This is a genomic window from Streptomyces sp. ISL-43, from assembly GCF_018614195.1.
Classification (GTDB): domain Bacteria; phylum Actinomycetota; class Actinomycetes; order Streptomycetales; family Streptomycetaceae; genus Streptomyces.
Window position 1 is genome coordinate 1 of the sequence record NZ_JAGGOT010000036.1, and the last position, 43,942, is coordinate 43,942.

Annotated in this window: 44 protein-coding genes, 1 tRNA gene and 2 pseudogenes; 29 read left to right on the forward strand and 18 right to left on the reverse strand. The window is 70.3% G+C overall.

Annotated elements, in window-relative coordinates; translation table 11 throughout:
- The first annotated feature begins 256 nt into the window (after window positions 1-256).
- Genes J7F03_RS21760 through J7F03_RS21775 form a run of 4 tightly spaced genes read left to right on the forward strand, consistent with a single transcriptional unit; the run spans window position 257 to window position 5,828 of the window.
- Entirely contained in the window at window positions 257-1,054 is a 798-nt protein-coding gene (locus J7F03_RS21760; protein WP_214951930.1) for a TnsA-like heteromeric transposase endonuclease subunit, read from the forward strand.
- Complete coding sequence (locus tag J7F03_RS21765; protein WP_214951932.1) at window positions 1,051-3,321, forward strand: transposase; 2,271 nt, start codon at window positions 1,051-1,053, stop codon at window positions 3,319-3,321. The genes J7F03_RS21760 and J7F03_RS21765 overlap by 4 nt, the downstream gene beginning before the upstream one ends.
- Before the next feature lies 1 nt (window position 3,322).
- Window positions 3,323-4,588 (forward strand): TniB family NTP-binding protein, encoded by a 1,266-nt coding sequence (locus J7F03_RS21770; protein WP_214951934.1) that lies wholly within the window; start codon window positions 3,323-3,325, stop codon window positions 4,586-4,588.
- Window positions 4,581-5,828 (forward strand): TniQ family protein, encoded by a 1,248-nt coding sequence (locus tag J7F03_RS21775; protein ID WP_214951936.1) that lies wholly within the window; start codon window positions 4,581-4,583, stop codon window positions 5,826-5,828. The genes J7F03_RS21770 and J7F03_RS21775 overlap by 8 nt, the downstream gene beginning before the upstream one ends.
- 63 nt (window positions 5,829-5,891) lie before the next feature.
- Here the strand turns inward: J7F03_RS21775 and J7F03_RS21780 are convergent, their stop codons facing one another.
- A complete protein-coding gene (locus tag J7F03_RS21780; RefSeq protein WP_214951938.1) occupies window positions 5,892-6,656 on the reverse strand; it encodes a DUF5710 domain-containing protein in 765 nt (254 codons plus the stop codon).
- A gap of 169 nt (window positions 6,657-6,825) precedes the next feature.
- On the opposite strand from J7F03_RS21780, the gene J7F03_RS21785 reads away from it, so the two are divergent.
- Window positions 6,826-7,152: a hypothetical protein gene (locus J7F03_RS21785; protein ID WP_214951940.1), complete on the forward strand. Its 327-nt coding sequence runs from the start codon at window positions 6,826-6,828 to the stop codon at window positions 7,150-7,152.
- A gap of 2 nt (window positions 7,153-7,154) precedes the next feature.
- Window positions 7,155-7,712 carry a hypothetical protein gene (locus tag J7F03_RS21790; protein WP_214952007.1) on the forward strand — a complete coding sequence of 186 codons (558 nt, stop codon included), beginning with the start codon at window positions 7,155-7,157 and terminating at the stop codon, window positions 7,710-7,712.
- A 63-nt stretch (window positions 7,713-7,775) separates the two neighbouring features.
- Here the strand turns inward: J7F03_RS21790 and J7F03_RS21795 are convergent, their stop codons facing one another.
- Both J7F03_RS21795 and J7F03_RS21800 read right to left on the reverse strand, forming a co-directional pair.
- On the reverse strand, window positions 7,776-8,042 hold the full coding sequence (locus J7F03_RS21795) for a hypothetical protein (protein ID WP_214951942.1): 267 nt from the start codon (window positions 8,040-8,042) through the stop codon (window positions 7,776-7,778).
- Window positions 8,043-8,059: 17 nt separating this feature from the next.
- Window positions 8,060-8,719, reverse strand: a complete 660-nt coding sequence (locus tag J7F03_RS21800) for a DUF1963 domain-containing protein (RefSeq protein WP_251072281.1) — start codon at window positions 8,717-8,719, stop codon at window positions 8,060-8,062.
- 123 nt (window positions 8,720-8,842) lie between these two features.
- Here J7F03_RS21800 and J7F03_RS21805 point away from each other — a divergent pair, with 123 nt between their 5' ends.
- Together J7F03_RS21805 and J7F03_RS21810 are read left to right on the forward strand one after the other, a co-directional pair.
- Window positions 8,843-10,138: a TniQ family protein gene (locus J7F03_RS21805; RefSeq protein WP_214951944.1), complete on the forward strand. Its 1,296-nt coding sequence runs from the start codon at window positions 8,843-8,845 to the stop codon at window positions 10,136-10,138.
- A 28-nt stretch (window positions 10,139-10,166) separates the two neighbouring features.
- Window positions 10,167-10,928 (forward strand): hypothetical protein, encoded by a 762-nt coding sequence (locus J7F03_RS21810; RefSeq protein WP_251072282.1) that lies wholly within the window; start codon window positions 10,167-10,169, stop codon window positions 10,926-10,928.
- Window positions 10,929-11,114: 186 nt separating this feature from the next.
- Here the strand turns inward: J7F03_RS21810 and J7F03_RS21815 are convergent, their stop codons facing one another.
- Complete coding sequence (locus tag J7F03_RS21815) at window positions 11,115-12,098, reverse strand: pentapeptide repeat-containing protein (protein WP_214951945.1); 984 nt, start codon at window positions 12,096-12,098, stop codon at window positions 11,115-11,117.
- 231 nt (window positions 12,099-12,329) lie between these two features.
- The gene (locus J7F03_RS21820; protein ID WP_251072283.1) at window positions 12,330-12,587 is read right to left on the reverse strand and encodes a hypothetical protein; all 258 of its coding nucleotides are present in this window, start codon (window positions 12,585-12,587) and stop codon (window positions 12,330-12,332) included.
- Between the two features lie 220 nt (window positions 12,588-12,807).
- Here J7F03_RS21820 and J7F03_RS21825 point away from each other — a divergent pair, with 220 nt between their 5' ends.
- The 3 genes from J7F03_RS21825 to J7F03_RS21835 all read left to right on the forward strand — a co-directional run bounded on the left by J7F03_RS21825 (window position 12,808) and on the right by J7F03_RS21835 (window position 14,306).
- The gene (locus tag J7F03_RS21825; RefSeq protein WP_214951947.1) at window positions 12,808-13,239 is read left to right on the forward strand and encodes a helix-turn-helix domain-containing protein; all 432 of its coding nucleotides are present in this window, start codon (window positions 12,808-12,810) and stop codon (window positions 13,237-13,239) included.
- A gap of 25 nt (window positions 13,240-13,264) precedes the next feature.
- Window positions 13,265-13,837, forward strand: coding sequence for a hypothetical protein (locus tag J7F03_RS21830; RefSeq protein WP_214951949.1), 573 nt, complete (start codon window positions 13,265-13,267; stop codon window positions 13,835-13,837).
- A gap of 124 nt (window positions 13,838-13,961) precedes the next feature.
- The gene (locus J7F03_RS21835) at window positions 13,962-14,306 is read left to right on the forward strand and encodes a DUF2516 family protein (protein WP_214951951.1); all 345 of its coding nucleotides are present in this window, start codon (window positions 13,962-13,964) and stop codon (window positions 14,304-14,306) included.
- Window positions 14,307-14,365: 59 nt separating this feature from the next.
- On the opposite strand, the gene J7F03_RS21840 is transcribed toward J7F03_RS21835, so the two are convergent.
- The 3 genes from J7F03_RS21840 to J7F03_RS21850 form a co-directional block, all read right to left on the reverse strand.
- Entirely contained in the window at window positions 14,366-15,607 is a 1,242-nt protein-coding gene (locus J7F03_RS21840; protein ID WP_214951953.1) for a PP2C family protein-serine/threonine phosphatase, read from the reverse strand.
- 235 nt (window positions 15,608-15,842) lie between these two features.
- Complete coding sequence (locus tag J7F03_RS21845; protein ID WP_214951955.1) at window positions 15,843-16,892, reverse strand: C40 family peptidase; 1,050 nt, start codon at window positions 16,890-16,892, stop codon at window positions 15,843-15,845.
- A gap of 160 nt (window positions 16,893-17,052) precedes the next feature.
- Window positions 17,053-17,862, reverse strand: a complete 810-nt coding sequence (locus J7F03_RS21850; protein ID WP_214951957.1) for a class I SAM-dependent methyltransferase — start codon at window positions 17,860-17,862, stop codon at window positions 17,053-17,055.
- A 164-nt stretch (window positions 17,863-18,026) separates the two neighbouring features.
- Here J7F03_RS21850 and mshA point away from each other — a divergent pair, with 164 nt between their 5' ends.
- Window positions 18,027-19,415: a D-inositol-3-phosphate glycosyltransferase gene (gene mshA / locus J7F03_RS21855; RefSeq protein ID WP_374104378.1), complete on the forward strand. Its 1,389-nt coding sequence runs from the start codon at window positions 18,027-18,029 to the stop codon at window positions 19,413-19,415.
- Window positions 19,408-19,905, forward strand: a complete 498-nt coding sequence (locus tag J7F03_RS21860; protein WP_214951959.1) for a YbjN domain-containing protein — start codon at window positions 19,408-19,410, stop codon at window positions 19,903-19,905. The genes mshA and J7F03_RS21860 overlap by 8 nt, the downstream gene beginning before the upstream one ends.
- On the opposite strand, the gene J7F03_RS21865 is transcribed toward J7F03_RS21860, so the two are convergent.
- Window positions 19,874-21,220, reverse strand: a complete 1,347-nt coding sequence (locus J7F03_RS21865; RefSeq protein ID WP_214951961.1) for an MFS transporter — start codon at window positions 21,218-21,220, stop codon at window positions 19,874-19,876. The genes J7F03_RS21860 and J7F03_RS21865 overlap by 32 nt on opposite strands.
- 162 nt (window positions 21,221-21,382) lie before the next feature.
- Here J7F03_RS21865 and J7F03_RS21870 point away from each other — a divergent pair, with 162 nt between their 5' ends.
- Both J7F03_RS21870 and J7F03_RS21875 read left to right on the forward strand, forming a co-directional pair.
- Entirely contained in the window at window positions 21,383-22,144 is a 762-nt protein-coding gene (locus J7F03_RS21870; protein WP_214951963.1) for a phosphoglyceromutase, read from the forward strand.
- Between the two features lie 270 nt (window positions 22,145-22,414).
- Window positions 22,415-22,603: a hypothetical protein gene (locus J7F03_RS21875; RefSeq protein WP_214951965.1), complete on the forward strand. Its 189-nt coding sequence runs from the start codon at window positions 22,415-22,417 to the stop codon at window positions 22,601-22,603.
- 111 nt (window positions 22,604-22,714) lie between these two features.
- Here the strand turns inward: J7F03_RS21875 and J7F03_RS21880 are convergent, their stop codons facing one another.
- Entirely contained in the window at window positions 22,715-22,861 is a 147-nt protein-coding gene (locus J7F03_RS21880) for a hypothetical protein (RefSeq protein WP_214951967.1), read from the reverse strand.
- A 132-nt stretch (window positions 22,862-22,993) separates the two neighbouring features.
- Window positions 22,994-23,671: a phosphate signaling complex protein PhoU gene (gene phoU, locus J7F03_RS21885; protein WP_214951969.1), complete on the reverse strand. Its 678-nt coding sequence runs from the start codon at window positions 23,669-23,671 to the stop codon at window positions 22,994-22,996.
- Between the two features lie 219 nt (window positions 23,672-23,890).
- Here phoU and J7F03_RS21890 point away from each other — a divergent pair.
- A pseudogene (locus J7F03_RS21890) lies at window positions 23,891-25,136 on the forward strand (sensor histidine kinase).
- Complete coding sequence (locus tag J7F03_RS21895; RefSeq protein ID WP_214951973.1) at window positions 25,133-25,813, forward strand: response regulator transcription factor; 681 nt, start codon at window positions 25,133-25,135, stop codon at window positions 25,811-25,813. The pseudogene J7F03_RS21890 and the gene J7F03_RS21895 overlap by 4 nt, the downstream one beginning before the upstream one ends.
- Before the next feature lie 104 nt (window positions 25,814-25,917).
- Here the strand turns inward: J7F03_RS21895 and J7F03_RS21900 are convergent, their stop codons facing one another.
- Window positions 25,918-26,568 (reverse strand): DUF461 domain-containing protein, encoded by a 651-nt coding sequence (locus tag J7F03_RS21900; RefSeq protein WP_214951975.1) that lies wholly within the window; start codon window positions 26,566-26,568, stop codon window positions 25,918-25,920.
- A 604-nt stretch (window positions 26,569-27,172) separates the two neighbouring features.
- On the opposite strand from J7F03_RS21900, the gene J7F03_RS21905 reads away from it, so the two are divergent.
- From J7F03_RS21905 to J7F03_RS21930, 6 genes are all read left to right on the forward strand, one after another.
- A complete protein-coding gene (locus tag J7F03_RS21905) occupies window positions 27,173-27,655 on the forward strand; it encodes a CarD family transcriptional regulator (protein WP_003953493.1) in 483 nt (160 codons plus the stop codon).
- 293 nt (window positions 27,656-27,948) lie between these two features.
- Window positions 27,949-28,695, forward strand: coding sequence for a 2-C-methyl-D-erythritol 4-phosphate cytidylyltransferase (ispD, locus tag J7F03_RS21910; protein ID WP_214951977.1), 747 nt, complete (start codon window positions 27,949-27,951; stop codon window positions 28,693-28,695).
- A complete protein-coding gene (gene ispF, locus J7F03_RS21915) occupies window positions 28,685-29,188 on the forward strand; it encodes a 2-C-methyl-D-erythritol 2,4-cyclodiphosphate synthase (protein WP_214951979.1) in 504 nt (167 codons plus the stop codon). The genes ispD and ispF overlap by 11 nt, the downstream gene beginning before the upstream one ends.
- Before the next feature lie 103 nt (window positions 29,189-29,291).
- Window positions 29,292-30,692 (forward strand): cysteine--tRNA ligase, encoded by a 1,401-nt coding sequence (cysS, locus tag J7F03_RS21920; RefSeq protein ID WP_214951981.1) that lies wholly within the window; start codon window positions 29,292-29,294, stop codon window positions 30,690-30,692.
- Window positions 30,693-30,801: 109 nt separating this feature from the next.
- Window positions 30,802-31,773 (forward strand): 23S rRNA (guanosine(2251)-2'-O)-methyltransferase RlmB, encoded by a 972-nt coding sequence (gene rlmB, locus J7F03_RS21925; RefSeq protein WP_214951983.1) that lies wholly within the window; start codon window positions 30,802-30,804, stop codon window positions 31,771-31,773.
- Between the two features lie 159 nt (window positions 31,774-31,932).
- A complete protein-coding gene (locus J7F03_RS21930; RefSeq protein WP_214951985.1) occupies window positions 31,933-33,459 on the forward strand; it encodes a DoxX family membrane protein in 1,527 nt (508 codons plus the stop codon).
- Between the two features lie 144 nt (window positions 33,460-33,603).
- On the opposite strand, the gene J7F03_RS21935 is transcribed toward J7F03_RS21930, so the two are convergent.
- The 3 genes from J7F03_RS21935 to J7F03_RS21945 form a co-directional block, all read right to left on the reverse strand.
- Window positions 33,604-34,365, reverse strand: coding sequence for a nucleotidyltransferase family protein (locus J7F03_RS21935; RefSeq protein ID WP_214951987.1), 762 nt, complete (start codon window positions 34,363-34,365; stop codon window positions 33,604-33,606).
- 72 nt (window positions 34,366-34,437) lie between these two features.
- Window positions 34,438-34,851 carry a hypothetical protein gene (locus J7F03_RS21940; protein ID WP_214951988.1) on the reverse strand — a complete coding sequence of 138 codons (414 nt, stop codon included), beginning with the start codon at window positions 34,849-34,851 and terminating at the stop codon, window positions 34,438-34,440.
- A 218-nt stretch (window positions 34,852-35,069) separates the two neighbouring features.
- Window positions 35,070-36,158, reverse strand: a complete 1,089-nt coding sequence (locus tag J7F03_RS21945) for an ABC transporter ATP-binding protein (RefSeq protein WP_214951990.1) — start codon at window positions 36,156-36,158, stop codon at window positions 35,070-35,072.
- A 166-nt stretch (window positions 36,159-36,324) separates the two neighbouring features.
- On the opposite strand from J7F03_RS21945, the gene J7F03_RS21950 reads away from it, so the two are divergent.
- Together J7F03_RS21950 and J7F03_RS21955 are read left to right on the forward strand one after the other, a co-directional pair.
- The gene (locus J7F03_RS21950) at window positions 36,325-36,993 is read left to right on the forward strand and encodes a hypothetical protein (protein WP_214951992.1); all 669 of its coding nucleotides are present in this window, start codon (window positions 36,325-36,327) and stop codon (window positions 36,991-36,993) included.
- Between the two features lie 200 nt (window positions 36,994-37,193).
- A tRNA-Thr gene (locus J7F03_RS21955) sits at window positions 37,194-37,270 on the forward strand.
- Window positions 37,271-37,351: 81 nt separating this feature from the next.
- Here J7F03_RS21955 and J7F03_RS21960 read toward each other — a convergent pair.
- Complete coding sequence (locus J7F03_RS21960) at window positions 37,352-38,734, reverse strand: FAD-binding oxidoreductase (protein ID WP_214951994.1); 1,383 nt, start codon at window positions 38,732-38,734, stop codon at window positions 37,352-37,354.
- A 159-nt stretch (window positions 38,735-38,893) separates the two neighbouring features.
- Here J7F03_RS21960 and J7F03_RS21965 point away from each other — a divergent pair, with 159 nt between their 5' ends.
- From J7F03_RS21965 to J7F03_RS21975, 3 genes are all read left to right on the forward strand, one after another.
- Complete coding sequence (locus J7F03_RS21965; RefSeq protein WP_214951996.1) at window positions 38,894-39,631, forward strand: thioredoxin domain-containing protein; 738 nt, start codon at window positions 38,894-38,896, stop codon at window positions 39,629-39,631.
- Between the two features lie 80 nt (window positions 39,632-39,711).
- Window positions 39,712-40,647, forward strand: a complete 936-nt coding sequence (locus J7F03_RS21970) for an aminoglycoside phosphotransferase family protein (RefSeq protein ID WP_214951998.1) — start codon at window positions 39,712-39,714, stop codon at window positions 40,645-40,647.
- 9 nt (window positions 40,648-40,656) lie between these two features.
- Window positions 40,657-41,133 carry a GNAT family N-acetyltransferase gene (locus J7F03_RS21975; RefSeq protein WP_214952000.1) on the forward strand — a complete coding sequence of 159 codons (477 nt, stop codon included), beginning with the start codon at window positions 40,657-40,659 and terminating at the stop codon, window positions 41,131-41,133.
- A gap of 44 nt (window positions 41,134-41,177) precedes the next feature.
- Here the strand turns inward: J7F03_RS21975 and J7F03_RS21980 are convergent, their stop codons facing one another.
- Together J7F03_RS21980 and J7F03_RS21985 are read right to left on the reverse strand one after the other, a co-directional pair.
- Window positions 41,178-41,570, reverse strand: coding sequence for a nuclear transport factor 2 family protein (locus J7F03_RS21980; protein ID WP_214952002.1), 393 nt, complete (start codon window positions 41,568-41,570; stop codon window positions 41,178-41,180).
- 275 nt (window positions 41,571-41,845) lie between these two features.
- Window positions 41,846-42,837 (reverse strand): annotated as a pseudogene (locus J7F03_RS21985) (zinc-binding dehydrogenase).
- A 123-nt stretch (window positions 42,838-42,960) separates the two neighbouring features.
- On the opposite strand from J7F03_RS21985, the gene J7F03_RS21990 reads away from it, so the two are divergent.
- On the forward strand, window positions 42,961-43,647 hold the full coding sequence (locus tag J7F03_RS21990) for a pentapeptide repeat-containing protein (RefSeq protein ID WP_214952004.1): 687 nt from the start codon (window positions 42,961-42,963) through the stop codon (window positions 43,645-43,647).
- Window positions 43,648-43,942: the final 295 nt, after the last annotated feature.

The window sequence follows — 43,942 nt, forward strand, 5'->3', positions numbered from 1 at the left end:
TCGTGTCGCACACTGAGCACGGAAGTTGTCACCTGTGAGCTGCCCCGACCTTGCTCTCCGGGCTGGCGTGAGCACGATTGTTGTCACCGAAGGTGCATTGTTCTTGTCACCTTGAGATCGTTTGCGGTCTTGCTGTCACCAGTACCGGAGATCGCCTACGCCGTACGCCGGGCTCCGCTTCTCTGAAGGGGTGGCGGAGCTTCAGGGATCCGGCAGGGTACATGCCGGGGCGGCCGATGGTGCGGGGTGCAGGCCCTTGTGGTCGCATTCGTGCCGGTGGGATGACCTGCTGGTCCCCGTCTCGCTCGGTGCCGGGCGGGATGGGCTCGACCTGGCCGAGGGCTGGACGCGCCGGTGGACGGCCACCTGGCGTCACGCCGGGGGCGACGTCATTTGTCCGGTGGCCGACCTGGCAGCCGCTCCAGTCGCCAGGCTGGGGCCGATGCGCGGCTTCACCTGGAGGCGGGACCAGCGTCATCGCCCCGGGCTGGAGTACATGGTCAGTACGGGGCGTCTGCACGGTTTCGAAAGCTTGGAGGAGGCCGGGCTGCTGCTGGCCCTGGACTTCGCCGGCCATGTGACCGAAGTTCTCTCGCAGCCGCTGCGGCTGAAGTTCCGTACGGCTGCCGGTTGGCGCAAGCACACCCCGGACTTCCTCGCGATCAGCCGCCTGGGCATCTGGCTGATCGACGTCCGGCCCGCGGACTTGATCCAGGAGGAGGACCGGGAGTCCTTTGCGGCGACGGCCGAGGCGGCGCTGACCTGTGGCTGGCACTACACGGTGGCAGCGGGGTGGAGGCCACATGTGCTGATGTCGGTGGACGAGATGTCGTCGCGGCGGCGGCCGCTGGCGGACCCGCTGGGTGTTCAGACGGGCCTGTTCGCCGGGGCGGGCGAGGGCTTGACCTTTGGGGAGATCGCGGCGGGCAGCGCGTTCGAACCGGTCGCGCGGGCTCATCTCCTCCATTTGCTCTGGCACCGCCGTCTTGGTGTCGATCTGAACCAGCCGCTCGCGGACCGCTCGACGGTTGTACTCGGATCGGAGCGTTCATGAGCACCGCTCGCGCACTGGATCTGTCCGTCGGTGCCGGGGTGGTGCTCGACGATGTGGAGTGGACCGTTGAACTGCGTGAACCGCATCTCGGGCGGGTGCAACTGGTGGGGCCGGACGGTTCCCGGCAACGACTGACCTTCCACTTTCTCGCCAACCACAGGCATTGCCGTGCCTCTTCCCGAACCTCGGCGTCGGGGGCGAGCCGGGGCCGACAGCCAGCGTCGGCAGGGGACTTGGACCCTGGTAAGCGCCGACTGGCCGAGCTACGCGCGGCCCACTTGCTGGAAGTGAAGACTGGGTTCCGCAGTGGGGATCCGCTGCGGCCAGGGCCGGGCGAACCGAAGCCCGAGTACGACCCCGAGGCGACCACGCTGACGCAGCGGCGGATGGCGAAGGTCGCTGAGCTCAAGGCCCTGGCTAGCCAGGAGGCGAGGATGCTCGGCCTCGCCGAGGTGGGCTACCGCACCCTGATCCGCTGGGAGAAGAGCCGCAGCCGCTTCGGGCTGGTCGGCTGCGCGGACGACCGCTGGCTGCGCAAGAGCGGCGGGCATCCGAGCATCAGCGAGGAGGTCCGGGAGGCGATCTTCGCGGTGAGGGCCGAGACCCTGCACCGTTCGCGGGTGGACGGCCGCACTCGGGAGGCCATGGTTCATCAGTACGTACGCGAGACCTTCGGGCCGGACGTCGCGGTCCCCGGCTATCACACGCTGCTGAGGGTCTGGAAGGAGTGGTTCGGCCCAGGTGGGGCCCGCCAGCGCTATGCGCGGTCGGCAGAGCTGCCCACCAAAGCGGGGCACGTGGTGGTCCACCGTCCCGGGCAGGTGGTGGCGCTGGACACCACGGTGCTACCGGTCATGGTCCGTGAGAGCGTGTTCGGCGACCCGGTGAAGGTCCATCTCACCCTCGCCATAGACGTCTACACGCACTCGCTCTGCGCGTTCCGGCTCACGCTGGTCTCAGACACCTCGGTGGATGTGGCGATGCTGCTGCGGGACGTGATGCTGCCGCTGCCGATGCGGGCGGACTGGGGCGAGGAGATGGAATGGCCCTATCCCGGACTGCCCGCCGCGGTGGTGGCGGAGTTCGCAGGCCACGAGGTCGCCGGGCTGCCGTTCTTCGCTCCGGAGACAGTGACGACCGACCACGGGTCGGTCTACCGAAACCACCACCTCGTCGACGTCCAGCGCGTGCTCGGATGCAACATCCTTCCCTCCCGTGTCTTGCGTCCCACGGACAAGCAGGTCGTGGAGAGAGCCTTTGGCAGTATCCGGTCCCTGCTGTTCGAGCAGCTGCTGGGCTACACCGGGGTGGACGTCGCCGACCGCGGAGCCGACCCGGAGGGCGATGCGACGTGGACCATCGAGGAGATGGAACACCTGATCGGGACCTGGATCGTTCAGGTGTGGCAGCAGCGCCGCCTGGGCCAGCATGCTCCGAGCTGGGACCCGGGAGGGGACCACAGTCCGAACTCGCTGTTCGCTGCCTCCTTCGCCCAAGGCGGCTTCGCGATGGAGATCCCCTCGCCTGAGCTCTACTACCAGTTGCTGCCCGAACACTCGGTGACGAGGATCCATGGCCGGCGCGGGGTGAAAGTCCGCGGACTTTGGTACGACGGCCCGGCTTTGGACCCCTACCGTGACCAGAGGTCCACCCGAGGCGGCAAACGTAAGTGGCAGTGGGTCATCCACCGGGAACCACGCGACCGCCGCACGGTGTTCTTCCAGGACCCGCTCTCCCACGAGTGGCATCCGCTGAGCTGGACGGGGCTGCCACCGGAGGGAAAGGTGCCGGCCTTCGGCGATGCCCGAGTGCGTGACCTCTTGCAGCGTGCGGAGAGAGCCGGTCTGAAGCCAAAGGCTGATGACGAACTCCTTCCCCTGCTTCTGGATTTGATCGGTTTGCGGACACCGGTCAGGCAGTGGCCCACCCGCCTGAAGAAGTCCCAGCGCACCGAGTACGCCCGTGATGTCACACAGGCCAAGGCGGCAGCTACCGACCGGCTTGCCGCCGCACGAAGCGAGGAGAAACCCGCCGTCCGGGCGGCGGGGGACACGGTCGTCCATCTGCACTGGCCGGATCAGGCCCGGCAGGCCGCCGAGAGTCTGGATGCCGAGCGCCGTCGGCGCCGGGAACAGGTCGGGCCGTCCCGGCCCGCACTGCCGCCCCCGCTGGGGGCCAGCTACCGCAAGGGAAACTTGTTCATCCTCCCCGATGACGACGAGAGCGACACGGCCGAGCCGGGCCCGGTTCCGGAAGGAGAGGACTGAGATGGCAGACGGTCAGAGCGGGCCACAGGACGGTGTCGTCCCGTTCCTTCGGTTCGGCCCCTCGCCGAACCGCGTGACCCATGAGGGATTCCAGCGGTGGCGCCAGACGCGAGGAACGTTCATCCCGGCCCCGAGACTCTCGCTGGATCAGTACCGGGCCATGAGCCCGCGCAAGCGGGGTCTGCACGACCTGCACCGCGCGGCCACCCACGTGAACCTGCGGATGCAGGAGACGCCAATGAGCGCGCAGGTCACCGCGCTGATGAGGTCGCGGATTCAGAACAACGCGCTGAAGCAGACTCCCGGCACACGAGACGGCCTGATGATCAACGGCGGTGGCTATCAGGGCAAGACGGAGACGGCTTGCGAGACGGCCGCCGAGTTCGAGGACTTCTGGCGTGACCTGCACCACCAGCTCAACCCGAACGCGATCCCCGGCACCCGAGACCTGTTCCTGCCGGTGGCCTACTGTCAGACGCCGGTCAAGGCCACTCCGAAGGGGCTGTGCGAGGCCATTCTGGACTTCTACGGTGCCCCGCACGCCAAGACCCTGCGGGGGCTGATCCGCAACGTCCGTGAATCCCTGCACGCACACTGCACGACCGCGCTTCTGCTTGACGACATCACGCGTCTGAAAATGCACCGCGAGGACGACCAGGACACCCTCGATCTCATCCGCGACCTGATGAGCCTGAACGTCACTCTCATCCTCATCGGCGTCAACATCCCCGGCTCCGGGCTTCTGCGGGAGGGACGCCACGACCCGCGCACCGGGCAGATGGTGATGTCTCCTGCCAAGCGCGGAAAGAGCTACAACGACGAGGCGGCCACCCAGACCGAGCGCCGCTTCGACATGATCAACCTCAACCCGTTCCACTACGACACCCCCCACGGCATCGCCGCCTGGGTCAACCACCTCGCCGGAGTCGAGGACCAGCTGCGGCTCTTCCACGCTGTGCCGGGGATGCTCACCGACGGCACGATGCCCGAGTACCTGTTCCGCCGTACCGAAGGCATCGTTGGACTACTGAAACGGCTCATCGAAGACGGCTGCACCAAGGCCATGGAGAACGGCCAGGAGATCCTGACCGTCAACCTGCTCGACGAGATCCCCATCAACCTCGGCAACATCCCCGGACGGGATGCCGGCTCCGGAGAGATCCCGGTGCTGGAGGACGAGGCGAAAGCCGCACCGTCCAAGCGCCGTAAACGTGGCCGCAATACCGTCTTCGACGACCAGGGCGGTCACTCGGCAGCCGATGCCTGACGCCAGCCTCCGGCCCCTGCCACGCAGCCTCGACCCGCTGGAGGACGAGTCCCTTCACGGCTACCTCCTCCGGCTTGCGCACCGGCTTGGCACCTCACCAGCGGAGATCGCGGCCCGTACGGGGCTGGTGCCTGCGACCGTGGACAGAGGTACACGCCGCATTCCCATGGGCCTCCTGCGCAACCTCGACGATCAGCGGCTCGGCGTGCTCGCGCGCACGACGAACCTCACACCCGAGGAGGTTCGGCGGCTGCTGACCGCTCCTCTGGGCAGCCGCTACGGACCGCTGAACTCCAGCCTGTTGGCAAAGACCCGGACTCTGGCGGGCATGCTCCACAACAACAGCTGGATTCTCACACGCGCGACCCGGTACTGCCCTACGTGCCTGGCAGGCAACGGCTCCGAGGTCGAAGAGCGCCACGGTGGCGCTTGGCGGCGGTCGTGGCGGCTGCCGCCCGTCTTTGCCTGCCTGCGGCACGAACGGCTCCTCTTGAACGGGTGTCCCCACTGTGGGCAGGACGTCAACACCACACGCACGGGTGGCCTGATCGCTCGCGGTCACGAAGCAGGGCTTCATCCCGCTCGGTGCCGGGCCACGGCTCCCGGCACCCGGACGGTTTGCGGCGCAAGGCTGGCCGGCGCCGGCGTGGACCGTGCTCCGCAATCACCCGCCACGGTTGCGGCTCTGCTGAGACTTCAGTACCACTTCGACAACCTGCTGGCGCCGGACGGTCCGACGTGGGCGGGCAGCTTCGGATGGAGAATCCCAGCGGCCCAGTACTTCATCGATCTCCGGGCCCTGAGCGGGCTGATCTTCATGACGTGGCCACAAGCGCGCGACCTGACGGAGACGACGGCCCTGGCCGCGCTCGTCGACCGGGAAGCCGCGCGGCGACATGTCGCATTCGCCAAGTCCCGGGCCCCGATCGGCAAGCAACGCCGGGCCTCGCACCACTTCAGCGATCCGTCGGCGGATCCGGTCGTCGCCGGAGCGGTGTTCGGCATTGCGGCACGGCTGCTGTCGGCCCCCGATGAGACCGCGGGCCACGAGGCCATGGCCCCGATCATCGCCCGGACCAGGGGAGTGGAGAACGTGGTGGGATACCAGCTCCGCGCCCTGAACGGCTTGTCCCGGTCGGCGAGTGTAGTGCTCCTCGCCGTACGGCAGGACAAGGGCGCGTTCGCGCGCATGGGCCAGCGCATCCAAGCCCAGGGGCTCAGCCGAGTGGATACGGCATGAAGGAACCATCAGACGAGTGAGTGGCACCAAGATCGAAGCGAGCTCTCGTCGACCGCCCCGCGATCAGCGCAGTCCCAGCATCCGACGAATGGCCGAGTCCGATCCGGATTGCCTGGGCACCGCCGGGCCGCCGGCCGAACGGAGGGTTTCCTCTGCGATGCGAGCACGGCCCTTCGCCTCTGGCGGCGGGGCGAGAGTGATCCCGGCGTTCGTAAGGATTCCCAGGTCCAGGTTCCAGGCGATATGCGAGCGCTTCTCCCACAGCGCGAAGGCGGACCTGACGTGCTGGCGGGCCTGTGACTCGCTCATCCTGGTGACCTTCACCAGATGCGCGAAGGCCTGCGCCTCAATCCCGCGGACCTGCGCATAGCCGAAGTGCGTGACCGTGTGGCAGTCGGTGCACAGGCAGATCAGCCGCTTGAGGGTCTGTACGCGTGTCGTGTCGTCGAAGATCCACCGCTCGTGGGCCTCCAGCCACCGCTTGGCCTCACGGTCCTCGGCGGCCCCGCAGATCTCGCAGCGCTGCCCGGCCCGCGTCGTGATCATGCGACGGAGGCGTTCCCAGTCCCTCTTCTCCACGCAGGAGCGGACGTTGGTGAACCAGCAGGTGCTGGGCACCAGGTCAACGAAGAGACCACTGCCGAGGCCCCGGTCCTCACCGGGCAGCAGGTCGGGGACATCCGGGGCAGGCGCCCACCGCTGAAGCTCCGCAATCCCGCCGCGGGGCGCATACCAGCGCTTGGCGGCAGGATCCCAGCGTGCCCCGCCCTTCTTCGCCTCGTCCTTCTCAGCAAAGGGAACGTCTAACCAGATCCGTTCAACTGCCATGGACACCCCTCTAGTTATCTCCGAGCTTCTGGTGGCGAGATTAACGAACGAAGCCCCACCTGGAGTGTCCTTCAGGGTTACCGCTATCGACCTTGTCGCCGATCACGAAATTGGCTGAGCAGTGCGGGACACTGACATCTGGTTGTGGCCTTGATCGAGGGGGAGGCTCGTGGTCGAGCTGCGTGCTGAAGCGGTCCGGTGGGTGGACGACGAGCCGTTTCCGGGTGTGGTGGAGGTCCGATTCACGGATGCTGCGGGGTGCCGGTGGTCGCTGGTCGACAAGGCTCCTATCTTCGACGCCCAGGGTGCCTTGGGCCCGGATTCCGCTTATCCGCTGGAGGTCAGCGTCGCCTGCGTGATCATCGGATCGGCCAGGCTCCCGGAGGATGGCGAGCTTGTCACGGTCTCCACCACGCCCCATGGTGTCGCGGCCACGGACGGGCGGGACGAGTTCACCGTTCGGTGTGACCAGCTCACCTGCAGAGGGCAAGCGTGAGCATGCAGCGGTGGAGCTATCGCTACGTCGGACCAGCCGAGTTGAGGAGTCTTGTCCGGCCGGACGGCGAGGGTCGGAGCATGCGTTTGCCGGCCGACTTCAACGAGTGGGTTGCGACTCGGACGGTGGAGGAGTTGGCCGAGCCCTTCACCTTCGTTGTCGATGCGGCTGGAGTACTAAGGCTCGCGCCGCGTCGCAGTGAGCATGTGGTGTGTGCTTCTGGAGAAGTGGTCCGGAGTGCTGGTGAGATCAGCTTCAGCGAGGAGTCCGGGAGTTGGGCGGTCGACGAGGTCAGCAATCAGTCGACCGGTTACTGCCCGGACGTTAGCTCCTGGTCAGTTGTCGCAAAGGCCCTGGACCAGGCCGGAATCGTCCGCCCATCCGGCTTCACGCACGAGGTCGTCTTCCGACGCTGCCCCGCCTGCCAGCAGCTTAACGTCGTGCGCGAGGGGGACTTCGTCTGCGTCTTCTGCGACGAGGCCTTGCCGCGGGAGTGGAACGTGGACCGGCCCGGATGCGCTGGCACCGCCCACGTCCGCCGTCCCCATGGGCAATCGTGACCGCTGACAGGCCTACACGCGAACGTGCTCGCGCTCGTATGGGCCGTCGTTGGAACACCCGGTTCAGTCCCGGTCGTCGAGCCCGAGACCTTCCGGCAGCTCGCGCAGGGCCTGGCGACGGGCAGGGCTGGGTTCTTGGTCGGCGAGGTCGTGCCACAGGGCAGTGAGCCGGTCGCGGTCTGACTCGATCAGGTGACCGAGGGTATGGGCGCTGTCTTCGAACCAGCGCGTGGCGACATCCGGGGGAACGTCCTCGTCATCGCTGAGGTCGATGCTGATCACAAGGTCGGCGAGGGCCTTGGCCAGGATTTGGATGAGCTCGTCGGGCACGGTCTCTCCTTCCCCGGTCAGCACTGCCAGAGGAAGGCGGCCTGAACACAGGGTGCGCACGTGAAGGCGAACGCTGTGCCACAGCCGCCGAAGTTCATGGCCGTGGAGTGGTCCGGGCCTTCCTCGAACTGTGCGACCAGGTCCATAGGGTGGGTGCAGGTCGGGCACCGGGGTGTCTCGTCGCCCTGAAGCCAGTCAGGCTCTCCGCCGAGCTGTCCCAGGACGTTCCTCAGCTCATTTTCGCTACGGCTGGCCCACTCCTCACGCGCGCTGAAGTAGTCGGCTGCGGGTGAGGACACCAGGGTCACGGCGCTGACAGCGCCGAGGTGGAGCACCCCCTCGTCATTCTCACCCGGGGTGGGCGCGGACATCGGCGCCAGCCCGTCGGCAGGGAACAGCAGGGCACGGTTGCCGCCGGCTATCGGGCTCCACTCGTCGCACATACCGGGATCGTTCTGGCACATGAAGATCGCCATGACGCCACCGTCTTGCTTGTTGCCCGAGTCCATCGGGCGGTCCAGATCATCCAGGACGATCTGGGCCAGGAACTGCATCGGCCCGTCACACGTCGAGCAGTGAGGCCATGCCGTCCCCGCCGGGGCCATGGGTATCCCACCGGTGCGCGTGACCGGCCCTTCGGGCTCTCCGGGTCCCCCGTACGTCATCAGGATCGTCATGGGACCGGACCCTATGACAGCCCACCGACATCACCAGCCCCAGGGGCATCGAGTGTTCGTGGTGAGGAGGTGAATCTGCGAAGAATCGGCGGTGAGTCGATACGCAGACGACATCATGGGGCAATGCGCCCGCTGCCCCGCAGCCTCGACCCACTGCCCGACGAGACGCTGGCCGGCTACATCCTCCGCCTCGCACACCGGCTCGGGACTTCCCCGGGAGCGGTCGCCATCCGTACAGGACTGACTGGCCACCACAAGGAGAACGTGCTCTTCCGCGTTCCCATCCGGCTTCTGCACCACCTGGAACCGGAGCAGATCCAGGCCTTCGCCCGAGCGACCCGACTCGCCCCAGAGGAGGTCAGTTGCCTTCTGACCTCTTCGCTCGCCGAGCGATACGGACCGCTGAGCGAGAAGTTCACCCCGCGCAAGAGTGCCGCGAGGATGGTCAACGACAACGCCTGGCTCCTGACCCGCACCCCTCGTTATTGCCCGCAGTGCCTCGTCGGGGACGGAAGCCAGATCCAGCAACTCCACGGCGGATCCTGGCAACGCTCCTGGCGCCTCCCACCAGTCTTCGCCTGCACCAAGCACCGCCGCCTGCTGCGAATCGGTTGCCCCACCTGCCGACAACACGTCCACACGGTCGAGATGAACAGCATCATCGCCCGTCCCTGGGACGAAGACCTGCATCCCACCAAGTGCCGGACAACCGCCGCCCCGCGCACCATCGGGCGCCTCCAACCCGCCTGCGGTGCCCAGCTCGCCGAACCTGACGGCGCGCTCTCCGACGAACTTCCCGACGTGCGGACGCTGGAACACCTGCTTGGCCTTCAGCGGAGGCTTCAGGATCTGCTCGATCCCGTCGGCCTCGCGATGACCCCGTGTGTTGGTTGGCTGATCCCCGCCGCCGACTACTTCGCCGACCTAAGAGCCCTGCTCGGCCTCGTGTTCCTGTCCTGGCCGGTGGCCCGGTCCTTCGCCGCAACACCAGCCCTCGCCGAAGCCCTCGACCACGATGCCGAGCAACGCCATGCCCGTGCGACAGTCCTCCGGGGCAGACCCGGGAAGAAGCGTAGTTCCCGTCCCTACACCGACCCTCCGCTGGACCCGCTGCTCATGGGGGCAGTACTCGGGATTGCCGAACGTCTCCTTGACGCGGACGACGAAGAGCAGGCCCGCGAGCGAATGCTGCCGCTCATTCACCAGGCCAGCAATGTCGACTACGCCCTGTCGTTCTATCTCCGGCGCAAAGCCTGGATCTCGTTCCCGCTGCGGATCGTCGCCATGAACCACGTCAACCACATGGCTCCGATGCACAAGATCACCGCCCGCGGCCCGATTCCTAAGGGCGGCCGGGAGGAGCCGAAGTCGAAGGGCTACCGTCGCGCCTCTCGGAGCCGTCCCGAGCCAGTGGGTTGATCCGCGCCAGCCGCCAGGAGCCGCGTGATTGGATCACCGAATGACGGATTGGTCGCGACTCAGCCATGCCTACGGCTCTGCGGAAGACATACCCGCTTTGCTGGATCGGATCGCATCGGAACCGAACGCCGAGCTCTGGAACGATCTGTGGTCGGCGCTGTGTCACCAGGGCAGCGTTTACTCAGCCAGTTTCGCGGCACTGCCCTGGCTGGTCGGCGCAGCCGGCGGGTCCGACCGGGAGCAGGCGGTGAGTGCCCTCACCCTGGCCGGTGCGATCGTGGCAGGCGCTGGCCAGCCACACGACGCTGGCGATGTCCGCCTGGAGTACGCGGCCGAGATCGCGACCCTGCTGTCGGTGGCGAACCAGCGCCTCCGGACGGCCTCCGATCGCACCGAGTACGTCTACCTCTTGGAAGCCGTATTGAGCTTCGAAGGCGTATTGGGTTGGAGCGAGGACTTGGCATGGGGGCTTACGAACGAGGAGTACGAGGTCTCCTGCCCCGGCTGTGAAGCCAGCCTGTTCATTGTCCTCGGCGAGCGCGGATTCTTTTCCACCAGTGGTGACTACGCGCTGTCTGAGGATGATGTGGAGACGAGGCCCTTGCGCCCTGCGGATCCCGCAGCACTGGACGGTCTCGGCCGACGACTCCACGGCATCGCACTCACCGACGGTCAGCGAGAGGTCGCGAACGCGATGACGTACGTCTTCGGTGCCGCAAGCTGCCCGGACTGCGAACTGGACTTCTCAGTATCCGGCCAGATCAGCGCCGGCTGGTCGGCCACGCAGTAGGCGCTAGCTCTGTTGAGACTCCGCCCCACCCGTGGTGCTGGAACTGATACGCCCGACCCATGAGTGCGGTGTTAGGGGGACCACGCGATGTCAATCTCGACACCGCGGAAAGGCCCCGGTATCCCAGCTCAGACGCCAAGGGACAACTAACCGACCGGTAGCTCTAACCTTCTGCCGCTTCTGGCGTCACTCTGCCGGGCCAGCTGGCGGTTGGAAAGGTCCCCAGTCCTGTGGGGCGCCTTCTACACGATTGAAGTTGACGGTGCCGCCGCTGTGCTCGGCGCCGCCGAAACCGACCTTGCCGCCGATGAACTTCGCGGCGCCGAAGTCGACCCGGCTGCCACTGAACTTCGCGCGATCGAAGTAGACCCCGCCGGCGATGAACTTCGAGGCCAAGAAGCTGACGGTGCCGCCGCTGAAGTCGGCGCCGCTGAAAAGAACGATGCTGCCATTGAACTTCGCGCCGCGGAAACCGACCTCGCCGCCGCTGAACTCCGCGTTGCGAAAGTCGACGAGGTCGACCATCGGGTGGCCGCTGAACTCCGCGAGGTCGAAGGAGATCGTGCCGCTGCTGAACTTCGCGTCGTTGAAGGAGGCTGAGCCCTGGAATCTGCTTTCTGATAGGTCTCCGCCGTCGAAGTTGGCGTGGGTGAAGTCGAAGTCGTTCGCCGACCAGGAGATCGACGCTTGGCGCCGGAGGTGGTCGCGGATGACTCGAATGATCGTGTGGCGGACCTCGCGTTCGCCTTGCTTGTACGCCTCAGCCTCCGGATCAGGCTCGTACGGCATGCGCAGGTAGGCGCACAGGACGTTGATACACACCTGTCGTTGCTCAATCCAGTCGTCGGCGAGCCGGGTCATGGCGTATACGCCGGCCAGGCGTACCGCGGCCTGCGCGTGACCGAGCTGTTCGGCAGCGGTGGTGTAGCGCTCGGCGAGCTGGTTGTCGTCGGCCCGATCAGCGTCGCCCTCGGCGAGGCGCTGCTTGCGGTAGGCATAGACCCCGGCGAGAACGGCAGCGGCAAAGGCGAGGGTCGCGAGGGTGGTGCGGATCACCTCGTGGGTAGGGACAGGCTTCTGCGGGGCGGCCTCTTGCGGCCCGAGACCGCGGAGGAAGTTGTAGATCAGGAAACCTGCGGCCAGGGCTACCACGATGGCCAGTGGGCCCACGACCCAGACGTCCCACAGCCATGGCGCGTGCCGACCCCGTGAGGCCCGGCCTCGATGGTCCCGTCGCGGTATAGCTCTCACGTCTTGATCATGCTTGTGCTACGGCTCTGCTGGGTGCCCTACGGCGGCCGTTCGGCGTAACAGAGACACCCTCCTACGCCCGGGGATCCCCAGGGTTCTGGGTCCGTTTCTGCAGGTCATTGGCATCACGCACCCGATCCGCCCCGGCTATCAGCTGGTTAGTTGTCCACTGGTGTCCGAGCTGGGATTCCGGGGCCGGAAAGTGCGGGTGAGGTCCGCCAGCGGCGTGAAGACCGCCGCCTGCACGTCCTCAAGGGGCGCGTCGATGGGCATCGCGACCTTGCCGCATCCGCCAACCGAGTCGTCGGCGATGAACGTGTAGGGCCACACGTCCTGCCCCGACAGCAGGATGATCTCCCGCGGCCGCTTCTTCTTCGTCTCGTGTCGTCTCGCCTCGGCGCTATCCAACCCGACGGACCGCGAGGTTAGACGTCCAGCATGCCCAGGGGGGTATTCGCCCGGCAGATTCCGCCAGCGCCAGCGCACAGGAGTCCGCCAAGCTGACCGGTGACAGTCGTCTTGCTCAAGTGACAACCAGCGTGCTCAGGCACACACCGGCCGCGGGTGGGGTGGGAGTTATTGCAAGCGGGTGCTTGCAATAGTTAGCAAGGTGCGGCAGGATCGGGGTATGGCATCGCTCAACGTCGGGAACCTCGGCGAATACCTGCGCGAGCAGCGGCGGCAGGCGCAGCTTTCGCTGCGGCAGCTGGCCGATGCGGCGGGGGTGTCGAATCCGTACCTCAGCCAGATCGAGCGCGGGCTGCGCAAGCCGAGCGCGGACATCCTGCAGCAGCTCGCCAAGGCGCTGCGGATCTCCGCCGAGACGCTGTACGTGCAGGCCGGAATCCTGGACGAGCGGGACCGGGACGAGGTGGAGACGAGGGCTGTGATCCTCGCCGATCCGTCGATCAGTGAGCGGCAGAAGCAAGTGCTGCTCCAGATCTACGAGTCCTTCCGCAAGGAAAACGCCGCCGAGGCAGAGGCAGAGGCCGACGCCGAGGAGAAGAGCGCCGGCCCCCGTGCCGACGGTTCCGATGCCGATACGACCCACACGAACTGAGACTGTGATCCGGGAGGACCAGCACATGGCCATCGCCGATGACCTGAAGAAGACCCTCACCGACCCGACCCCGCTCTACTTCGTCGCCGGCACCGCGGACCTCGCTGCGCAGCAGGCCAAGAAGGTGCCCGGGCTCATCGAGCTGCTGCGCGCCGAGGCCCCCGCGCGCATCGAGGCCGTGAAGAACACCGACCCGAAGGCCGTGCAGGAGAAGGCCAAGGAGGCGCAGGAAGCCGTCACCGCCAAGGTCGTCGAGGTGCTCGGCGCGATCGACCCGAAGAAATTCGGGGAGACCGCGCAGGACCTGGCGCTGCGCGGGGTCGGCTTGGCCGCCGAGTACGCGGTCAAGGCCAAGGAGGCCTACGACAAGGTCGCCGAGCACGGCGAGCAGGCCGTGCGCGCGTGGCGCGGCGAGGTCTCCGAGGAGATCGTCGACATCGCCGTCGTCGTGGAGCCGGAGCCGGAGCCCGAGGTGCCGGCGCAGTCGAAGCCGGCCGGGCAGGACGCCGCCGCCGAGGAGAAGCCCCCGGTGAAGAAGGCGTCCGCGCGCAAGGCCGCGGCCAAGAAGGACGCCGCGGAGCCGGTCGTGGAGCGCTGAGAACGGCGCGACGGGCCGGGCACCTGAGGGGTGTCCGGCCCGTTGGTGTTTGCGAAAGGGGCTCTGCCGGTAGCGTGGAGTCAGGCGGCATCCGGCGTGCGAGGCGTGAGAAGGCGGTCAGGCGATGTTGATGAACGGGTTCGATAACGGGGTTCTGCCGTTGCTCGGGTTCGCCATGCTCGGGCTCGCCATCGCGGCTTTCGTGTTCGCGCTGATGGCTCGCGAGGATGCGTACCGCGCGGCGGACAAGCAGACCAAGACCTTCTGGCTGGTCATCCTCGGCGTCACCGTCCTCGTGGACTTCTTCCTGGGGATGCTCTTCCTGGAGATCGCCGGCCTGGTCGCCAGCATCGTGTTCTTCGTCGACGTGCGCCCCGCCCTCAAGCAGGTCTCGGGCGGCGGGCGCGGCCGGCGCAGCGGCGGCAGCAGCAGTGACGGGCCGTACGGGCCCTACAACGGCGGACGGTAGCCCCGGGCCGGGGTCCCCGGCTTCCGGCGGCCCCTGCCCAGCGGATCAGGGCCGCGCGCTCAGCCTTCGGCGCGGGAGAGGAGGACGACGGCGACGTCGTCCGTCAGCTCACCGCCGTTGAGGCGGCGGGCCTCGGTCACGGAGGCTTCCAGCAGGCCTTCGCCGCTCAGCCCGTCGTCCAGGTGGCGGTTGATCATCTCGACCATGCCGTCCTGCCCGAGGCGTTCCCTGCCGGGACCGATCCGGCCCTCGATCAGCCCGTCGGTGTAGAGCATCAGGCTCCACGTGCCACCCAGCTCGACCTGGCGGCGGGGCCAGCGGGCCCGGGGCAGCAGACCGAGCGCCGGGCCGCTGTTCTCGTACGGGAGCAGCCGCGCGGGGCGGCCCGGCCTGGATATCAGCGGCGCCGGATGGCCCGCCAGGCACAGGCCCGCGCGGCGGCCGTCCGGGGCGATGTCCACCGTGCACAGCGTCGCGAAGATCTCCTCGCAGGGGCGCTCGACTTCGAGGACCTCCTGGAGGGTGGCGAGCAGGTCGTCGCCGCACAGGCCGGCCAGGGTCAGCGCGCGCCAGGCGATGCGCAGCTCCACGCCGAGGGCGGCCTCGTCCGGGCCGTGGCCGCAGACGTCGCCGATCATGGCGTGGACGGTGCCGTCGGGGGTACGGACGGTGTCGTAGAAGTCCCCGCCGAGCAGCGCGCGGCTGCGGCCGGGGCGGTAGCGGGCCGCGAAGCGGAGGTCGGAGCCCTCAAGGAGCGGGTGCGGGAGCAGGCCGCGCTCCAGGCGGGCGTTCTCCTGGGCGTGCAGTTTCGATTCTGCGAGCTTGTACTGGGCGATGTCGGCCCGTTTTCTCTCCACCGCGTAGCGGATGGCGCGGTTGAGGAGCCGCCCGTCGAGCTCGTCGCGGAAGAGGAAGTCCTGGGCCCCCACCCGTACGGCCTCCGCGGCGCGCTCCGCGTCGCCCTCGGAGGTGAGGACGAGGACGGCGTGCCGGGGGGCGATGCGCAGGACCTGGCGCAGGGCGCCGAGCGGGTCGGCGCCGTCGGCCGGGCCGGCGGAGCCGTGCGGGAGCGCGAGGTCGAGCAGCACGCAGTGCACGTCCGGGGTGAGCAGGCGGGCGGCCTCGGTGAGGTTGCGGGCGCTGCGCAGCCGGATGCGGTGGCCGTCGGCGTCGAGGATCTCGGGGACGGTGAGGCCGCCGGCGGGGTCGTCCTCGATCACCAGCAGGTTGAGCGCCGACTGGCTGCCCGGGCCGCTCTCGGTGGCTGGGATGTCCCTCTGCCGCGGTACGGGTACGGGCATCGTTTCCGGTTCCTTCCCGCCCCCTCTGGGGTCGCTCGTCCGGGCGACCCTAGCGGGCGGGGTGGGCAAAGCGGAATGCCGTGGCTGGCAGGGGGCTCCGGCATATGCCTTTATCCAGGGGGAAAGCCCGCCCCGCCGAATGACCAACGTCACGGCGCCGGGGCGCGCCGTCCCGCCCACCGAGACGTCCCGGGTCCGGGCGTCGGCGGCCCCGCCGAGGGCCCCCGCACCACCCCTACGCGTCCGGTCGGACGACCGCCTTGATCGGCATCGAGCCCGCGCCCGCCATCGTGACGTTGCGCCCGGGGCGGGGGGCGTGGACTATCGCGCCGTCGCCCACATAGATCCCGACGTGGCTCGCGTCGTCGAAGTAGATGATCAGGTCGCCGGGCCGCATGTCCTTGATCGCGACCTTCGGCAGCCGCAGCTGCTCCTGCGAGGTCCGCGGGATCGCCTTGCCCGCCGAGAGCCAGGCCTGCGAGGTCAGGCCGGAGCAGTCGTACGAGCCCGGTCCCTCCGCGCCCCACACGTACGGCTTGCCGATCGCGGCGGCGGCGTACAGCACGGCCCGCTTGCCCGCGTCGGTGGCCGCCGAGCCGGTGGCGTCCTTCATCGCTCCCGTCGACAACCAGGCCGTCTGCGCCTTGTACTGCGCTTCCTGCTCCAGCTGCAGCAGCTTGGCCTTCTGCTCGGCCTCCAGCTTGCTTTCGAGCTCCTCCGCCGCCTTGATCTTCTCCTCGACCTGCTTCTTCGAGGCCTCCTGCTTGAGCCGGTTGGCCTCCAGCGTCTCCCAGTGCGCGCTCGCGTCCTTCGCGTACTGCTGCAAGTCGCCCTGGGTCCGGTTCAGTTCGGAGAGCAGGTCCGAGGCCGCCTTCTCGCCCTGGCGCAGCCGGTCGGAGCCGTCCAGGAACTGGGTCGGGTTGTTGGTCAGGGCCAGCTGCGCGCCCGGCGGCAGCCCGCCCGAGCGGTACTGTGCGCGGGCGGCCGCGCCCGCGCGGCTCTTCAGTCCGGTGATCCGCTCCTGGCCGGCGACGACCAGCTTGGCGATCTCGACGATCTTGGCGGACTGGGTCTTGGTCTCGCCCTCCGCGAGGTTGTAGGCGTCCGTGGCGGCGCCGGCCTCGCGGTAGAGGTCCTCTATCTCTTTGCGGACTTGCTCCAGGGACCTGCCCTGCTGGGGCTCCGGTGCCGCGAACGCCGTGCCGGCCAGCAGGCCGGGCGCGCTCAGTAGTGCCGTCGCGCAGAGCAGCGTGAGGGCGATCGATCCCCGTCGTCGTTTCCTCATGGTCCCCCCAGACACAGGATTGACTAATCGTCAGTAACTTGTCATTGCCTTCGGGATGGTGCCACGAGTCGGTGAATTCCAACACCCTTGTGGATATCCACCCGATGCGTCCCGGTCGTCCCCGTTGCCCACGTCGCCGCCGCCGTCCCCGTCGTCCCTATCACCCCGAAGGCCTCAACGCTTCCCACCGCACCGTCAGTTCCCCCTGCCGCCACCGAACCGGCCCGTCCGCCAGCGGCCAGTCGGCGGACAGCGCCCGCGCCGTCCGGATCCAGCGCTGTCGCGCCCCGTACGAGGCGTACGGCGCCGCCGCCGCCCACGCCCGGTCGAAGTCGCGCAGGAACGCGTGCACCGGCTCGCCCGGCACGTTGCGGTGGATCAGCGCCTTCGGCAGCCTTTCCGCCAGGTCCGAGGGGCGCTCCAGGGAGCCCAGCCGGGTCGCGAAGGTCACCGTGCGCGCCCCCTCGGGCCCCAACGCGACCCACACGTGCCGCCGCCCGATCTCGTCGCAGGTCCCCTCCACCAGCAGCCCCTCCGGGGCCAGCCGGGAACGCAATCGCTCCCACACGGCCTCGACCTGCTCCTCGTCGTACTGGCGCAGCACGTTCGCCGCGCGGATCAGCGCCGGCCGGACCCCGCCCTCCAGCGGCACCTCGAACCCGCCGTGCCGAAAGCTCAGCCCCTCCCGCTCGTACGGCTTCGCGCCCGCGACCCGCGCCGGTTCGATCTCGATGCCGACCACCCGCACCCGCGGAGCCGCCTCCCGCAGCCGCGCCAGCAGCTCCACCGCCGTCCAGGGCGCGGCCCCGTAGCCGAGGTCCACCGCCACCGGATCGTCCGCGCGCCGCAGCGCCGCCCCGTGCGTAGCCGCGATCCAGCGGTCCATCCGGCGCAAGCGGTTCGGGTTCGTCGTCCCGCGCGTCACCGTGCCGACGGGGCGACGAGGGGGAGGGGTGGAGCGGGAAGCCATGTGCAGAGAGTAAGCGGAGCACTCCCGCCCGATAAAAATCCGGCAAACAGCTCAGGAATCCCCCCGCCCCCGGAATGCGGGAGACGGCCATTCGGGTTGCACTCCTAGAAGGGCGCCGACAGCGCTCCCCGCGTCATGCCGTCCGAGCGAGAGGAACTGCTCCCTTGAGCCAGTACGTGTCCCGCCTCGGCGGCAGCATCGGCGGACGGATCGCCGCGGCCCGCTCCGCCACCCGCCACGAGCCGCCCCGCCTGCGACTGCCCGCCGGGGTCGGCGGCCACCGCAAGCCGCGCCGCGTCGCCATGCTCAGCGTGCACACCTCACCGCTGCACCAGCCCGGCACCGGCGACGCCGGCGGGATGAACGTGTACATCGTCGAGCTGGCCAAGCGCCTCGCCGCGATCAACATCGAGGTCGAGATCTTCACCCGGGCCACCACCGGCGGCCTGCCGCCCGTCGTCGAGCTCTCGCCCGGAGTCCTGGTACGGCACGTGGACGCGGGCCCGTACGAGGGTCTCGCCAAGGAGGAGCTGCCGGCCCAGCTGTGCGCCTTCACCCACGGCGTGATGCAGGCCTGGGCCGGCCACCGCCCCGGCTACTACGACCTCGTCCACTCCCATTACTGGCTCTCCGGCCACGTGGGCTGGCTCGCCGCCGAGCGCTGGGGCGTCCCGCTCGTGCACGCCATGCACACCATGGCCAAGGTCAAGAACGCGGCGCTCGCCGAGGGCGACACCCCCGAGCCCGCCGCCCGCGTCATCGGCGAGACGCAGATCGTCACCGCGGCCGACCGCCTCATCGCGAACACCGCCGAGGAGGCCGACGAGCTCGTCCGCCACTACGAAGCCGACCCGGGCAAGGTCGCCGTCGTCCACCCCGGCGTGAACCTCGACCGCTTCACCGTCGCCGACGGCCGGGCCGCCGCCCGCGCCCGCCTCGGACTGCCGCAGGACGCCGTCATCCCGCTCTTCGCGGGCCGCATCCAGCCGCTCAAGGCCCCCGACATCCTGCTGCGGGCCGTCGCCGAGCTGGTGGACCGGGACCCGGCGCTGCGCCGCCGGCTCTTCGTGCCCGTCGTCGGCGGGCCGAGCGGCAGCGGGCTCGCCAAGCCGGAAGGGCTGCAGAAGCTCGCCGCGAAGCTCGGTATCGCGGACCTCGTCCACTTCCACCCGCCGGTGGCCCAAGACGCGCTCGCGGACTGGTTCCGGGCGGCGTCCGTCCTGGTCATGCCCTCGTACAGCGAGTCCTTCGGGCTCGTCGCCATAGAGGCCCAGGCCACCGGAACACCCGTACTGGCGGCCGCCGTCGGCGGACTGCCGGTCGCCGTCAACGACGGGGTGACGGGCATCCTCGTACCCGGACACGACCCGGTGGACTACGCCCGCGAGCTACGCCGCTTCGTGGACGAGCCCGGGCTCGCGGACGTGATGGGCGGTGCGGCGGCGCGGCACGCGCAGTTCTTCGGCTGGGACACCGCCGCGAGCGGCACGGCCGACGTGTACACCGCGGCGATGCACGACCACCGCCGTCACGTACGCTCCCACCATGGCTGACGCTGACACCGCCGGGATCATCGAAGCGACGCTGACCAGCGCGGAGCTGAGCTGGGAGAGCCCGTCACCGGGCACGTACGTCGTCCAGCTCCCCGGCACCCGCAAGCTGAGCACCACCTGCTCGCTCAAGGTCGGCAAGCACTCCCTGTCGGTCAACGCCTTCGTGGTCCGCCACCCCGACGAGAACGAGGCGGGCGTCCACCGCTGGCTGCTGGAGCGCAACCTCAAGCTCTACGGCATGGGCTACGCGGTGGACGCGCTCGGTGACGTCTACCTGACGGCCCGCCTCCCCCTGTCGGTGATCACTCCGGACGACCTCGACCAGCTGCTCGGCACGGTGCTGGAGGCGGCGGACGGCGCCTTCAACACCCTGCTGGAGCTGGGTTTCGCGAGCGCGATCCGGCGGGAGTACGAGTGGCGCGTCTCGCGCGGCGAGTCGACCCGCAACCTCGACGCCTTCAAGAACCTGACGCAGCCGTCGCAGCCGTAGCGGGCTTCACCGGCGGCGCCGTAGCGGCCGGGACGACGCCCACTCCCTGTCCCTCTCCCTGTCCCTCTCCCTGTCCCTCTCCCTCATGGTCGCCTCCGGAGACCTGCTCGTCCTCCGCGAGCCCCCGCATCAGCAGCCAGTAGCCCAGCGCGGCCACCATGCCCAGGACCGCCGTCGAGCCCCACAGCCACCCCGCGCCGAAGTGCTCGATCGCGAAGCCCGCCATCAGCGGCGCCACCAGCGAGGCCACCGCCCAGGACATCGTGTACATGCCCTGGTAGCGGCCGCGTCCGTGCAGCGGGGAGAGCCGCGCCACCAGGCCCATCTGGGTCGGCGAGTTGACGATTTCGGCCAGCGTCCACACGCAGACGGTCAGCGCCAGGCTCCACACCGACCCGCCGAAGGCCGTCAGCCCGAAGCCGTACCCGGCCAGCAGCGCCGAGATGACCAGGAGCTTCTGCGGGTCGCGGTGCTCGATGAACCGGGTGACCGGGATCTGCAGCAGCACGATCAGCAGGCCGTTCACGCCGATCACCAGGCCGTAGTCGGCCGTCGAGAAGCCGGCCGCGCCCATCGCGAGCGGCAGCCCGAACGACCCCTGCATGAAGATCAGCGAGATCAGGAACGACAGCCCGACCACGCCCATGAAGCGCCCGTCCCGCAGCACCGTCCCCAGGCCGATCTCCGGCTCGGCGGCCGCCTTCTCCGCCGCGGTCCGCTCCGGCCGCGACTCGGGCAGCTTGACGTACACGAGCACCGCGCAGAGCAGCGTCAGGGCAGCCTCGCCGAGGAACCCGGCCAGGTAGCTGTACTCGGCGATGAATCCCGCCGCGGTCGCGCTGACGGCGAAGCCGAGGTTGATGGCCCAGTAGTTCAGCGCGAAGGCCCGTACCCGGTCCTCGGGGCGGACGATGTCCGCCATCATCGCCTGCACCGCCGGGCGCGAGGCGTTCGAGGTCATGCCGACCAGCGTCGCCACCGCCGCGATCGCCGCCGGATGCTCCATGAAGCCGAGCAGCGCCACCGAGAACGCGGTCGAGGCCTGCGCCGCGACCAGCGTGGGCCGCCGGCCCAGCCGGTCCGTCAGCACGCCCGCGACGAGCGAGGAGATCACGCCGCCGAGCCCGTGCAGGGCCACCACAAGTCCCACGAAGGAGGCCGAGTAGCCCCGTTCCAGGGTCAGGTACAAGGTCATGAATGTGGCGACGAAGGCCCCGAGCCGGTTGACCAGCGTGCTCGTCCAGAGCCACCAGAACTCGCGCGGCAGCCCCGACACGCTCTCCCTGGCGGCCCGTCTCAAACTGGCAACGGACATACGGAATCCCCCCGGCGGTGTAAGCGTCCCTCTTGCTGTTCGGACCCTACGGACAGTGGGCCCGCAGAGCCACTGGATTGACGGCTGCCGTCAATCGGGGACCCCGCGCACACCGTCCACACCGCGCGCGAGCGGCCGGGTGCGTCCATTAGGCTCGTACGCATGGCCGACGCACCGTACAAGCTGATCCTCCTCCGCCACGGCGAGAGCGAATGGAACGCGAAGAACCTGTTCACCGGCTGGGTGGACGTCAACCTCAACGAGAAGGGCGAGAAGGAGGCGGTCCGCGGCGGTGAGCTGCTCAAGGACGCCGGCCTGCTCCCCGACGTCGTGCACACCTCGCTCCAGAAGCGCGCGATCCGCACCGCGCAGATGGCGCTCGAGGCCGCCGACCGTCACTGGATCCCGGTCCACCGCTCCTGGCGCCTGAACGAGCGCCACTACGGCGCCCTCCAGGGCAAGGACAAGGCCCAGACCCTCGCCGAGTTCGGCGAGGAGCAGTTCATGCTGTGGCGCCGCTCGTACGACACCCCGCCGCCGGCCCTCGAGGACGGTACGGAGTACTCGCAGTCCGAGGACCCGCGCTACGCCTCGATCCCGCCGGAGCTGCGGCCGCGCACCGAGTGCCTCAAGGACGTCGTCGTCCGCATGCTCCCGTACTGGTACGACTCGATCGTCCCGGACCTGCTGGACGGCCACACCGTCCTGGTCGCCGCGCACGGCAACTCCCTGCGCGCCCTGGTCAAGCACCTGGACGGGGTCTCCGACGCCGACATCGCGGGCCTGAACATCCCGACCGGCATCCCGCTCTCCTACGAGCTGGACGCCGACTTCAAGCCCCTCAACCCGGGCGGCACCTACCTCGACCCGGACGCCGCCGCGGCCGCCATCGAGGCCGTCAAGAACCAGGGCAAGAAGAAGTAGCACCCCTGCACGAAACAGCCCCCTGCCTGCGGTTTCCCCGCCGGTAGGGGGCTTTTCGCTGTCCGTGGGCCGTGCCTGCCCCTCCTGTAAGTCATGTTTTCAGGGACACGCGTCACGCCGGAAGAACGGCAGACGGCCAAGAGCCGGCGAGGTTGGCCGGCCAGTGCTTGACCTGTACACGGCTGGTGGGCGGAGGATGGTGCGGGACCATCGCCGAACACCAGGGGGAGACATGGGAGTACGCGGCAGCACCCGCGGCGGAGCGCGTACGTGAGCCGCCGGCGCTACGTGGCCAGAGGGGTGCCCGGCGGCTACCGCATCTGGGACAACAAAGGGCGGCACTGGTGGGGCGACCACTACGAGCTCTGCCCGGACGACCTGCTCACCGAACTCAACGGCGCGGCCGACCACGCGAAGATCACCGCACTCCTCAAGCGCTACCGGGCACTCAAGCGGTGAAGGGCCGGCCGGTGGAGGCCGCCGCGCGGTGAGGCCCGGCGAGCGCGAAGGGCCCCGGCCGACCGGGCGTCGGGCGGGGCCCTTCGTGCGCGCGGAGCCGGGCGGGGGCGGTCAGCCGCCGCACTGGCAGGGGGCGCCGGACTGGCAGCCGCAGCCGCAGCCCGAGCCGCAGCCGCAGGCCGCGAGCAGCGGTAGGCGCAGCGCCTCCGGCGGCTGCGCTTCCTGCTCCGGGGTGATGGGGACGGGGGAATCGGGCATGGATCCTCCTCGTAGGCGTTGTGCCTTCGCCCTCATTCATGCCCAGCCGAACCGCTGCGTCAACGGCGCATTGGGGGCTCGTTGTTGACGCCCGCCGGCCCGAGGGCGGAGATTCACCCGAGCGGGGAGATGTCAGACGCCCTCGATCTGTGTCGGCGGCTGGAGCTCGTCGGCGTGCTCGCCCGTCACCAGGTAGACGACGCGCTTGGCGACCGACACCGCGTGGTCCGCGAAGCGTTCGTAGTAGCGGCCCAGCAGCGTCACGTCGACGGCCGTCTCGATGCCGTGCTTCCAGCGGTCGTCCATCAGGTGCTGGAACAGCGTGCGGTGCAGCTGGTCCATCTCGTCGTCGTCCTGCTCCAGCTGGAGCGCCAGGTCGACGTCCTTCGTGATGATGACCTCGGCGGCCTTCGCCATCAGGCGCTGCGCCAGCTGCCCCATCTCCAGGATGGTGGCGTGCAGGTCGCGCGGGACCGCGGTGTCCGGGAAGCGCAGGCGGGCGAGCTTGGCCACGTGCTGGGCCAGGTCGCCGGAGCGCTCCAGGTCGGCGCTCATGCGCAGCGAGGTGACGACGATGCGCAGGTCGGTGGCGACCGGCTGCTGGCGCGCGAGCAGCGCGATGGCTCGTGCCTCCAGGTCGTGCTGGAGGTCGTCGACCTTCTGGTCGGCGGCGATGACGCTCTCGGCGAGCTTCAGGTCGGCGTCGAGCATGGAGGTCGTGGCCCGCCCGATGGCGGAACCGACCAGCCGGGCCATCTCGACCAGGCCTTCTCCGATCGAGTCCAGTTCCTCGTGGTACGCGTCACGCATGGGTGTCCCTCTCTGCCTGCTGCCTGCTGCTCGCTACTGCCCGGAGGCCGGGCCGGGGCGGCCTCTTGCCCCACGTTGACACGTTGAGCCCCGAACGCGACCGACTCCGGCACCACAAGTGAATCAACCCCGTCGCCAGGGTGAACTCTGGGCGACGACTGTTCGAGGTGCCACCCGAACGGCTGTGGAAGTGGCGTCCCGCCTGCTTAACCTGGAGTCATGGACGTGAACGCGGCGGTCGCCGCAGCTGCAGCGATCGCCGGTCTTTGCACCGGTGTGATCGCGATGCTGGCGTTCCGCTGGAGCGAGCGCGACCAAGCCCGCCCCACCCGGAGCTCCATGCGCCCCGACATCAACGCGGTGCTCCCACCAGGAGTGGACACCGTCCTCTCCGTACTCCGCTCCTCCGCCGTCGTCCTCGACGAGGGGGACGCGGTCGTCAAGGCCAGCTCGGCGGCATATGCCCTCGGCCTGGTCCGCGGCGGCAAGCTGGCCGTGGAGCCCATGCTCCACATGGCCCGCGACACCCGCCGCGACGGGGAGATACGACAGGTCGAGCTGGACCTGCCCCGGCGCGGCACCGGTCGCGGCGAGGCGCTCGCCGTCTCGGCGCGCGTCGCCCCGCTCGGCTCCCGCCTGGTGCTCCTCCTGGTCGAGGACCTCACCGAGGCCCGTCGCATCGAGGCCGTACGCCGCGACTTCGTCGCGAACGTCTCGCACGAGCTCAAGACCCCCGTCGGCGCCATCTCCCTGCTGTCCGAGGCCGTCATGGACGCCTCGGACGACCCCGAGGCCGTCCAGCGCTTCGCCGGCCGCATGCAGATCGAGGCCACCCGCCTGATCAACCTCGTACAAGAGCTCATCGACCTCTCCCGGGTGCAGAACGACGACCCCCTGGAGGACGCCGAGCCCGTACGAGTGGACACGCTCGTGGCCGAGGCCATAGACCGCTGCCGCCACACGGCGTCCGCGAAGCAGATCACCATGGCCGCCGGCGGCACTGCCGACCTGCGGGTATGGGGGAACCGGGGACAGCTCGCGGCCGCACTCGGGAACCTCGTCGAGAACGCCGTCAACTACAGTCCGGCCCGCACCCGCGTCGGCATCGCCGCGCGCCGGGTCACCGCGCCGGGTGGAGACTTGATCGAGATAGCCGTGACCGACCAGGGCATCGGCATCCCGGAAAAGGACCGCGAGCGCATCTTCGAACGCTTCTACCGCGTCGACCCGGCCCGCTCCCGTGCCACGGGAGGAACCGGTCTGGGCCTCGCGATCGTGAAGCACGTAGCGGCATCGCACGGCGGGGAGGTGTCGGTATGGAGCTCGGAGGGCCAGGGTTCCACGTTCACCCTGCGACTCCCCGAAGCGGCCGCGCCGGCCCCGGCGCCGGCCTCCCGCACTCACCCGACCCCTGCCTGACCCGTCAACCGCACCAGCCATTCCTGCCCCGGAGGTCCTTCCGTGACCCGAGTGCTCGTCGTCGAGGATGAGGAATCCTTCAGCGACGCCCTGTCCTACATGCTCCGCAAGGAGGGCTTCGAGGTCGCGATCGCCGCGACCGGGCCCGACGGGCTCGACGAGTTCGAGCGCAACGGCGCCGACCTCGTCCTCCTCGACCTGATGCTCCCCGGCCTGCCCGGCACGGAGGTCTGCCGGCAGCTGCGCGGCCGCTCCAACGTCCCCGTGATCATGGTGACCGCCAAGGACAGCGAGATCGACAAGGTCGTCGGGCTGGAGATAGGAGCCGACGACTACGTCACGAAGCCCTTCTCCTCGCGGGAGCTGGTCGCCCGCATCCGCGCGGTCCTGCGCCGCCGCGGCGAGCCGGAGGAGGCCACCCCGGCCGCCCTGGAGGCGGGCCCCGTCCGGATGGACATCGACCGCCACGTGGTCACCGTCGCCGGAGCCAAGGTGGACCTCCCGCTGAAGGAGTTCGACCTGCTGGAGATGCTGCTGCGCAACGCGGGACGCGTACTGACCCGCATGCAGCTCATCGACCGGGTCTGGGGCGCCGACTACGTCGGCGACACCAAGACCCTCGACGTCCACGTGAAGCGCCTGCGCGCCAAGATCGAGCCGGACCCGGGCGCGCCGCGCTACCTGGTCACGGTCCGCGGCCTCGGCTACAAGTTCGAGCCGTAAACCGCAGCACTCGACAAGAAGCAGCACCCGTAAGAGGTACGGGAACGGCCCCCGTCCGCATCGAGCGGACGGGGGCCGTTGCCGTGTGTACGGTGCTTCGCGCCTCAGTGGCCGGCGCTGGAGGACGGGGACCCGGACGGGGTGCCCGCGGGGCTGCCCGACGCCGCACCGGACGGCGTGGTCGCCGGCGCGCCGGAGGGAGTGCCCGTGGGGGCGCCCGACGGGACGCCGCCCGCGGCCGGGGCCTCGGTCGGGCCGTAGCCGGCGTACATGCCGGTCGCGGGGAGGACGAAGGCTTCCATCTCCACGGCACCCGCGGTGCTCAGCTGGAAGACGACCTTCTGCACATCGCCGTCCTTGAGGGACTCCTGGCCGCCGGAGACGAGGGCGGAGGCGTTGCCCTTGCCGCCCAGGACGACGGAGCCGCCGGCCGGGATGACCACCTTGGACCCGGCGCCCGCGGGCTTCAGGGTCACGGTGGACTTGCCGCCCCCCAGGGTGATGGCGTCGATCGTCTGTTCCTTGGCGCCGGCGTTGAACAGCGTCGCGGTGACGGCGGCCGGGCCCTTCTTGTTCTTCTCCTGCGTGATTACCAGGGCGTTCTGGATCTTGATGTCGCCCTTGGTGACGGCGGCGTTGTCCGGCTTGACCTGGAGAGTCTCGGCGTCCTGACCCGCACCGCAGGCGGCCAGCGAGGCGATCGAGAACACGACGGCGGTGGCGGCGAGGGCGCCGCGTCGAAGGCTGCGGCTCACGGCGGCGGCTTCTCCTTGGACGTACGAAACGGAAGGGTGGACTCCCCCGGTGACAGCAGGGAGGTGCCCCTCGGGAACGGCCGAAGTAAAGCCGCTCCAAGGGGGTGCAGCGCGCTTAGGTTACCGAGCCGCCGCCCCGCCCCCGCACCCGACCCTCCGCAGTGTGGGGGCGGCCCTGTCCGGTTCGCGTCCCGGCGCGGCCGCTGCCGGGTGATCTTTCATTCGCGGAAAAGGCGGATGGACGCCCGGTGATCAATTTCCGGATTCCTTCGAACACCGCACGGTGATCGAATTCCGGATTGGGCCGGAACTCGCCCGGCCGGGGCGGCCGCCAGTCGAACGGAGTAGTTCGGTTTCCCGCCACCGAAACAGGCAAAACAGGACGTACGTCACACTGACGGGGGTCTTGGACGGGTGTAACGTAGCCGTTTCGCCCGGTCCACACAGCGCCTCCGACCTGCGAATACCCCCTTCCGGAAGCCTCCCGCAGCACGTTCCTGTCTGTGTTGTCAAGCCCCGAGATGTGCCCTGACCTGCGAAAACGCCATTCATAACGGTCGGTTCTCGTGTTACCCTGGATAGCCACGGAAGGGGTACCTGTCACATGACGTTCAAGGTTGGCGACACCGTGGTCTATCCCCATCACGGGGCCGCGCTGATCGAGGCCATTGAGACTCGTCAGATCAAAGGCGTGGACAAGACCTACTTGGTGCTCAAGGTCGCCCAGGGCGACCTGACGGTTCGGGTGCCTGCGGACAATGCGGAGTTCGTCGGTGTTCGCGACGTAGTCGGCCAGGACGGGCTGGACCGGGTCTTCGAGGTGCTTCGCGCACCGTATGCAGAAGAGCCGACGAACTGGTCCCGGCGCTACAAGGCAAATCTGGAGAAGCTCGCTTCTGGCGATGTCATCAAGGTCGCCGAAGTTGTGCGCGACCTGTGGCGTCGTGAGCGTGAGCGTGGGCTTTCCGCGGGTGAGAAGCGGATGCTCGCGAAGGCGCGTCAGATCCTGGTGAGCGAGCTCGCGCTCGCCGAGAACACCAACGAGGACAAGGCGGAAGCCCTCCTCGACGAGGTGCTCGCGTCCTGACGCGATCGCCCGTACGCCCTGGTCACGCACAGTCGCCCGGTCGTACATAGTTGTGCCGCGGTGCCCGATGACAAGGAAACTTGTTGCCGGGCGCTGCGGCATGTCTGTATCCATGCCCTGTACTACCTGTACCTGACGGCTGTGTCCGAACAAGCCGACATCGTTCACTGGCGTGCCGGGTCCGGGCAGCCGACTCGACCGGTCGTCACGGAAGGGGCGAGGGGCGTCGCACCCGGCACCCTTCAGGCCATACCCATGTCGGCCGAAGTCACAAACCTGGCTCGGAGCTACTGATGTCTGACGAATCGCGCCCCCACCGCACCGCCGCGGTGATCCCGGCCGCCGGCCGCGGGGTCCGTCTCGGTCCCGGCGCCCCCAAGGCCCTGCGGACCCTGGGCGGCCTGCCCATGCTCATCCACGCCGTCCGCGCCATGGCGCGCTCCCGCGCGGTCTCCCTCGTCGTGGTCGTCGCCCCGCCCGCCGACACCGTAGAGGTGCGCTGGATGCTCGACGAGCACGCGCTGCCCGAGCGCACGGAGGTCCTGGTCGTCGCCGGCGGCCGGACCCGGCAGGAGTCCGTGCGCGCCGGCCTCGACGCACTCCCCGCCGACGTCACCGCCGTACTCATCCACGACGCGGCCCGCCCGCTCGTCCCCGTGGACACCGTCGACTCCGTCGTCGAGGCCGTCCGCGACGGCGCCCCCGCCGTCGTGCCCGCCATGCCGCTGGCCGACACCGTCAAGGAGGTCGAGCCCGGCAAGCCCGGCGAGCCCGAGCCGGTCGTCTCCACTCCCGTACGGGCCCGGCTGCGCGCCGTGCAGACCCCGCAGGGCTTCGACGTGGCCACGCTGCTGCGCGCGCACGAGAAGATCGCCGTCGACGGCGAAGGCGCCACCGACGACGCCGGAATGGTCGAACAGCTCGGCATCACCGTCGTCGTGGTCCCCGGCCACGAAGAGGCCTTCAAGGTCACCCGCCCGCTCGACCTGGTCCTCGCCGAGGCCGTACTCGCCCGCAGGAGGGCCACCGATGCCTACTAGCCCCGACACCCCGCTGATCCCGCTCGTCGGCATCGGCACCGACGTCCACGCCTTCGAGACCGGCCGCGAACTGTGGTGCGCCGGCCTGCTCTGGGAGGGCGAGGACGGCCTCGCCGGGCACTCCGACGGCGACGTGGCCGCGCACGCCGCCTGCGACGCCCTCTTCTCCGCCGCCGGAGTCGGTGACCTCGGCGCGCACTTCGGCACCTCGCGCCCCGAGTGGTCCGGCGCCGCCGGGATCACCCTCCTGGCGGAGGCCGCCCGCATCGTCCGCGCCGAGGGCTTCGAGATCGGCAACATCGCGATCCAGGTGATCGGCGTACGTCCGAAGATCGGCAAGCGGCGCGAAGAAGCACAGAAGACGCTCACCGCCGCGGCGGGCGCCCCCGTGTCCCTCTCCGGCACCACCACCGACGGACTGGGCCTCACCGGCCGCGCCGAAGGCCTCGCCGCCATCGCCACGGCCCTCGTGTACCGGACGAACCGGTCCTAGTACCCCGTACGGGGGCCGATCCCGCGGCTCTTCGACAACAAAGCGGGCCCCGCGTACCCAAAGGGTCGCGGGGCACTGCTACAGGCGCACTACCCTGGATGCCGTGACTATTCGCCTGTACGACACCAGTGCCCGGCAGATCCGTGACTTCACCCCGCTCGTCCCGGGCTGTGTCTCGATCTACCTCTGCGGTGCCACCGTGCAGGCGGCCCCGCACATCGGGCACGTCCGCTCCTACCTGAACTTCGACATCGCGCGCCGCTGGTTCACCTACCGCGGCCTCGACGTCACCTTCATCCGCAACGTCACCGACATCGACGACAAGATCATCACGAAGTCCGAGGACCAGGGCCGCCCTTGGTGGTCCATCGGCTACGAGAACGAGCGCGCCTTCAACGACGGCTACAACGCGCTGGGCTGCCTCCCGCCCACGTACGAGCCGCGCGCCACCGGCCACGTGCCGGAGATGATCGAGATGATGCGCGAGCTCATCGAGCGCGGCCACGCGTACGAGGCCGACGGCAGCGTCTACTTCGACGTGCGCTCCTACCCGGGCTACCTGGAGCTGTCGAACCAGAACATCGACGACCTGCGCCAGCCCGCCGAGGAGGGCATCACCGGCAAGCGCGACCCGCGCGACTTCGCCATGTGGAAGGCCTCCAAGCCCGGCGAGCCCGACTGGGACACCCCGTGGGGCCGCGGCCGCCCCGGCTGGCACCTCGAGTGCTCCGCGATGGCGCACAAGTACCTCGGCAGCGCCTTCGACATCCACGGCGGCGGGCTCGACCTGATCTTCCCGCACCACGAGAACGAGATCGTCCAGGCCAAGGCCTTCGGCGACGAGTTCGCGAAGTACTGGATGCACAACGCCTGGGTCACCCTCTCCGGCGAGAAGATGTCCAAGTCGCTCGGCAACTCCGTCCTCGTCTCCGAGATGCTCAAGGTCTGGCGCCCGATCGTCCTGCGCTACTACCTCGGCACCCCGCACTACCGCTCGATGATCGAGTACAGCGTGGAGTCGCTGCGCGAGGCCGAGTCCGGCTTCGCGCGCATCGAGGGGTTCATCCAGCGCGTCATCGAGAAGGCCGGCAAGACCGTGGAGCCGGCCGCAGAGGTCCCGCCCGCCTTCGCCGAGGCCATGGACGACGACCTGGGCGTCCCGCAGGCGCTCGCCATCATCCACACCACCGTCCGCCAGGGGAACAGCGCACTCGCCGCCGACGACAAGGACGCGGCCATCGCCCGCCTGTCGGAGGTGCGGGCCATGCTGGGCGTCCTCGGCCTCGACCCCCTCGACCCGCACTGGGCGGGCGAAGCAGACCGCGGCCAGGACCTCCACGGAGCCGTGGACACCCTCGTGCGCCTGGTCCTGGAGCAGCGCGAGTCCGCCCGCGCCCGCAAGGACTGGGCCACCGCCGACGCCATCCGGGACCAGCTCCAGCAGTCCGGCCTGGTCATCGAGGACAGCCCCACGGGACCCCGCTGGACGCTCGGCCCCCGCTGAGCCCACCGGAGCAGTCCCGCTGGCGCATTCAGATTGGGCCGCCCGGCGCCCCGGGCGGCACACTCTTCATACGTACATATCGCAGCACCAACGAAATCAGGTAGAGGTCATGGCCGGGAACAGCCAGCGCAGGAACCGCCGCACGTCCAACAAGAAGGGCGCGACGGCCGGCAGCGGTGGCCAGCGGCGCAAGGGCCTGGAGGGCAAGGGCCCCACGCCCAAGGCGGAGGACCGCAAGAAGCACAAAGCGAACCGCATCAGCAACGCCATGGCCAGGCAGGCCGCCAAGCGCCGTCCGGCCCCGCGCCGCGGCGGCGCCAAGGGCACCAGCGAGATGGTCGTCGGCCGCAACCCGGTCTTCGAGGCCCTGCGCGACGGCGTACCGGCCACCACCCTGTACGTCCAGCAGTTCATCGACAACGACGAGCGCGTCCGCGAGGCCCTCCAGCTCGCGGCCGAGCGCGGCAACATCAACCTGATGGAAGCCCCGCGCCCCGAGCTCGACCGGATGACCAACGGGCTCAACCACCAGGGCCTGGTCCTCCAGGTCCCGCCGTACGAGTACGCGCACCCGGAGGAGCTCACCGCCGCCGCGTACGACAACGGCGAGGACCCGCTCATCGTCGCCCTCGACGGCGTCACCGACCCCCGCAACCTCGGCGCGATCGTCCGCTCCGTCTCCGCCTTCGGCGGCCACGGCGTGGTCATCCCCGAGCGCCGCGCCGCCAGCATGACCGCCGGCGCCTGGAAGTCCTCGGCCGGCACCGCCGCCCGCACCCCGGTCTCCCGGGTCACCAACCTGACCCGCGCCATCCAGGACTACAAGAAGGCCGGCATCACCGTCGTCGGCCTCGCCGCCGAAGGCACGCACACCGTGCACGACCTGGAGGCGCTCGGCGGCCCGGTCGTCATCGTCATCGGCTCCGAGGGCAAGGGCCTCGGCCGTCTCGTCGGCGAGAACTGCGACTACCTGGTGCGCATCCCGATGCCGGGCGGCGCCGAATCGCTGAACGCCGGCGTCGCCGCGGGCGTCGTCCTCTACGAGGCCGCCCGCCGCCGCGAGACCCGCGGCCGCGTCTGATCGTCCGGATCCGAGCGATCCGCTTGATCCACTTGGCTCACCGGCAGTGACCCGTGAGCGTGCCACCCCGCCCCTTCCGGGCGGGGTGGCTTGATTTGACGGGTCTCGGACACATCCCTGAAGTCAAGGCAGTGTCCTAAAGACTCATCACTCGGTTAGATGAGTGTGGACACCAGAACGCCAGGGTTCGACGACCAGCCCGCGCTGAGCATGGTCAAGGTGCCGTGCGATCCCGCACAGGTCATCGTCAACCACGCCAGCTTCCGCGTGCGGCTCGCACCGAGCCCCAGCGCGCGTCCCAAGCCCGCGGGAACCGCCGGGCTCGCCCCCGTGCTCGGCGGGGCCCTCGCGGCCGCCGGAGCCGGAGCCTCCCGCCGCCGCCCCGTCGTCTGGAGCGGCAAATCCGCCCCCGGCGACGCCGAGGCCAGCGCCGCCATGGGCGGCCTCCTCCAGGCCGTACGCGAGCACGGGCGCGGGCACGACGAGTACGACGGCGGAGCCACCCAGGTCATCCCGCGCATCGACCTCGCCCACGACCTCGCCGACGCCACCCTCGCCACCCCCACCGTCATCGGCCAGCGCACCTACGGCGACCCCGACGAGACCCGCCCCCAGCCCGCCGTACGGGACTTCGCCTACGAGGGCCACGACACCGCGCACCCCGACGGCACGGACTCCCGCCGGGCACCCGGCGACACGCGCGGCCAGGCCTCGTACTACCCCGGCCGCCGGATGAACCTCGGCGTCGTGCTGCTCCCGCTGCGCGTCTTCCTCGGCTTCATCTCCATCTACGCCGGCATGGGCAAGCTCTGCGACCCCGTCTACTTCGACGGCGGCGAACGCGGCTCCATGGTCACCTGGCTGCACACGCTGCACCCCTGGGCCCTCGCCGAACCGCTGCGCGACTTCGCCCTCGCCCACCCGGTCGGCGCGGGCCTCAGCGTGGCCTTCCTCCAGGTCATCGTCGGCGTACTGACGGTCTTCGGCCTCTGGCAGCGCTTCGCGGCCTGCTTCGGCGCCCTGCTCTCCGCCGCGCTGCTCATGACCGTCAGCTGGAAGACCGTCCCCGCCTACGACGCCCCCGACATCATCTACCTCGCCGCCTGGAGCCCCCTGATCATCGCCGGCGCCCCCGTCTACTCACTGGACGGACGGCTCGCGAGCGAAGCCTGGCGCACCCTGGGCCCGCGCTCCGAAGTCTGGCGACTGCGCCGGCGGGTCCTGCGACGCGGAGCCGTCATGGCCACCGTCGTCTGCGGACTCACCCTGCTCATCGGCTCGCTCCTCGGCGGCGCCGTCCGCTCCACCACCGTCGTCACCGTCCCCGGACCGGGCCAGGCCCCCAGCAACTACCTGCCCGGTCGGCCGCTGCCCCGCACCCCCGAGCGGCAGCCCGTACGGCCGACCCCATCGAAGCCCGTCGCGCAGCCCTCCGCCGGAGCCTCCACACCGGCCGCCAAGCCCGGGCGGAGCACCGCGGGTTCGACCGCTCCGGGCACGAGCGGCTCCGGATCGCCCAGTGCGACCAGGAGCACCAGCGGCAGCCAGACCCCGCGCAGCACCCCCCGCCAGTCCACCCCGAAGCCCCCGGCCAGCTCCTCGGGGACCGGCAGCGGCGGCTCCTCCGGCGGGACCGGGGACACACCGCCGAAGAAGCCGGGCCTGGTGGGCGGCCTCCTCGGCTGACGCCGACGGCCCGGCATCCACGGCCGCTCGAAGATCAGGGCCCGGTACGCGCACGCGTGCCGGGCCCTGATCGTTGTCGTGGGGTGGAGTGGGGGTGGGACGTACGGGGAGCCGGGCGGGGGCCGCCACGGGGCCGAGGAGGCGCTACACGCCGCCCTGCGCGGCCAACTCCCTTGCCGCCTCGGTCAGGTCCTTCGCCGTGTCGATCGCCCGCCAGTAGGCCCCCTGGGGCAGCGGGTAGCCCGCCAGACGCCGCTCACGGGCCAAGCGCGGGAACGTCGTACGCTCGTGGTCGCCCAAATCCGGCAGCAGCGCGGCGAATTCGGGGCCGAAGACGTACACGCCGGCATTCACCGGATACGGGGACTGCGGCGCCTCGATGAAGTCCAGTACGTGCCCGTACTCGTTGATCTCCACCACGCCCCACGGAATCCGGGGCCGTGCCAGCGCGAGGGTGGCCGTCGCGCCGCGCTCGGCATGGAAGGCCGCCATGTCGCGCAGCGAGAAACGGGTCCACACGTCACCGTTCGTCGCGAACCAGGCCTCCTCGGGGCGCGGCAGCCGCCGCGCCGCGTACTTGAGGCCACCGCCACGCCCCAGCGGCTCGTCCTCGACGACCGTCGTCACGCGCAGCGGCAACTCGGTCTCCGCCAGCCACTTCTGGAGCACGTCCGCGAGGTGCCCGCACGAGACGACGGCGTCCGTCACCCCCTCGGCGGCCAGCCACGCCAACTGGTGCCCGATGATCGGCACCCCCGTCCCGGGGATCTCGACCATCGGCTTCGGGCGGTCGTCCGTGTACGGCCGCAGCCGCGAACCCTGGCCGCCCGCCAGGACGATTGCCTGGGTCGGGGAAGCGGGGAACGCGGCTGCGTGGGGTCGGGGCGGAAACTCGGCGCGGGTCATGTCCGTGTCCGGGTGCCTGTCCGTGAGCGCGGGCGGAGGCGGGGCGGTGGCGTCGTGCGGTGGTGGTGGCCGTCAGCCCATGGAGGCGACGCCGGACGCGTACGCGGTGTCACACACCGGCCGCGCGAACGACTGCGCCTTCGTCGGCCCGTAGGCGTCCACCGCGGCCCGCCCCAGCGCCCGCGCGATCCCCGCGCAGTGCTCGGCGAGCGACGGCCGCCGGTCGACCTCCTGCTGGAGGTGGGTGAGTACGTCACCCGGCTGCTCGCCCTGCTGGATCTCGCCCAGCAGCTTGTCGCGCAGGACGTCCTGCGCGGCCCGCGGCTTCGCGGGCACGGAGACGTCCTCGGCGGACGCGGTGAGGATCTGGGAGGGGGTGTTGTCCGCCCAGGGGACCATGGTGACCGCGAGGGTCCCGGACAGGACCAGGACGACGGGCAGGACCAGGGCGAGGGATCGGCCGATACGGCGGGCAGTGTGGGTCACGAGGGCGAGAGTAGCGCTCGGTGAAGATTTGGCGACATTTAGTCACCCGGTCGGGGGATGGTTCGACGGGACTTTTCGAATTAAGGGTTGACGCATGGGGCCGAATGGCCCGATCTGCCGGAAGTTCGGAGCCCGGAAAACCCGGAACTCACGCCGAAGGGGCGCCCCTTGACGGGACGCCCCTTCATTGGCCGGTCGGGCCGGCCCGATCAGCCGGGTCAGCCGGAGAGGCGGGCCCCGGAGGACGTCGAGAAGACGTGGATCTCGTCGGCGCGCGGCACGACGTGCAGCGTCGAGCCCTTCTCGGGCACGTTGCGGCCGCCCACGCGCACCACGATGTCCTGCGAGCCCTCGGAGTGCGAGGTCGAACCGTAGACGTACCCGTCGGCGCCGAGCTCCTCGACGACGTTCACGGTGATCGTCAGACCGCCCGTGTCACCGATGTCGAAGTGCTCGGGGCGCACGCCGACCGTGACCGTACGGTCGCCCGCGTCGGCGGCGGCGGTCAGTGCCTCGCGCGACACCGGGACGACGCTCTCGCCGAACTTCACGCCGCCGTCGGCGATCGGGACCTCGACCAGGTTCATGGCCGGGGAGCCGATGAAGCCGGCGACGAAGAGGTTCGCGGGACGGTCGTACATGTTGCGCGGGGTGTCGACCTGCTGCAGCAGACCGTCCTTGAGGACCGCGACGCGGTCGCCCATCGTCATGGCCTCGACCTGGTCGTGGGTCACGTAGACGGTGGTGATGCCGAGGTCGCGCTGGAGCGCCGCGATCTGGGTGCGGGTGGACACGCGGAGCTTGGCGTCCAGGTTCGACAGCGGCTCGTCCATGAGGAACACCTGCGGCTTGCGCACGATCGCGCGGCCCATCGCGACGCGCTGGCGCTGGCCGCCCGAGAGCGCCTTCGGCTTGCGGTCGAGGTACTGGGTCAGGTCCAGCATCTTCGCCGCGTCCTCCACCTTCTTGCGGATGGTGGCCTTGTCCTCGCCGGCGATCTTGAGCGCGAAGCCCATGTTGTCGGCGACGGACATGTGCGGGTACAGCGCGTAGTTCTGGAACACCATCGCGATGTCCCGGTCCTTGGGCGGCAGGTGCGTGACGTCGCGGTCACCGATGCGGATCGCACCGCCGTTCACGTCCTCCAGGCCGGCGAGCATGCGCAGCGAGGTGGACTTGCCGCAGCCGGAGGGGCCGACGAGGACGAGGAACTCGCCGTCCGCGATCTCCAGCTCCAGCTGGTCGACGGCGGGCTTGTCGCCGCCCGGGTACAGGCGGGTCGCCTTGTCGAAAGTGACGGAAGCCATGGTGATGAATCCCTTCTACCGGCAGGAACGTGCCGGACGATCCGAGTGGAAGGTCTAGTCCAGTAACCGGACTCGGCCCCGACGCTACCGGCCGGGACGCCTCCTGTCAGCACCTGGACGGGAGTGACTTCCCCGACTGTCAGAGGCGGCTGCTTACATCCCGACCATGACCATCTACGACCTGACCCGCGCCCTGCCCGACATCGAGACCCTGCGCGACCGCTGCCGGGCGATGGCGGCACTGGAGCTGGTGATCAGCGGCAACGAGGACGGCGGCTACTTCTCGTACGACTCCGCCTGGGGCCCGGGGGAGGAGGCGGCGCTGATGGACAACGGCTCGGGCGACGACTACGCGATCGTCTTCACGGCGGACGGGGTCTTCGGCTGCGGCTTCGACCACGAGTCGCGGATGAGCCCGTGGGGCGGGGACGAGACCGAGCTGTGGCCCGGGCTGGTGGACGGCATACCGGAGGCCTTCCGGCCGCTGGTGGCGGAGCCGGCGTTCTGCACGGAGGAGGGCGTGCTCAACGCGACCGCCGTCTTCTGGCGCGAGAGCGGCGACACGGCCTGGCGGGCCGGCCGGGTGGAGTTCCCGGAGGGCAGCTGCGACCCGGACGGCGCCGACTACCTCTTCGAGGTCCTCGCGGCGGGCACCCCGGAGGCGTACCGCGACTTCGCCGAGGACTACTACGAGACCACCCTCCCCCTGGAGGCCGTCCGCCACGTCTGGTCACTGCGCCCGGTCACCCAGGACATCGTCGACGCCCTCAACCCGGGCCTCCCCCTGGAGGCGGTGGCCCCGAGGCTGGCCCGGGCGGGGTACCCGGGGGTGTGACGGGGGGCGGGGTCCTGCCGGGCGGCAGTGCCTCCGCCACCGGTCGGTGGAGCCGCCGTCCCTCGTCGCTGGGACGCGCGCCTCAGTACGCGGAACGAACTGGGGGGCGAGGGGCTGCGAGGGCCGGAAAGTTCTTCGCGGCGGGGTGTGGCGGCTGTGTAGAGTGAAGGCGATTCTGTGCGCTGCGCAGTGTCACATGCGCCTCCTTAGCTCAGCTGGCCAGAGCAACGCTCTTGTAAAGCGTAGGTCGTCGGTTCGAATCCGACAGGGGGCTCCATTCCAGGTCAGAGGACTACTGGCCGAGGGAATTCGTAAAGCGGAAGGCCCCGGGTGATCACCCGGGGCCTTCCGTGTGCGGTCAGTGCCGCCCTGAGACGCGGTCTGCCAGGCGGGCCAGGGGAGTTGTCGTCGGGGTGTGGGTGGTGGATTCGCGGCGGTCGGCCTCGCGGTAGGCGGCGTAGAGGGCCTGGACGCCGAGCCAGCGGAAGGGCTCCGGTTCCCAGCGGCGGACGCGGTGGTTGACCCAGGGGAGCGTGGTCAGGTCGGTGGGGTCGCCGAGGACCAGGTCGCGCAGGGTGCGGGCCGCGAGGTTGGAAGTGGCCACGCCGGAGCCGACGTAGCCGCCGGCGCAGCCGAGGCCCGTGGTCGCGTCCAGGGTGACCGTGGCGCACCAGTCGCGGGGGACGCCGAGGACTCCCGACCAGGCGTGGGTGATCTCGACGCCCGTGAGGATCGGGAAGAACCCCTCCAAAAGGTGCGTGAGGGCGGCGATGGTGGCGGGCTGGGTGCGGCCGTCGTTGTCGGTGCGGGAGCCGAAGCGGTAGGGGACGCCGCGGCCGCCGATGGCGATGCGGTCGTCCGCCGTGCGCTGGGCGTACATGTACGCGTGGGCCATGTCGCCCAGGGTTTCCGAGCCGGCCCAGCCGAGCTGGGACCAGACCTCCGGGGGGAGGGGGGCCGTCGCGATCATCGAGGAGTTCATCGGGAGCCAGGAGCGCTTCTGGCCCTTGAGGGCGGCGGTGAAGCCCTCCGTGCAGCGCAGGACGTACGGGGCGCGGACCGTGCCGTAGGGGGTGCGGGCGCGGCGCGGGCTGATCTCCGTGACCGGGGTGGATTCGTGGATGACGACGCCGAGGCGTTCGCACGCGGCGGCCAGGCCCTTGAGGAGCTTGAGGGGGTGGATGCGGGCTCCGTGGGGGGTCCAGGTGGAGCCGACCGCGTCCGCGATGTCGATGCGGGCGTGGGTGTCCGTGGCGTCGTAGAGCTCGCGCTCGGTTTCGCCGAAGGCGAGTTCGGCGTCGTGGAAGGCCTTGAGGCGGGTCAGTTGGGCGGGGGTGCGGGCGACTTCGAGGACTCCGCCGTGGTGGATGTCGGCGTCGATGCCCTCCTTGGCGGCGATGCCGATGACTTCGGTGACGGTGTCGTTCATGGCGTGCTGGAGGCGCAGGGCCGCCTGGTGGCCGTGGCGGGCCGCGTAGCGGTCGCGGCCGGCGATGCCGTTGTAGAGCCAGCCGCCGTTGCGGCCGGAGGCGCCGTAGCCGCAGGACTTCTGCTCCAGGACGGTGACGCGCAGGTCGGGGGCGGCGGTCTTGAGGTAATAGGCGGTCCACAGGCCGGTGTAGCCGCCGCCGACGATCACGACGTCGGCCGTGGCGTCGCCGGTGAGGGGGGCTCGGGGTGGGCGGGAGGTGGCGGGTTCGTCTGTCGCGTGCCAGAAGGAAATGCCGCCGTTGATCGTCATGGGGGAGTTGGTACACCTCGTTCCGGATGGGTGTCCAGGGACGTGACGTCGGGTTTCGGGGTCTGGATGGTGGCCGGATGGTTGATGCGGGCCGGGGGTTCTCGTCCTTAAGGTGGCTCGGGGGATTTAGATGCTTTTCTGGTGAGAGGTTGGGTTTGTATGGTGCGCGGACGTATACGGGTACGGACGGCCGGGAAACTGGTCGCCGGGGTCGCGGCCGCCGCGCTGCTGGGTGGAGCCGTCGCCGGATGCGGTTCCGGGACGGGTGGGGAGAGGGACGCGGCCACCTCCGAGGCCGTCGTGCGGACCAGCCCGATCGCCGATCGGCTCGCGAAGCTGCCGGCCGTGGTGGACGGGCCGAAGATCGTGGTCGGCCGGGCGGACGCGCCGCGCACCGCGCAGGTGCTGGTGGATCCGAAGTGCGGATACTGCGCCCGGTTCGAGGAGGCCGGGGGCGAGGCGCTGCTGGAGCTTGCGGCGGACGGCCGGGTGAAGATCGAGTACGGGCTGGCGTCGTTCCTGGACCAGGGCGGGGCGAGCGGTTCGGTGAAGGCCGTGAACGCGCTGCGCGCGTCGGTGGACGCGGGGAAGTTCGCGGAGTACCACGCGGCGGTCTTCGCGAGCCAGCCGAAGGGGAAGTTCACGGACGAGCTGCTGTTGAAGATCGCGGACGTGGTGCCGGGGCTGCGCGGGGAGGACTTCGACGCGGCCGTGGCGGGGAAGACGTACAAGGGGTGGGTCGGCGAGGCCGAGAAGGGCTTCGAGGAGACGGGCGCGCGGGCGGCGCCGATGGTGCTGGTCGACGGGAAGCCGGTCGGGACGCGGGACGGGTCGATGTTCGACGCGGGGGCGTTCACCGAGGCGTTGAGGGGTGTGGGCATCGGGGCCCCGGCCTGAGGGCCTTTCCCGGGGCCCGGGGCCCGGGGCCCGGGGCTGTGGGCCGGGGGCCGGGGGTTTGCCGGTCCTAGGGTTGGCTCATGGTCGAGTTCGCAGGGTTCGCGGGTGTCCCCGACGCGCTGGTGCGGGCGCAGCTCCGCCACAACGGCGCGGCCGGGCGGGAGTTCGTCGACGCGCTGCCCGCGCGGGCGGCGCTCTTCCTGGAGCGGTGGGAGCTGCGGGTGACGGGGCCGGGCATGCACGGGGCGACGGCCTTGGTGCTGCCGGTCGCGCGGGCCGACGGGTCGCCGGCCGCGCTGAAGCTGCAGGCGTTGGACGAGGAGAGCGCGGGGGAGGCGCTCGCGCTGCGTGCGTGGGCCGGGGAGGGCTCCGTACGGCTGCTGGCGGACGACGCGGCCACCGGGACGCTGTTGCTGGAGCGCCTCGACGAGGGGCGGCACCTGTCGGAGGTGGCGGGGGCCGATTCCCGGCGGGCGGTGGTGGTGATCGGGGAGTTGCTGGCGCGGCTGACGGCGGTGCCCGCGCCGCACGGGCTGCGCAGGCTCGGGGACATCGCGGCGCGGATGCTGGAGGCGGTGCCGGAGGCGCTGGCCGAGGTGGCGGACGGGCGGGCGCGGCGGCTCGTCGCGGACTGCGCGGCGGCGGTCGCGGAGGTGGCGGGGGAGCGCCCGGCGGGGGAGGTCGGGGCGGGCGGGGAGCGGTTGCTGCACTGGGACCTGCACTACGACAACGTGCTGGCGGGCGGCCGCGAGCCGTGGCTGGCGATCGATCCGAAGCCACTGGCGGGGGATCCGGGCTTCGAGCTGCTGCCGGCTCTGGTCGACAACTTCCGGGCGCGGGAGGTGCGGTGGCGGTTCGACCTGCTCGCGGAGGCGGTGGGGGCCGACCGGGAGCGGGCGCGGGCGTGGACGCTGGGGCGGGTGTTGCAGAACTGTCTGTGGGACGTGGAGGACGGGGAGCAGCCGGCCGAGGTGCAGCTGGAGGTGGCGGAGCTGCTGCTCGGGGGCCGGTCGTAGGCTGCACGCATGATCCGTAGCGCTGTCGTCGGAGACGTCCCCGTCATCCATTCCATGATCCGTGAGCTCGCGGAGTACGAGAAGGTGCCCCAGGAGGCGCGCGCCACCGAAGAGCAGCTGCGGGAGGCGTTGTTCGGGGAGCGGCCGGCGGCGTTCGCGCACATCGCGCAGACGCCGGAGGGGGAGGCCGTCGGCTTCTCGCTGTGGTTCCTGAGCTTCTCGACGTGGCGCGGGGTGCACGGGATCTACCTGGAGGACCTGTACGTACGTCCCGGCGTGCGCGGTGGCGGTTACGGGAAGGCGCTGCTGGCGGAGCTGGCGCGGATCTGTGTGGAGCGCGGGTACGAGCGGCTGGAGTGGTCGGTCCTCGACTGGAATGTGCCTGCCATCGACTTCTATCGATCAGTCGGAGCGGTGCCAATGGACGAGTGGACCGTGAACCGCCTGACGGACGACGCGCTCCGCGAGCTGGCCGGGGCGGAGTGAGCGCACCGGAGCCCTTGCCGCCGATCGCTGCCGCGCTCGTGTTTCTACGACCAGAACTCGTCGTAAGCGGGCGGGTCGGCAACGAATGTCCGGCCTTCGGTGATCAGGCCGTCGGCAATGCGGAAGACGATGACGTAGTCCATGTCGAGCTGCTTGCCTTCACGTGACGCCGTGGCGTGGAGCAGGGCGACGGTGTGGTCGTCGTTGGCGAGGACGTTCTGGAGCTGTGGGCGGTAGGTGCCGCCCGTCAGCTGGAACTCTTGGCCGAACTGCGCGAACGTTTCCTCGCGCCCCCGGTAGTCACCTGCCAGCAGATTCCTGCCCCCAGCGTGCCAGACCACATCGGGGTGGAAGACCTCCGCCAGTGCGTCCATGTCGCCGGCCGCGAAGGCAGCGAGGGTGCGGTGGAACACGGCGATGTGTGGGTGATCGGTCATCGGGGCCTCCTGTGGTATCTCCGGCGACGGTATGCCGCGCGAGGCGTCGCAGCTCGGTTGAGTTCGGCCATTGGGCCGAACGTCGACGCCTGGCCGTAGCGATGTCCACTCCGAGACGCCCGCTTTTGAGGTCGGTACGTGCCGTGCGCCCGGACGGCGACGAACCGAACCGGATCAGAGGTCTCCTGGCGGCGACGCTCTGGCCGACGGACGGATGGATGGTCCTTACGGGGGTCCGGCCCGGCCCGGCCCCGCCCGGCCCGGCCCGGCCCGGGCTACGGCTCCAGGACGACCTTGCCCGTGGTGGCGCGGTTCTCCAGGTCGCGGTGGGCGGCGGCGGCTTCGGACAGGGGGTAGCGCCGCAGGGCGGGGCGCAGCCGGCCGGAGGCGGCTTCGGCGAGGGCGCGGGCTTCGAGGAGGCGCAGCGGGTCGTCGCCGCCGGCGCGCTGGAGCATGGCGGGGCCGAGGACGTTCCGTGTGGTGACGGAGCGGGCTTCGAGCGCGGCGCGGTCGGCGTCGGTGAGCGGGATCGGGCCGCCGGACCAGCCGAAGACGAGGTGGAGGCCGCCGTCGGCCAGCAGGTCGAGGGCGGTGCGGGCGATGGGGCCGCCGACGGAGTCGAAGAGGACGGTGGCGCCGGCGGGGTGGTGTGCGCGTACGGCGTCGGCCCAGTCGGGGCGGGTGTAGTCGAGGGCGAGGTCGGCGCCGGCCGCGGCGGCGCGGGCGGTCTTGGCGGGGCCGCCGGCGAGGGCGACGACGGTGGCTCCGGCGTTCTTCGCGTACTGGACGAGCAGCGTGCCGATGCCGCCCGCGGCGGCGGGGACGAGGGCGACGGAGTCGGGACCCAGGTCGGCGAACTGGAGGATCCCGAGCGTGGTGCGGCCGGTGCCGATCATGGCGACGGCTTCGGCGGGGTCGAGGCCGGGCGGGACGGGGTGGACGCGGGCGGCGTCGGTGACGGCGTACTCGGCGTAGCCGCCGGGCGCGAATCCGAGGTGGACGACGACGGTGCGGCCGAGCCAGGCGGGGTCGGTGCCGGGGCCGAGGGCGTCGACGGTGCCGGCGACTTCGCGGCCGGGGATGGTCGGCAGCTCCGGGAGGGGGGCGGGCGGGCCTTGGACGCCGCGGCGGAGGCTGGTGTCGAGGAGGTGGACGCCGGCGGCGGCGACGGCGATGCGGAGCTGGCCGGGGGCGGGGACGGGGAGGGGGCCGGTTCGTAGGAGAGGTTCTCGGCGGGGCCGAAGGCGTGGAGGCGGATGGCGTTCATGTGGGTGGGGGATTGGGCGGTGGCGGCGGCGGTCGTGGGGTTTCGGGTCATGGGGGTGAGCCTGTTACCTGAAGTGGGGTTGAGGTCAAGGGCGCTGTCAGTGGTGTGGGTCAGGATGGGGGGATGGCGAGGAACGGGCAGGCAGGGCGGGCGGCGGAGACGGTGAAGGCGGCGCGGCGGCCGGAGGTGCGGCTGCCGGAGCTCGGCGCGTGGGAGGGCGGTGGGCTGGAGCCGGACGGGGACTACGACGGGCTGGAGCTCGCGGACGTGGACCTGGCGGGCCAGGAGGGGGTCGGGGCCCGGTTCATGGACTGCGCGCTACGTCGCTGCGCGCTGGACGAGACGGGGCTCGCGAAGGCGAGGTTCCTGGACTCGGTGCTGGAGGGGGTCCGGGGTGTCGGGACCGACCTGTCGGGGGCTTCGCTGCGGGACGTGGAGCTGCTGGAGGCCCGGCTGGGCGGGGTGCAGTTGCACGGGGCGGTGCTGGAGCGGGTCCTCGTACGCGGGGGCAAGATCGATTACCTGAACTTGCGGGCGGCGCGGCTGAAGGACGTCGTCTTCGAGGGGTGCGTGCTGGTGGAGCCGGACTTCGCGGGGGCGGTGCTGGAGCGGGTGGAGTTCCGGGACTGCACGTTGCGCGGGGCGGACTTCTCGGGGGCGCGGCTGTCGGAGGTGGACCTGCGGGGGGCGGTGGAGCTGGGCATCGCGCGGGGGGTGGACGCGTTGGCGGGGGCGGTGATCAGTCCGGGGCAGCTGTTCGAGCTGGCGCCGGGGCTGGCGGCGCAGCTGGGGTTGCGGGTGATGCCGTAGCCGGCGGCGGCTTTGGCCGGGCGGGTCCCTGGCCTGGCCCGGCCTCGCCTGCCTGGGCCTGGCCTGCCCGTGCGGGGCGGAGTCTCGGGCCTGACGGGCTCCGGCCCGGCCTGTCCGGGCCGCACGGCTGCCCTGCCCGGCCGGATTTGGCGGCTCGGCTGCGGGTGGGCCGCTGCGCGGGGCGTGTCCCCTACCCGCCCTTCCACCGTTCCCCGGGCTCGGTCCGGGCCCGATCCTCAAACGCCGGACGGGCTGGAAGCGGGCTCGGTCCGGGCCCGGTCCTCAAACGCCGGAC

Excerpts from the sequence above, each read along its gene's own strand:
- J7F03_RS21765 (WP_214951932.1), top strand. The coding sequence starts at position 1,051 with ATGAGCACCGCTCGCGCACTGGATCTGTCCGTCGGTGCCGGGGTGGTG.
- J7F03_RS21770 (WP_214951934.1), top strand. The coding sequence starts at position 3,323 with ATGGCAGACGGTCAGAGCGGGCCACAGGACGGTGTCGTCCCGTTCCTT.
- J7F03_RS21775 (WP_214951936.1), top strand. The coding sequence starts at position 4,581 with ATGCCTGACGCCAGCCTCCGGCCCCTGCCACGCAGCCTCGACCCGCTG.
- J7F03_RS21780 (WP_214951938.1), bottom strand. The coding sequence starts at position 6,656 with ATGGCAGTTGAACGGATCTGGTTAGACGTTCCCTTTGCTGAGAAGGAC.
- J7F03_RS21790 (WP_214952007.1), top strand. The coding sequence starts at position 7,155 with ATGCAGCGGTGGAGCTATCGCTACGTCGGACCAGCCGAGTTGAGGAGT.
- J7F03_RS21800 (WP_251072281.1), bottom strand. The coding sequence starts at position 8,719 with ATGACGATCCTGATGACGTACGGGGGACCCGGAGAGCCCGAAGGGCCG.
- J7F03_RS21805 (WP_214951944.1), top strand. The coding sequence starts at position 8,843 with ATGCGCCCGCTGCCCCGCAGCCTCGACCCACTGCCCGACGAGACGCTG.
- J7F03_RS21825 (WP_214951947.1), top strand. The coding sequence starts at position 12,808 with ATGGCATCGCTCAACGTCGGGAACCTCGGCGAATACCTGCGCGAGCAG.
- J7F03_RS21830 (WP_214951949.1), top strand. The coding sequence starts at position 13,265 with ATGGCCATCGCCGATGACCTGAAGAAGACCCTCACCGACCCGACCCCG.
- J7F03_RS21835 (WP_214951951.1), top strand. The coding sequence starts at position 13,962 with ATGTTGATGAACGGGTTCGATAACGGGGTTCTGCCGTTGCTCGGGTTC.
- J7F03_RS21840 (WP_214951953.1), bottom strand. The coding sequence starts at position 15,607 with ATGCCCGTACCCGTACCGCGGCAGAGGGACATCCCAGCCACCGAGAGC.
- J7F03_RS21845 (WP_214951955.1), bottom strand. The coding sequence starts at position 16,892 with ATGAGGAAACGACGACGGGGATCGATCGCCCTCACGCTGCTCTGCGCG.
- J7F03_RS21850 (WP_214951957.1), bottom strand. The coding sequence starts at position 17,862 with ATGGCTTCCCGCTCCACCCCTCCCCCTCGTCGCCCCGTCGGCACGGTG.
- J7F03_RS21860 (WP_214951959.1), top strand. The coding sequence starts at position 19,408 with ATGGCTGACGCTGACACCGCCGGGATCATCGAAGCGACGCTGACCAGC.
- J7F03_RS21865 (WP_214951961.1), bottom strand. The coding sequence starts at position 21,220 with ATGTCCGTTGCCAGTTTGAGACGGGCCGCCAGGGAGAGCGTGTCGGGG.
- J7F03_RS21870 (WP_214951963.1), top strand. The coding sequence starts at position 21,383 with ATGGCCGACGCACCGTACAAGCTGATCCTCCTCCGCCACGGCGAGAGC.
- J7F03_RS21880 (WP_214951967.1), bottom strand. The coding sequence starts at position 22,861 with ATGCCCGATTCCCCCGTCCCCATCACCCCGGAGCAGGAAGCGCAGCCG.
- phoU (WP_214951969.1), bottom strand. The coding sequence starts at position 23,671 with ATGCGTGACGCGTACCACGAGGAACTGGACTCGATCGGAGAAGGCCTG.
- J7F03_RS21905 (WP_003953493.1), top strand. The coding sequence starts at position 27,173 with ATGACGTTCAAGGTTGGCGACACCGTGGTCTATCCCCATCACGGGGCC.
- ispD (WP_214951977.1), top strand. The coding sequence starts at position 27,949 with ATGTCTGACGAATCGCGCCCCCACCGCACCGCCGCGGTGATCCCGGCC.
- ispF (WP_214951979.1), top strand. The coding sequence starts at position 28,685 with ATGCCTACTAGCCCCGACACCCCGCTGATCCCGCTCGTCGGCATCGGC.
- rlmB (WP_214951983.1), top strand. The coding sequence starts at position 30,802 with ATGGCCGGGAACAGCCAGCGCAGGAACCGCCGCACGTCCAACAAGAAG.
- J7F03_RS21930 (WP_214951985.1), top strand. The coding sequence starts at position 31,933 with ATGAGTGTGGACACCAGAACGCCAGGGTTCGACGACCAGCCCGCGCTG.
- J7F03_RS21935 (WP_214951987.1), bottom strand. The coding sequence starts at position 34,365 with ATGACCCGCGCCGAGTTTCCGCCCCGACCCCACGCAGCCGCGTTCCCC.
- J7F03_RS21945 (WP_214951990.1), bottom strand. The coding sequence starts at position 36,158 with ATGGCTTCCGTCACTTTCGACAAGGCGACCCGCCTGTACCCGGGCGGC.
- J7F03_RS21950 (WP_214951992.1), top strand. The coding sequence starts at position 36,325 with ATGACCATCTACGACCTGACCCGCGCCCTGCCCGACATCGAGACCCTG.
- J7F03_RS21960 (WP_214951994.1), bottom strand. The coding sequence starts at position 38,734 with ATGACGATCAACGGCGGCATTTCCTTCTGGCACGCGACAGACGAACCC.
- J7F03_RS21965 (WP_214951996.1), top strand. The coding sequence starts at position 38,894 with ATGGTGCGCGGACGTATACGGGTACGGACGGCCGGGAAACTGGTCGCC.
- J7F03_RS21970 (WP_214951998.1), top strand. The coding sequence starts at position 39,712 with ATGGTCGAGTTCGCAGGGTTCGCGGGTGTCCCCGACGCGCTGGTGCGG.
- J7F03_RS21975 (WP_214952000.1), top strand. The coding sequence starts at position 40,657 with ATGATCCGTAGCGCTGTCGTCGGAGACGTCCCCGTCATCCATTCCATG.
- J7F03_RS21980 (WP_214952002.1), bottom strand. The coding sequence starts at position 41,570 with ATGACCGATCACCCACACATCGCCGTGTTCCACCGCACCCTCGCTGCC.
- J7F03_RS21990 (WP_214952004.1), top strand. The coding sequence starts at position 42,961 with ATGGCGAGGAACGGGCAGGCAGGGCGGGCGGCGGAGACGGTGAAGGCG.